This is a genomic window from Salinicola sp. MIT1003 (genome assembly GCF_001858555.1).
GTDB lineage: Bacteria > Pseudomonadota > Gammaproteobacteria > Pseudomonadales > Halomonadaceae > Salinicola > Salinicola salarius.
The window spans coordinates 1-57,671 of record NZ_MCAP01000057.1 but is presented as its reverse complement, the minus strand read 5'-3'; the positions used below and the strand labels follow the sequence as shown (position 1 = coordinate 57,671).

Below are 57,671 nucleotides of genomic sequence, written 5' to 3'. Positions count from 1 at the left end.
GGGTGTCGAAAGAGTGATGAATGAAATCCTGGCCGGCGGCGGACCGCGGCTCGTTTCGGGGTGCCAACACCTTACTCGCCTGGCCGCGGCTTGACCATATCCGGCACAAGGCCGGCGAGATCTCGGCGCTTGCCGTGCCAGGCCAGCAATGCCGCCGCCAGCCGACGTGCCGCCACCAGCCGTTCGCGCCGACCCTGCGACGAGAGCGCTTCATCCCGATACTGGAACAGCGCCGCCACCGCAGCGGCCACTCGGGGCGAGGCCGCGAGCCCGGGGTCATCCGGGCCGTCATCCGTCGCGGCAGCACTATCGGCCGTCAGCATGTCCGGCAGGCTCGCCAGCGGTCGTCGCCGCCACCACGCCAGCCAGGCCGGACGCAGCCACGGGCGGATCAACGCCAGCTCGCCGCCACCCGCAGCGAACCAGCCGAGCCGTTCGGCCAGATCGGCAGGCACGACCGGTGCCGCCCCCTCGTGCAGCCAGGCCGCCACGACGAGCGGTTCGATATCCCGCAGTTCGCTTGCCAGCAGATCCGGCAGGCAGCGGGCAAAGTCATCGTTCATGCGAGCCAGAGACGAACTGGCGCCCTCCATCAATCCGCGCCCCATCATCTGCGCCGGCTCGCCGCTGGAAGCCTCCCGCGTGAGTCCCACGCGCAGCAAGACGAAGCCCTGCCGACGCCAGAAACGGATCAACGCCGGCTCCGCACCGAAGCTCACGCCCAGGCGATCCAGGCCATACGCTCGGGCCGTCGCCGCGACCTGCTCGACCAGGGCCGCGCCGACGCCTCGGCGCCGGGCCGCCGGGTGTACGGCAATCCGCATGATGCGCCACCAGCGGGCGAGCGCGGCTTCCTCGTAGCCGCCATGGGTCGCCAGCGACTGCGCCAGCAGATGCCCCCGCGGGCGTCGTTGCCCCCGGTAGATGTCGCTGGCCAGGGTCGCGTCGAAGCCACCCTCCTGCTGGACCACGCAGATGCCCACCGCATGTTGCTTCCCCGCGTCACCGTCGACGAACGCGGCCAGCAGATGAACGTCGGGGCCATCCAGCAACTGGCGCAGATCGCTGGGCGAGGTGCGGTAGTGCGCCTGTACCAGTAACCCGAAAAGGGGGCCGAGCCGGGTGTCGTCCCGGGCGAGCGACGCCCGGTCCAGCCAGGCGTAGGTGACCGACGCCTCCGGTAGCGCGCTGGCGACGGCCTCGGCTTCGGCCACCTCGGCATCCAGACACAGCAGTTCCCGCGTCAGTGTCTCCAGCGGATCGCCGGCCCCCCAGCGGATCGGCGTCTGCAGCGTGAGCCGCTTCCACTCCGGCGTCAGCCGATCCAGCGCGTCGCGCAGGCGCACCTCGAACCCGCGCCCGGTGCCTTCATAGCCATGCACGGTAGTGGCGAAGGCGATGCGCGGAAAGCGCTGCAGCCAGCCCGTCAGCCGAGCCGCGGGAATCGATGCCGCCTCGTCGACGAACAGCGTCGGCGGAGATCGGGCATCGATATCGGCCGAGGCCAGTTCGGGAACCACCTGCTCCGGCGCCAGCCACTCGACGCGGCAGACATGGCCGTCCAGCTCGACCTCGAAGCGACCGGCCTCACGCCGGCCCTCGGGCAGTAGCCGTTCGAGGCGTTCGAACACCGCCTCGACCGCGACGAGACTCGACGCCGTGATCCAGAGCCGCCGTTCGCCCTGCCTCAGCCGCCGTGCCGCGGCGATGCCCAGCGCCGCGCTCTTGCCGCGACCGCGATCGGCGACCAGCACCACCGGGCGCCGACGCCGCATTCGCGTCAACCGCGATACCGCGGCGGCCTGGTCGGTGGTCAGGCAGTCGCCATCCGCTGTGAACGCCTCGGGCTCGGAATCGTCGGCAAGTGATACGGGCGAGTCGATGGCGATCGATAATGGCGCGATGGGTAGCGAATCGCCCGCCGGCCATGTGGCCACGTCGAAACGACGCTGCAGTATCCCGGCGAGCCGCTGCAGATAACGCGCCGACAAGGTTTCCGCCTCGTGGGGCCAGTGCGCGAGACGCCGATAGTCCGCATCCGGGCGCCAATCCGTCCAGGCCGGCAGTTGCCAATGCGCCGGCGTCAACAGTACCAGCCAGCCCCCGGCCTGGACGGTGCCGCTGATGGCGCCGAAGGCGTCGGGATCGAACCCGGCTTGCGGAGACACCGCATCGAACACCACCAGATCGTGCTCGCTGCCCAGACGGCTGCGCGCGCGGGACGCACTCAGCCGCACCGAGGCCTGCGGCCCTGTCGAAACATCGGACGGACTCGAGGAGTCGGGGCCGATCCACAGCGGCGAGCGCCAGCGTCCCGCCGCCATCAGGGAGAACGCCTTGCGGCGCGCACGCGAAGCGTTGTCGGCGATCCACAGCACGCCGCGCCAACGCCGCCGCTGGAGGCCATCGTCTTGATCGGCCAACCAGGCGGTGAGCGCAGAGTCCGCCTTCGGCGCGGCCAAGGACATTAGCAAAACCTAGCCGAAGGCACCGCCGAGATCGGGTTTCATCGTCGGGCAGTAGCGCGCGACGACCACGGCCAGCAGGATGCCGCCCAGCGTCAACGCCACCGGCAACCAGCTGAACACGACGCCGGAAGAGACGTAGAGATAGAGGAAGAACACCGCCATCACGCCGCCGCCCATCAGACGACCGGCCTTGATGCCGGCCAGATAGACGCTCAGCAGCACACCAGCGAAAGGGATCAGCACACTGAACAGGTTGATCACGAACTCGCGGCCACTGGCCGCCACCCCGGGCAGGATCAACCGCGCCACCAGCTCCCACGCCACGAGATAGACCAAGACCGGTGCGGCAAAGCTGCCGATCAGGCGCAGAACGGTGCGGACGGGCTCGTCGGCGCCGGGCTTGTGGGGCTGAGGGTTATTCATGGCGGCAACATCCTGAACGATCGATCGAAACTGAGGCAGGTCAGCAGGAAAGCCAGATTACAGAAAGAAGCTTCGAGCTTCGAGCTTCGAGCTTCGAGCTTCGTCAGAATGATACGCCGACGGTCCCAGCCCGTAGCCCGTAGCCCGTAGCCCGTAGCCCGTAGCCCGTAGCCCGTAGCCCGTAGCCCGTAGTCAGTGCTCGATCTTCTTCAACAGAAACACCAGCGGCACGCAGAGCAGGTAGATACAGCCCAGCCACAGGAAGATGTCGTTGTAGGCCAGCACCTGGGCCTGGACGCCGAAGCGCTGGCCGAGCAGGGCCACGGCGCTGTGATAAGGGTCGGCGACGTGACCGACCAGCATCGCCTGATAGTTGTCGATCTGCTGCTGGACCGCGATTCGCCCTTCGTTGAGCGCCGGGATCAGCTGATTCCAGTGATAGTCCACCCGCCAGTCGCGGACCGTATCGAGCATCGCCAGGCCGACCGCGCCGCCGAGGTTGCGCATCACGCTGAAGAGCCCAGCGGCATTGCCCAGCTCCTGCGGTGGCAACGTGCCCAGGGCGATCCGTGACGCCGGAATGATGCACAGGATCATGCCCATGCCGCGCACGATCTGCGGCCAGAAGAACTGCCAGAAGCCGGATTCGCTGGTCAGGTTGTTGTTCATCACCGTCCCGATGCCGATCAGCGTCAGGCCGAAGAACAACAGCACGCGCAGGTCGACCGAATTGGTCAGCCGCCCCACGATCGGCGCGGTGAAGAACATCGCCACCCCGGTGACGAACATCACCTCGCCGATCTGCAAGCTCGAATAACCGCGTACGCCACCGAGGAACAGCGGCATCAGGTAGACCAGGCCGTACATCGCGATCCCGACCACGAACACCAGACCGGTACCGATGGAGAAGTTAAGATTCTTGAACGCGTGAAGATCGACGATGGGGTGATCATAGCTGAACACTCGCCAAAAGAAGCCGACACACGAAGCCGCGCAGAGCAGCGTCATCCACACGATCAGCTCGCTTGCGAACCAGTCGTCGCCCGGCCCTTCCTCCAGCACGAATTCGAGGCTGCCGAGAAACAGCGCGATCAGGATCAGGCCACGGAAATCGAGCCGTTTGGCGACGCTCGCATCGCCCTCGTCGATATCGAGGAAACGCCACGCCGCGAGGGTCACGAAAATCCCCGGCACCACGTTGGCCAGGAACAGCCAGTGCCAGCTGAAGAGCTCGGTGACATAGCCGCCCACCGTCGGGCCGATCGAGGGCGCCATGGTCACCACCATGCCGATCACGCCCTGGACCGCGCCCATCGCCCGGCGCGGAAACAGCGTGAAGCTGATCGCCTGGGTGATCGGAATCATCGCGCCACCCATGAAGCCCTGGATAGCGCGCAGCACGATCAGTTGCTCGATGTTGTTGGCCAGCGCGCAACCGAGACTGGCCAACGTGAAGCCGGCGCAGGAGATGACGAAGGCGACCCGGGTGGAGAGCCAGCGCATCAGCACGCCGGAGAGCGGGATCATGATGATCTCCGCGACCAGATAGGAGGTCTGGATCCAGGAGATCTCGTCGCTCGAGGCCGAGACCCCGGCCTGGATCTCGTTCAGCGAACTGGCGACGATCTGGATATCCAGGATCGCCATGAACATGCCGAACACCGCCGCGATGAACCCGAAGCGGTAGTGCCACGAGGGCATCTCCTGCGGGCCGGCCCCTGAGGGTGCTGCGACTTCACTCATGGCCGACACTCATGACCGATACGCACGGCGCGGATTCACGACTTATCGTCGACGGCAAGATCCGAACCGTCGTCGAGATGCGGGCCGGGGTCGAAATAGATCGCCTGGCCGTCGACCTCGCGGGTATCCACGGAGGGAACCACCGAAAGGCCGGACTGCAGCCGCCACAGCTGCTCCTCGGGGCCGGTGACGCGAATCTTGACCGGCACGCGCTGGACGATCTTGTTGAAGTTGCCGGTGGCGTTGTCCTGCGGCAGCAGGCTGAACTGGGTGCCGGTGGCTGGCGCCACGCTGTCCACCTTGCCGGTGAACTCGATGTCGGGATAGGCGTCCACCTCCAGCGCTACCGGCTGGCCGACTCGCATTCTTCCGATCTGGGTCTCCTTGTAATTGGCGACCACGTAGGCCGTCTGGACGGGCACCAGCTGCATCAGGGTGAGCGAGGGCTGGGCCAGATCACCGGGCTCGACGGTGAGATTGCCGATTACGCCGTCGCGTCTGGCGACGATACGGGTCTTCTCCAGCTGGCTCTGGGCGTAGTCGATATCGGCCTGGGCCGCCTCGCGATTGGCCTTGGCGCTGTCGATCGAGGCCTGGTCCGCCGACAGCCGACGCTTCGCCGACTCGACGCTCGCCTGACGCGCCGCCAGCGTTGCCTGGGCGACGCGCAGCGTGGCCTGATCGTCCTGCAGCTGCTGGCGCGAGGCGTAATTGTTCGCCGCCAGCGACTGCGAGCGTTCGAGATGCTGGCGCGCCTGGGCGACATCGGACTGCGCCGCCGTCACCTGCGCCTGGGCCTCGTCGATGCTGGCCTGGTCGAGCGCCACCTGGCGTTCCGCCTGGGTCACGTTGGCGGTGCTAACGGCCAACTGCGCCCGGGCTTGCGCCAGCTGGCTACGGGTATCGCGGTCGTCGAGCTGGACCAGCAGATCGCCCTGCTTGACGCGCTGGTTGTCTTCCACCGCCACCTCGGTGACCCGCGCACTGATTTCGGCGCGCACGGCGACGCTATCGGTATGCACGTAGGCGTTGTCCGTCTCGACGAAATAGCGGCCGGTCTGCCACCAGTGCCACGCGAAAATCAGCGCCACGACCACCGCGATCAGTATCACTGCCGCCGAATAGAGTTTCTTCTTGATCTTCATGCCGAGCCTATTTTCATGCCGGAGACGCACACCCACTTAATGTGTAGTGTAGACTACACTATCTTTTTAAAAACGCCACCGGGCCACCGAAATCGGACCACGCCGGCACGAGGAAGCGCCATGTCATCGCCAGCCCCCAAAGACTCCCCACCGACGACCGAGCGCGGCCGCCAGCGTCGGGATGCCCTGCTCGACGCAGCGCAACGGCTGTTCCTCGAACATGGCTATGGTCAGGTCAGCGTCAACGATATCGTCGCCCAGGCTGGCGGTTCCCTCTCCACTCTCTATCGCCACTTCGGCAACAAGGAAGGGCTGTTTCAGGCAATGATCGAACGCCGTTCGCATCATATCTACGACACCCTGACCGCCGAGGGCGTCGACGAACTGCCCATCGAGGCCGCGCTGCAACGCCTGGGGATCGACCTGCTGATCAAGGTGATGGACGAGGAAACCCTGGGGATCTACCGCGAGGTCGTGGCAGAAAGCCCTCGCCAGCCGCCACTGGCCCGGCTGTTCTTCGACGGCGGTCCGGGCCGCGTACGCCGTGCGCTGGCGGACTACTTCGAGCGCCGGATGCAAAGGCAGCTCATGCCGGCCTGCGATGCCGTCGAACTCGCCGGCATCTTTCTCGGCATGCTGCTGGGCGAATGGCACCTCATCCGCGTGCTGCAACTGGAATCGCCGCCCTCACGGGCGGCGATGGAGAAGCGCGTCACGCGTTGCGTCGATCTGTTTCTGCGCGGCGCGATGGCGGCTCGAGCGGAATAGCCCGCCGCACCACGCGCTACCAGAACATCACCGGGACGCGATCAGATCAGCGATCTTGATCGGCATGTCTCGGATCCGCTTGCCGGTGGCGTGGTAGACGGCGTTCGAGATCGCCGCCGCCATGCCGGTAATCCCGATCTCGCCGATACCCCGGGCGCCGAACTCGTTGAAGTTGTAGTCGGGGTTGTCGAGCAGCTCGACCTCGATATCGGGAATGTCGGCATGCACCGGCACGATGTAGTCGGCGTAGTTGTTGTTGTAGATGTTGCCCGCTGAGTCGTACTCGGTCTCCTCGAACATGCCCATGCCCATCCCCATCACGATCGCCCCTTCGACCTGGTTCCTGGCAGTCAACGGGTTGATCGCCCGGCCGACGTCGATCGTGCTGACCACACGAGAGACCCGCAGGCGTGAAATGCCCGGGTCCCAGCGTACCTCGACGAAGTGGGCACCGAACGAGCGAAACGAGAACTTGTCCTGCTCTTCGCCCGGCGCCGCGCTGGCCTCGCCTTCCGCCATGCCGCGCTGCAGCTTGTCGAGCAGCTCGGCGAAGGAGAGCGTCTGGCTGCCGTCGCTGAGCGTGCCGTTCTCGAACGTGAGCGCATCGGCTTCCTTGCCCTCGAAAGGCGCGCCGTCGGCGATCGCGAGCTGCTTGAGCTGTTCGATCGCGTCGCGGGTCGCTCCGGCCACCGCCGGCAGCGTGGTGGCGGTCGCCATCGAACCGCCGGAGAGCGGCCCGGCCGGCAGGGTCGAATCGCCCAGCTTGACCTCGATGCGCTCCAGCGGCACGCCGGTCAGTTCGCTGGCGGTCTGGGCGACGATGGTATAGGTGCCGGTGCCGATATCCTGGGTGCCGCAGGCGACCTGCACCTTGCCGTCGGCGCGCAGTTCGACCCGGGCCTTGCAGTGGCTGCGCATCGCCTCCCAGGTGGCATCCGCCATGCCCCAGCCGATGATCTCGTGACCATCGCGCATCGAGCCGATCTGCGGATTGCGTTTCTCCCAGCCGAAGCGCCGCGAGGCGTCGTCCCAGCATTCGCGCAGATGGTTGCCGGACCACGGCAGATCGGCGGAAGGATCGCGCTCGGCGAAGTTCCTGCGACGCAGCTCCAGCGGGTCCATGCCGAGTTCGATCGCCATTTCGTCCATGGCGATCTCCAGCGCCACGCTGCCCGACACTTCGCCCGGCGCGCGCATCGAGGTCGGCGTGCCGTGATTGACCTGGACCCGGCGCTGCGACACCGAGACGTTGTCGCAGGCGTAGACCCGTGGCGTGTCGCTGCCGACCGACTCGGTATAGGCATCGACGAACGAGGTCTCGTTCTGGCTGTCGTGGCGGATCGACAATAGTTTGCCGTCGCGGTCGGCAGCCATGCGAATGCGCTGGCGCGAAGCCGGGCGGTTGCCGGCGCTGCAGAAGTTCTGCTGGCGCGACAGCACCGTCTTGACCGGCCGGCCGACCATCTTCGCGGCGACGGCGGTGATCACCGCATGCGGCCACATGAACAGCTTGCTGCCGAAGCCCGAGCCGATGTAATGCGCGATGACGGTGACCTTTTCCGGCGGAATCCCGAATATCTGCGCCATGGCGTTGCGCTGGAATACCACGCCCTGGGTGGATTCGTAGATGGTCAATCGATCGCCATCCCAGGTCGCGTTCGAGGCATGCAGCTCCATCGCCACGTGGGTTTCCATGGCGATGGTGTAGGTGTGATCGAACTTGACCGGCGCCGACTCGAAGGCGCCTTCCGGGTCGCCCCGCGACACCGCTTCGTCGCCGGCCTCCTCGCCTTCGTCATCGGTCTGGAACAGCCCCGGCACCGCCGTTTCCTCCTCGTAGCGCGCGGTGACCAGCCGTGCGGCGGCACGCGCATGCTCGAAGGTGTCGGCGATCACCATGGCGATGTACTGGCCTTCGTAGTGAATGCCGTCGTCCTCGAACGGCAGACGCGCTTCGCCGACCTTGTTCTGCTCCGCCATGGTGTTCGGCGAGTGGAACAGGCGGCCTTCGGAGCCGCAGGCCGGGTTGTTGTCGGAATGCTGCAGCGCGGGGAAGTTGCCGCGATGGACGATCTCGATCACGCCCGGCGCCTGGCGCGCCGCATCGAGATCGAGCCCCACGAGCCGGCCGCGGGCAATGGTGCTCGGTACCGGATAGCCATAGACCTGACCGGGCAGGTTGTGATCGGCGGCGTAATCCGCCTTGCCGGTCAGCTTGAGTTCACCGTCGATGCGGGTCGTGCGGTGACCAATGATTGATTCCGTCATCGTTGCCTCTCCTTAGCGCTGTGCGGTCACCGTCGCGAGAGCGCGGACGATCGCCTGCTTCGCCAGTGGAATCTTGAACGCGTTGTCGCGATGCGCCACGGCGCCGGCCATGGCCGCCTCGGCCGCTTTCTCGAACGTCTGCTCCGTCGCGGGCTGGCCGCTGAGCGCCGCTTCCGCCTCATGAGAGCGCCACGGTTTGGTGCCGATGCCGCCCAGGGCGATGCGCGCTTCACGGATGGCATCGCCGTCCATGGCCACCACGGCAGCGCAGGAAGCCAGCGCGAATTCGTAGGACATCCGGTCGCGCAGCTTGAGATAGTGGCCCCTGGCGCCGTCGATCGGGGCATCGAGGGTAACGTGGGTGATCAACTCGCCATCGTTCAGATCGTGCTCGCGCTCCGGCGTATCGCCCGGCAGCAGGTGGTACTCCTCGAAGGGAATGTCGCGGGTGCCGCCCGGTCCCTCGACGGTGATTGTCGCGCCCAATGCCTGCATGCCCACGCACATGTCGGAGGGGTGCACGGCAATGCAGTGATCGCTCGTCCCCAGCACCGCATGGTTGCGGTTGATGCCTTCCAGCGCGCCACAGCCGGAGCCGGGTTCGCGCTTGTTGCACGGCCGCGCCGGGTTGCGGAAGTACGGGCAGCGGGTGCGCTGCATGACGTTGCCGGCCGTGGTGGCTACGTTGCGCAGTTGGGTGGAGGCGCCGGACAGCAGCGCCTCGGACAGCACCGGATAGTCGGCGAGGACACGCTCGTGGTAGGCCAGGTCGGTATTGGTCACCAGCGCGCCGATCTTGAGCCGGCCGTCGTCGAGCGATTCGATGTCGGTCAGCGGCAGCCGGTTGACGTCGACCAGGCGCTGCGGGCGCATGATGTCGAGCTTCACCATGTCGATCAGGTTGGTGCCGCCGGCGATGAAATCGGCGCTGTGGTCGTTGCCATGCAGAGCGGTCGCCTCGGCGACATCCCCGGCGCGCTGATAGTCGAAGTTACGCATACAGGAAGTCCTCCTCAGGCCTTGGCGCGCGCGGACTGGACCGCACTCAGAATGTTCTTATAGGCGCCACAGCGACAGATGTTGCCGCTCATCGCTTCCTTGACCGAGGCATCATCGCTGCCGATGCGCTTGTCATTGAGCATCGATACGGTCGACATCATCTGCCCGGCCGTGCAGTAGCCGCACTGGTAGGCGTCGTGCTCGAGGAAGGCTTCCTGCACCGGATGGAGCTGGCCATCGCGAGCGAGTCCTTCGACGGTGGTGATCTCGCAGCCCTCGTGCATGACCGCGAGCGTCAGGCAGGAGTTGGCCGAGTGGCCGTCGATCAGCACAGTGCAGGCGCCGCACTGGCCGTGATCGCAGCCCTTCTTGGTGCCGGTCAGGTCGAGGCGTTCGCGCAAGGCATCGAGCAGCACCACGTTGGGCTCGACCTGCAGGGTGACGGGTTCGCCGTTGAGCGTCAGGCTGACCGTCACGGTATTGCTGGATCGCGAAGCGTCGCGGGGTTGCAAAGCGTCATCGGGGGAATGCACGGAATCGTCCATCATGCCGGCTCCTCATCGGGGGTCGAAGACCGCAGCGCTTCAGCGCGTCACTGCGCTGCGCCACGGTTCGTTGTCTTGGGCAGTCACCTTGAGCGGAAGACCCGAGTCTGATCTGGGCCACGGGCCCGAGCCCTGCTGGAACGGCTCGAGCCAGGCCGGAACACCGCAGACGAACACCGACCGCGTTTCGGTCGGCAAACAGGCCTTTCGTCACGGGATACCAGGCGGCGTCATGCTGTCAGGACATCGACGCCGCCTTGCCAACACAGCATAGACACCACATCCCGATCCCGCTCGACGGCCGGCCAAGAAATTTCGTCGCCTCTTCCCCCAACACGTTCGACTTCCGCTAAGCTCGTCGGCTAACGATTTCTACCGGTTGCTCGGGTCGATGAATACTCTGTTCTTGGTTCTGATTCTGCTGTTGGTCGCTTCAGCGACCGGGGTGATTGCACGATTCGTCCCCTCTCTCCCCACACCTCTGGTGCAGATCTTTCTCGGTGCCCTGCTGGCGTGGCCAGCCTCGGGGTTGCATGTCGAACTGGAGCCGGAAATTTTCTTGCTGCTGTTCATTGCACCGCTGCTGTTCTCCGATGCCCGGCGCTTCCCCCAGCGCGAATTCATGATCCTGCGCGGGCCGATCCTGGCCCTGGCGCTGGGGCTCGTGCTGTTCACGGTGATCGGCGTCGGGTATTTCATTCATCTGCTTTTCCCGACGCTGCCGCTGGCAGTCTGTTTCGCACTGGCCGCGATTCTCTCCCCCACCGATGCCGTGGCGGTCTCGTCGATCTCGGGGCGCCTGCCGGTGCCGCCGAGACTGATGAGAATCCTCGAAGGCGAGTCGCTGATGAACGACGCCTCGGGTCTGGTCGCGTTCAAGTTCGCCGTCGCCGCCGCCCTGACCGGAACCTTCTCGCTGGCCGATGCCACCCTGAGCTTCCTGCTGATCTCGATTGGCGGCCTGATCGTGGGAGGTCTGCTGGCTTTGGGCTTCAACTTTCTGCGCTCACGGTTGATCGAGCGCCACCTGGGCGACGCCACCACGGTACAGGTCATCCTGCTGGTGCTGTTGCTGCCCTTCGCCGCCTACCTGCTGGCGGAGCATCTGGGGATGTCCGGCATTCTCTCCGCCGTAGCCGCCGGCATGGTGATGAACCGCGCCGACATCAAGCGCGTTGGTCAACTGCATGCCCGCATGCAGACTCAGAGCGTATGGGAGATGCTCGAGTTCGTGCTCAACGCCCTGGTCTTCCTGCTGCTGGGTTTCCAACTGCCCGCGATCATCAGCGGCGCGCTGGACCATTCGCTGCATGACGTCGGCGACTACGAATTCCTGCGCCTGCTGGGCTACGTGGCCGCAATCTCGATCGCCCTTCTCATCTCGCGCTTCGTCTGGATCTGGCTCGCCAGTGCCACGGGACGTGGACTGTCGCGATTGATGGCCGCTCTCAAGCGGCAGCCACATCCATCCTCTGCGGGCGATACGGGGCGCGTTCCGTTCAAGCTGATGCTGGCGGCGACGCTTGCCGGGATCCGCGGCACGATCACGTTGGCAGCGGCGCTGTCTCTTCCGCATTTGATGAACGATGGGACCGACTTCCCGGCACGAGAGCTGCTGATCTTCCTGGCCACCGGTGTGATTCTGTTTACCTTGATTACCGGCAGCATCGGGTTGCCGCTGGTACTGCGCAATCTCAGGATCCCCAACGACACTCATGAATTCGAGGAAGAACGCAAGGCGCGCATCGCCGGTGCCGAAGCCGCGATCTATCGCATCGAACGCTATCACCACGACCGCACGGGCGAATTCGCCCGCAGCCATATCAACGACGAAACGATCCTCGCCTTCAACGAGGTCAGCTCGCAGTTGATGAACTACTATCGCGAACGACTGACGCTCCACTCGGCCGATACGGCAACACCACAGCTTTCCGCCTCACGCCAACTGGAGCGCGAGACTCGCCTGGAAGCGCTGCGTGCGGAACGGCGCCAGTACTACAAGATGCGCCAGCGTGACCGCATCAACGATAATGTCCTGCGAAAGCTGGTCCGCGAGGTCGATCTGGCCGAAGCCGCCCTGACCAGTGATCTGAGCACGTCACACCATTGATCCACGAGCCAGCGTCAGCCGCTCACTGACTGAACAGATTGGGAGAGAACTGCATGATCCGCTCCGTCGTTCCACGCACGGCAAAGCTACGACGCATCCTGGCAACCACACTGACCGCCCTGGCCATCAGTGCCCCAGCCCTGGCGCAGGAACCGGCCGCCGAGGTGCCGGGGCTCATCGTCGCCAGGAGCGATGCCAGCGTTCACGACACGGCCTCGCGCTTCGCCGAGCAGGTCCGCACCAGCGGCATGACCGTGTTTGCCCGTGTCGACCATCGCCAGAGCGCGATGTCCCGCAGCATGGCGTTGCTGCCCAACGAAGTCATCATCTTCGGTGATCCCAAGACCGCCACGCCGCTGATGCAATGCGCGCCCACCGCCGGCATCGACCTGCCGATGAAGGCGCTGGTCTGGCAGGACGACGACGGCCAGACCTGGCTCGGCTACAACGACCCCGCATGGATCGCCGAGCGTCATGGCGCCACCGACTGCCCCGCCATCGGACCGCTGCAGCAGGCGATGCAGAAGCTCGTCGAAGCGACGTTGCAGGAGTAAGCACGAGATCGAAAAAGCCGCCGCCCCGTCCGACACAGAAGTGACGGACGGGGCGGCGGCTTCTGAGGTAGCCTGACCGTTCAGGCCTAGGTTCGCAAGCCGGCGCTGACGAAGCCTCCATCGACAGCCAGGACCTGTCCTGTGACGTAGGACGCCTCGTCCGACAACAGAAAAGCCACAACATTGGCGACTTCCGAGGGCTGACCGTAGCGATTCAGCGAGACACGGTCATGCCACTGCTCGCGCACTGCATCGGTATGGATGGCGCGCGCCAGCGGGGTATCGATCGGACCGGGTGCCACGGAGTTGACGCGTATCCCCTGGGAGCCCAGTTCGCAGGCCATCACCCGGGTCATCGCGTCCTGCCCGGCCTTGGAGGCGCCATACGCACTACGCCCCTTGTTGCCGCAAAGGCCCGAAACCGACGAGATATTGACGATGTTTCCGGGAAGATCTCGCTGCGTCCAATAGCGTGCCAATTCACGCGATACCACGAAGGAGCCGACGACGTTGACATCGAGGATCTTGCGGAACTCGCTCACTTCTGTCTCGATTGTCGACTTGTCGATGCCGATACCAGCGCAATTGACGACGCCCGCCAGACAGTAGTGTTCGGACATGTACGCGATAGCCGCCTCGACGGCTGCCTCGTCGGTGACATCACAGGCAATCCCGTCCCGCAAAGGCACATTTAGTTCGGCACAAGCTTCGGCCAATCCGGCTTCCGATCGATCGACGAGACACACGGCCCAGCCCCGCGCTTTCAACGTCCTTGCCACGGCTAATCCGATACCGGATGCGCCTCCAGTCACTACGACGGCCTTTTGCATGGTTTTATCCTTGCTATCTTTCGGTTCGCTATCTGACTCAAAGGTTCAAGCCGGCTCTTCACTCTCGGGAATCCATTCTTCCAGCGTCACTTCAAAGGTCATGCAGACGGGATTCCAACCGGCCAGAAAGGGACCGCCATAGACGTTACCGTCCGTGTCCGCGACGATGCCGGCCAGCGAGGCGACGGGTACGCCATCCGCGTCCGAGCGCACTTCGCCTGCAATGCTGACAACCTCCACGGCAGGACCCGATATCTGCTGATAGCTACCATCGCGACAGCCCAGGCTGGCATCAACGAGGCTTCCCAAGCCGCCGCGTACGAACGCGTTGCGAAATCCTTCGGCCAGGCACATCTTCTCGACGCCCTGAACCAGATCCTCGTTCGGCGCAATGCGGGCATAGGCTACGCGACCCATGCGCCCCGACTCCGTGGTCACGACTCGGGTGGTCTCTGCAGTCGACATGTCACGACTCCTTGAAAGGCTTCAACAAGGGGATATTGGTTTCGTCGTCAAACGCCTGGCGAAGCTCGAACCCTTCGAGCGCCGTGACCAAGACGGAAATGGGTGTGGCTCCGATAATCGATGCCTGGGGCACGATATGGCCGCCTTTAACGCTGCCGTCCTCGGCGCGAACGGAGGCATGGCAATGAACCAGCGGACGGCCTTCCATGTCCTTGCCCAGCGTGGCATTACCGAACACCATGAACGACGCACCGGCATCAATGGGCCTGGAATAGGCGATAACGGCATTGCCGCTCGGATCGGGAGGCGCGACGCAGTATTCGAGATGATTGAAGTAACCGCCAAGAATGGTGGTCGATGCGCTGGAGACGCCGATTTCCCGCAGCGGTTCGACCAGCGCGTCATAGAGCGAGCGCCCCGGCTGGAGCAGAAGTCGAATGTGACGACCGCTCTGGTAATGCATGCTCTGGATCCGCATCGGGCTGAAGCGACCCACATGGCGTAGCATGCGAGGCCGGTGATAGCCGGATTGCAGTGTACGGCTCATGAGCGCACCTCCCGTTCCTCGATAGCCTGCCGGATGATCTTCTTGGTGATCTTGCCGTAGTTGGATTTCGGCAGCGTCTCGAAGACGTGGTAACGCCGCGGCACTTTATAGCTCGAGACTCGCTCCTTGACCCATGCCTGGAGCGCGTCGATATCCAACTGCTTGCCCTCGGCTGGAACTACCGCCGCGACGCCGACCTCGCCCCATCGCTCATCCGGCATCCCGACGATTGCCACTTCGCTGATATCGGGATGGGTCAGCATCTTCTCTTCGATCTCGCGTGGATAGATATTGGAACCGCCGGAAATGAACATGTCCGAGGCGCGCCCGGTGATGAACAGAAAGCCTTCGTTGTCGACGTGCCCCAGGTCGCCGGTGCGGAACCAGCCATCACGGAAGGACTTGGCATTGGCTTCAGGGTTGGCGTAGTAACCGGCGAACACGCCCACCCCACAGACACATATTTCCCCGGTCTCGAACGGTTCGAGCTCATGGCCTTCATCGTCCTGAATCGACACCTGCATGGCGGTTCTATCGTAGCCGCAGGTGCCGATCTTGAACTCGCCGTCGTCATCGGCACTGTGAAGCCTGGGCGGCAGCACGGTGATGTTTCCGGTCACCTCGCCCAGTCCGTAATATTGCACCAGCACTTTGCCGAGGCGCGCCAGCGCCCGTTTCTGGTCGGCCCGGTACATGGGGGCGCCAGCATAGATGATGTAGCGCAACGAGGAATGGTCGTAGCGATCGCTGGCAGGGTCCTCGACCAGCATCTTGACGATGGTCGGCACGGTAAACAGGTTAGTAACGTGATGCGTCTCGATCAGACGCCAGATCTCGTCTGCATCGAATCCGCTGGATGCCGGCAGGACGGTCTTGATGCCGCGAGCCAACTGCGCCAGATAGTGAATACCCGAACCATGGGAAAGCGGCGCCACAACCAGGCTAGCGTCGGTAGATTGATCCATGCCGGGCATGAGGTCGCACAGATGATTGGTGGTAATGAAGCCCATCTGACCATGCGTCAGCACCGCCGCCTTCGATTTTCCCGTCGTCCCCGAGGTGAAGAAGAACCAGCAGGGATCATCGTGTTCCACATCGGCGTTGCCGCACGCCTGCCCTTCGTATTCCCGCAGAAAATCGTCGTACGCCGCATCACCGAACGCCCCTTCGCCAATCCGCACGGTGAAGGCGAGATTGACGTTGATGTCGCGGATGGCCTCGTAATGCCGCTCGAACTCCGCCCCGATGATGAGAATCCTGGCTTCGGTCAATTCCGCGAGCCACTGCGCTTCGTCGGGAGAGATACGAAAGTTGGCCGGCGCCCACACGGCGCCCAGCCGAAAGGCGGCTAGCTGGGTCTCCACCATCTCGAAGCCGTTGCGACTATGAACCAGGAGACGATCGCCTTTCGTCAGGCCCTGAGCCTGCAATGCCAACGCCAAGGCACTGACACGCCGATCCAGTTCCCGCCACGAGAGGGTGGCATCGCCCATCACCAATGCTGTTGCGTCGGGATATCGCCGCATGGCCTGGTTCAGGAAATTGGCCAGGTTCATGACCCGCTTGCTGACCGGCGTGACCCCGCCTGCCGGAACCCGGATCGCCTCGTTCATCGGCTGCGCTCCATGATGCTGACGTAGTTCGCCACGGCGGCGCCTCCCATGTTGAACACGCCTGCCAGATTGGCGTTGGGAATCTGCATGTCGCCGGCGTCCCCCATCAGTTGCAGGCACGCCATCACATGCATCGAAACGCCCGTGGCGCCTACCGGGTGCCCCTTGGCCTTGAGCCCACCAGAGGGGTTCACCGGCAGACGGCCACTCTTGTAGGTCCAGCCCTCGCGGATCGCGCGGTAACCTTCGCCGGGCGCCGTCAGGCCCATCGCCTCGTACTCGATCAACTCGGCGATCGTGAAACAGTCGTGAGTCTCCACGAAATCGAGGTCGTCCAGCGAAATTCGGGCACTCTCCAGCGCCGAACGCCAGGCGCCGGCCGCGCCGGCAAAAGCCAACGGATCGCGCCGACTCAATGCCATGATGTCGTTTTTCTGAACACGAGCGCGGAAGGCAATGGCGCGTTCCATCGTCCGGGCCGTATCCTCGTCGGCCAGCACGATGACCGCCGCGCCATCGGAGACCATGGAGCAATCGGTACGGCGCAAAGGCCCCGCCACGATGGGGTTTCTGTCACTGACGGTATTGCAAAATTCGAACCCAAGATCCTTGCGCACATGAGCGAAAGGATTGGCAACGCCATTGCCGTGGTTCTTGGCGGCAATCATCGCCAGCTCTTCGCGTCGATCACCGTAACGGCGAAAATATTCGTCGGCGATTTTAGCGAAGACACCAGGGAAGCCTCCCTCGGTCATCTCTTCCTTGCGATAGCTCGCACCCAGCAGGACATCGCCGACTTCTGGCGTCGGCAGAGAGGTCATTTTCTCCGCGCCCACGACCAGAGCGATTTTTCCACGCCCCGACTCGATGAAATCCAGACCCGCATGCAGGGCGGCGGAGCCGGTGGCACACGCATTTTCCAGGCGCGTGGCCGGCGTGTGCATAAGATTGTCATCCGCCATCGCCACCAGGGCCGCCTGGAAGTCCTGTTTCGAAAACCCGTTGTTCATGACACCTAGATAGATGGCATCGACCTTGGCCGCCGGTATCCCGGCATGCATCAACGCGTCTTTCACCACCTGTCCGATCATCGCTTCCGTATCAGGCTCCGGACGTTTTCCGAAGGGAAGATGCGACCAACCGACTATTCTGGCTTGAGTTGACATTCAGGCTCCTTATTCCATAATACGGAATACTAAAAAATGCTAATATCCAAGCTATGTGAGGCTAAAACAGGTATCAACATGAAAAACGTCCGTCTCGACTAAATTACTAGGCCACAATATGGAATTTTAGCGATATGCCGATGAAAGCCTCTCCCATCAAGGGTGCCCAATCCGTTTCAAGAACCCTGCAAGTGCTCCGCGCCATTGCCGGCCGGCTCGGTAATGGCGTCTCGCTTGCCTATATCACTCAGCAAACCGAATTGACCAAACCGACGGCCCACCGCCTACTGCAGGCGCTCATGGCCGAAGGCATGGTCGAAAGATCGGAAGAAGAGGGGTATTTTCTGGGACCGGAGTGCTACGCGCTGGGCGTCATCGCCGACCAGCGTTACGGCCTGAGCCGCATCGCCTCAACGCCGGTGAAAAGAATTGCCGAGGAATGTGGCGATAGTGCGTTTTTCGCGTTACGCAGCGAATGGCATTCGATCTGCCTGATCAGGGAGGACGGCAACTACCCCATCAAGACTCATGTGCTTCAGCCAGGAACCCGCCTGCCATTGGGCGTCGGCGGCGGCGGCATCGCCATGCTGGCTGCCATGGACGACGAAGAGGTCGAGCAGTGCCTGACCATGAATGCCGAAGAGTGTGCCGCACACTTCCCTCAAGACCAGCGCGCCGACCACCTGCCTCGCATCGCGGAATGTCGGGCGCTGGGCTACGGCATCAATCGCGGCTCCGTCGTTGCCGGCTCCTGGGGCATCGGTGCCGCCGTCAGGGACGCCACCGGCCGCGTGCTGGGCGCCCTTTCGATCGCCGCCATCGAAAGTCGATTGCAGCCGGACCGGCAAAGGACGTTAGGTCCCCGACTCGTACAGGAAGCCAGAGCGCTGGAAACCAAGATACAACAGGCTCAGACAACTCGGCGGTGAGTGCCGCACCAAACCATTCAATTATACAAGATCCATAATATGGAACCTAAAACCACTATTATTACATGCCAACACCTCTCGCCTTAAATGGCTTTAATGGTGCCACATGCCAAGAAAAGCAACCTTCTATTGACCGAGATCACCTTTGATTTACGGCCAAACAAGACCTGATAGCACTTCGACTTGCGACACCTATTTACAACCATTGTCCAATGGCTACGAAGATTACGCTGCTTCATTCTCTGAATGACAAACACTATCGCATTCCACTTTGCGGAACAAAATAAACAAGAGATCGATAATGAAAACTAGTACGAAGCTGTCTGTAGCGGCGTCCGTCCTGGCCACGCTGATATCGGCGACTGCATTGGCGGATACGTATCGCCTGACTCACAATACCTCCGACGCCACTTCATGGCAGAAAGGGGCGGAGAAGTTCAACGAGCTTCTCCAGCAGGAGAGTGACGGAGACATCGGTGTTCGCATCTTCCCCAACGCCGTACTTTCCGGCGGGGATCAGATGAAGCAGTCCGAAATGGTTGGCAGAGGAGACATCGATTTCGTCATTACCTCGGCCATCAACGTTACGCCTCTCATCCCGCAGATGGCCGTCTTCTCGCTTCCTTACCTCTTCTCCAACTATCAGCAAGTCGACAACGCTATTCAGGGCACTCCTGGCGACAAGATGAAGGCGATAGCCAGAGAACATGGAATCGAAATACTGGCCTGGGGTGAAAACGGGTTCAGGGAATTGACCAATAGTGTCAAGCCCGTCGAGAGCCCCGAAGACCTGGAAGGCATGAAGATCCGCGTGGCCGGCCCCATGTACATCGATGTGTTCGATGCCCTGGGCGCGAACCCGCAACAGATTCAGTGGACCGAGACCTTCTCGGCGCTCCAGCAAGGTGTCGTCGACGGCCAGGAAAACCCGGTCGGCTCCATTATCGTTCCGCAGCGCCTGTATGAAGTTCAGGATTACTTGACAGAGTGGCACTACTCTTACGACCCGATTTTCATCGGCGTCAGTGAAAAGTTGTGGAGCAGCTGGGACGAGAAGACGCAGCACCTCGTTCAGGACGCTGCCGATCAGGCCATGCAGTATCAGATCAACCTGGCCCGGGAACAGACCGAGTCCGGTATCAAGACACTGGAAGACAAGGGCATGACGGTAACGACGCTGAACGACGAGCAATTGCAGAAGTTTCGTGATGCCACTCGTTCGGTTTACGACGCCTGGGGTCAAAAGGTCGGCAAGGATCTCGTGAGTACTTTCGAGAAAGCAGTCGACAACACCCCGTCTCAGTAGCGTGTGAATGGTCAGGCCGGCGAGTCAAGAAGGAAAGCGAATATGAGGTATTTGTGGCGCCATTTCGAAGAGGCTATCTGTGGAGTCGTCTTTCTATCCATGACGCTGCTCGGATTCATCAATGTCGTAGTCCGCAACCTTTCCAATTATTCGCTGGCCTCGACCCAGGAATTGGTCATCAACGGCATGGTGCTGTTGACCATCTTCGGCGCAGCCATTGCGGCCAAGAAAGGCCAGCACCTTGCTGTCACGGTGCTTTACGATATCGCGCCGCGTTCATTCAAGAGAGCATTGGTTCTACTGTCGACCCTGCTCGTCATTCTCACGCTCACCCTATGCACCGTTTTCACGGTCAATCTTCTTACTAACCAGTATTCCAGCGGAGTCGTTTCCAGTGCACTGCAAATCCCGCAGTGGTACTACACCCTGATCGTTCCTCTCGGTTTCGTCATGCTGATGATCCGTCAGATCGAACTCGCCATTGCCGAAATCAAAAAACCGGAGGCGTTTTCATGATGGACTGGTCTGCCGGCACCCAGATGATCGTTCTGTTTTTCGTCCTGGTCCTGATCCGAGTGCCCGTGGCATTCAGTCTGGCGCTCTCCGCCATGGCCGCCATGTATCAAATGGGCTTTGGACTGGATATGGTCGGCGACCTCATCGTCTCGGGCATCGCAAAATACTCGTTGCTGGCGATTCCATTTTTCATTCTTGCCGGCAACATCATGGGTATTACCGGCATCGCCGAGAAAATGATCAATTTCTTCCGAACGCTGGTTGGTAGTTTACCTGGCGGAATGGGGCTCGTCGGGACTGTCGTCTGCCTGTTTTGGGGTGCGGTGAGCGGCTCTGGCCCCGCCTCCGTGGCAGCGATCGGGCCGTTGATCATTCGTGGCATGGTCGCCGACGGCTACTCGCGCGCATTTTCTGCTGGCCTAGTATGCACTGGCGCTGCGCTCTCACTCATCATCCCGCCCTCGATTGGCCTGGTGATCTACGGCATTCTCGCCGGCACCTCTATCTCCGATCTGTTTTTGGCATCCATCGTGCCCGGGTTGATGCTCGGATGCCTGATGCTATGTGCGCTGCCTTTCGCCCGACTCTTGCCTACTCCGTCGACAGGCGAAAGCGCTAAAGATGAAGAGAGTTTTCAACGGTTGTTCGATCTGGGCACCGACCTTCCCTACGCCACCCGACTGATAAAGTCCTTTCGCGAAGCTTTCTGGGGATTGCTGACACCGGTCGTCATTCTAGGGGGTATTTACGGCGGGATTTTCACGCCGACCGAAGCGGCAATCGTGGCCACGGTCTTCGCCATGTTCGTAGGTTTTTTCATCTACCGGACGCTCAGCCCGTCGTCGCTGTTTTCCTGCGTCGTGGCCTCCGCCGGTTCATCCGCTGTCGTCATGCTGGTGGTCGCATTCGCCAGCCTGTTTGGCTGGGTGGTCGTGGTCGACGGATTGGTCAGCGATTATTCGGATGCCCTGCTCAACATCAGCAGCAGCCCGTGGATCGTCGTGCTGATGATGTTAGTCATTCTGCTATTGGCGGGCATGTTCATGGATGCCATCACGATCATGTTCATCACTCTGCCGATCTTCATGCCCGTGGTTCAGCAACTCAATCTCGATCCAACCTGGTTTGGCGTTGCCTTGATGACGGCGCTGTCTATCGGACTGATCACGCCGCCGGTGGGCATCAACCTGTTCGTTGCCGCCAATATCACGAATTTGCCCCTTGGCACGATCGCCAGAGGCATCGTGCCTTTTCTCATCGTTTCCCTTGTCGGCTTATTGATTCTGGCCTACGTTCCCAGCATTTCTTTGATGTTTCTCTAGCACGCCCGGCAGAGAACACTTGGAGTAAGGAAAAGCCGTCGCCCCCGTCCGACAAGAGTGCCGGACGGGGGCGACGGCTTTCGCTTGGGTCGGAGAATCCTCTCAAGTCTTCCGCGTTTTGTTCACGTTACGCACTCCGTGCCTGGGGCACGTCGTCCATCAGCTTGTCGAGGGTGATCGGTAGTTCGCGGATACGCTTGCCGGTGGCGTGATGGACCGCGTTGGCAATGGCAGCCGCGAGGCCGGTAACGCCGATCTCGCCGATTCCGCGGGCACCGTACTCGTTGAACGCCAGATCCGGATAGTCGAGCAGGATCACGTCGATCTCCGGCTGGTCGGCATGCACCGGCACCACGTATTCGGCGTAGTCGTTGTTAACCGGCCGCGCGTTGCGCTCGTCATACTCGGTGGCCTCGAACAGGCCCATGCCGATGCCCATCACCACGGCGCCTTCGACCTGGTTGCGCGCGGTGGTCTCGTTGATCACCTTACCCACGTCGATCGCGCTGACCACCCGCGCCACGCGCAGATGCGAAATGCCCGGATCCCAGCGCACCTCGACAAAATGGGCGCCGAAGGAGCGATAGGAGTACTTCGAGTCGGCGGCCTCGGTATGCGCCTCCCCGTCGGCGCTGCCGTAACGACCGGCCTCCAGTATCTCGGCGAAGCTCACCTGCTTGCCGTCGGCATTGCGCAGGCCGCCGTTGGCGACTTCCAGATCGTCGCCGGACGCCCCGGCGAAGGCGCCGTTGCTGCCGGTGGCGTAGCGCTTCATCTCGTCGAGCGCATTGCGCGCCGCCCCGGCGATGGCCGGCAGCGTGGTCGCCGTCGCCCAGGAGCCGCCGGAGACCGGGCCATCCGGGTAGGAGGAGTCGCCGAGCTTGACGGTGATGCGATCGATCGGGATGCCGGTCACGTCGCTGACCGTCTGGGCCACGATGGTGTAAGTCCCGGTGCCGATGTCCTGCGTGGCACAGGAGGCGAATGCCGTGCCGTCGGCACGAATCGAGACGCGCGCGTCGCAGGCCATCTTCAGCGCTTCCCAGTTGCACGCCGCCATGCCGTAGCCGACGATCTCGCGACCCTCGCGCATGCTGCCGATCTTCGGATTGCGATCGGCCCAGCCGAACCGTTCCGCCGCCCGTTTCGTCGCTTCGACGATATGATTGCTCGAGAAATCCAGATCCTTGCTCTCGTCGCGTTCGGCATAGTTGTCGAGACGGAACTGCACCGGATCGACCCCGGCAGCGTCGGCCATCTCGTCGATCGCGGATTCGAGCGCGAACAACCCCGGCGCCGCACCTGGCGCACGCATCGAGGTCGGCGTACCGCGATTCACCTGGGTGGTCTCGTGGCTCACCGTCAGATTGGGGCAGCTGTAGAGGCTCTTGGTCACGCTGCCGCAGGTCTCGACATACTGATTGACGAACGACGTCGTATTGATCGACTCGTGACGCAGCGAGACCAGCTTGCCGTTTTCGCCCGTGGCCAGCCGCAGGCGCTGGCGCGTTTCCGGCCGGTGACCGGTGGTGGTGAACATCTGCTGGCGCGGCACGACGAGCTGCACCGGACGCCCCAGCTCGCGGGATGCCGCCGCAGTGGCGATGGCGTGCGGCCAGGTCCACAGCTTGCTGCCGAAGCCGGAGCCGATGTAGGGCGCATGCACGGTGATTCGCTCCGGCGGCATGGCGAAAATCTTGGAGAGCGCCCCTTTCGCCACGACCACGCCTTGAGAGGCGTCGAAGATCGTCAGATCGTCGTTGTCCCACCACGCAGTGGAGGCGTGCATCTCCATCGGGTTGTGGGTTTCCACCGGCGTCCGATAGGTCACGTCGATGGTGGTCGCCGCGCTATCGAAGGCCGACACCGCATCGCCGCGGTCGTGATTGCCGCTGCCCGCCTGAGTGCCGTTGGCTTCGAGGCCCTGCTCGAGATTGGCCACGGCCTTGTCGGTCGCGTAGGTCACCTTGACCCGGCGCGCTGCCGCCCGGGCGTTCTCGAAGGTATCCGCGACCACCAGCGCCACGAATTGCCCTTCGTAGTAGATGCGCTCGTCCTCGAACGGCAGCCGGGTCTCCTCGACCTTGTTGCCCTGGGCCAGGCTCGACGGCGTGTGATAGAGCGTCGGGAAGTGGCCGTGGTGGAAGATGTCGATGACCCCCGGCATGTTGCGGGCTTCGTCGACGCTCAGCTGTGAAACCTTGCCGCTGGCGACGGTGCTGAAGACGCCATAACCATAGGCCAGGTTCGGCGGAAGATTGTCGGCGGCGTAGTTGGCGCGGCCGGAGAGCTTGTCCGGACCGTCGATACGCGGCACGCCCGCGCCGATGATGCTTTGCTGTTTGTCGCTCATGTCGATTCTCCTCGCGGGCGGCTCAGGCGGTGGTCAGGTCGGTCAAGTCGACCAGGTTGCGCACGATGGCCTGCTGGCCGAGCGGAATCTTGTAGCCGTTCTGGGCGTAGGCGATGGCGTTCTCGAAGGCCAGCCTGGCGGCATCGGCGAAAAGCTTCTCGCTGGCCGGCTTGCCCTTGAGCGCCGCTTCCACTTCCGGCGCGCGCCACGGCTTAGTGCCGACGCCGCCCATCGCGATCCGCGCCTCGCGGATGGTGTTGCCGTCCATCCGCACGATCACCGCGCTGGAGGCGAGCGCGAACTGGTAGGACTGACGGTCGCGCAGCTTGAGATAGCCCGAGCGGCTGCCCTCGAGGGGCGCGTCGAGAACGACGTGGGTAATCAGCTCGCCCGGTTCCAGCGCGTGCTCCCGTGCCGGCGTGTCGCCCGGCAGCAGGTGGAAGTCGGCGAAGTCGATCTCGCGCTTACCATCGGGCCCTTCGACCTCGACGGTCGCGCCGATCGCGATCATCGCCACGCACATGTCCGAGGGGTGCGTGGCGATGCAGGCGTCGCTGGTGCCGAGCACCGCGTGAACGGTGCGGTTGACGCCGCCGATCGCCGCGCAGCCGCTGCCCGGTTCGCGCTTGTTGCAGTCGGAAACACCATCGCGGAAATAGGGGCAGCGCACCCGTTGCATGACGTTGCCGCCGGTCGTCGCCTTGTTGCGCAACTGGGTCGACGCGCCCGCCAGCAGCGCCTGGGAAAGCACGGCGTAGTTCTCGACCACTCGCTTGTCCCGCGCCAGTGCGGTGTTGGTCACCATCGCGCCGATACGCAGCCGGCCGTCGTCGAGGCGCTCGATCTCGTCGAGGGCGACGCCGTTGATATCGACCACCTTGTGCGGCTGCATGACATCGAGCTTGACCAGATCCAGCAATGTGGTGCCACCGGCCAGGAACGAGACGGCGCGGTCGCTGCCGTGGGCGGCGACCGCCTGCTGCGCGCTCTCGGCACGGGCGTATTCGAAATGTCTCATGATGCTTTCTCCTCGGTTCTGATGCGAAAGCTAGGCGAGCGAGGTTCAGGCAAGGCAAAAATCGGCGAAAAAGCGCAGTTTACGAGCCTGTAAATGAGCATTTTGAGACGATTTTTAACGCCGCATGAACGAGCGCAGCCAGTTTTCGCGCAGAACCTAAACTGAGCCGCGGGCAGACTGAATGGCCGCGACGATGTTCTTGTAGGCGCCGCAGCGGCAGATATTGCCGCTCATCGCCTCGCGCACGTCGGCATCGCTGGTGCCGATGTCATCATCCTGCAGGATCGCCACGGCGCTCAACATCTGCCCTGCCGTGCAGTAGCCGCACTGATAGGCATCGTGTTCGAGAAAGGCCTGCTGAATCGGATGCTGCCGGCCGTTCTTCTCCAGCCCTTCGACGGTGGTGATTTCGTCGCCGTCATGAGTGACCGCGAGGCTCAAGCAGGAGTTGATCGCCGTGCCGTTGACCAGGATCGTGCAGGCACCGCACTGGCCATGGTCGCAGCCCTTCTTGGTCCCGGTGAGCCCGAGGCCGTGACGCAGCGCGTCGAGCAGGATCACGTTGGGGGTCACGTCGAGCTGCTGACGCTGGCCGTTGACGGTCAGCGTGATGCGCTGCTTGCCTTTCGCGGGCGGTGCGTCGGTCTGCGTGCCGGGCTCGTCCGGCGAGCCGGCGTAGCTCACTTGGGAAAGCGCCGGTGCCGCCGCCACTGCCAGACCGGAGATACCGGCGGTCTGCAGGAAACGCCGGCGACCGGGGGAGCTTGGCCGTACCGAGCTGCTTTCGGGATCGTAGATGTCTACGCCCGCACTCGAACGCTGGTTGTCGTCCATGGAATCATCCTCACCAGTTTCCGCCCGTCGTTGTCATGCCTGTCATTATCATCGTTGCTATCGGCATGTCGGGCGCGCCTCGGTGCAGGCGAGGCGGCGAAGCGGCCAGCGAGAGCTCGCCAGCCAGGAAGTCAGCAACCCTCCGCCGTGTCAGGCGGCGGAGGCTTACTTAACTTAGGAGAGCCGCCAGGGCGATGCAAAGCCTGGCGATAGATTCAGGAGTATCTCGCGGCGATCGCGGAGGATTGGGCAAATCAAGAGTTAGCGCCCGACTGCGTAGCCTTGCATATGACGAGGTGTCGCACCGGCATGAACCATTCCATCTTGGCGCGAAACGGCACAGACACGCCCTAGGGACCAGTCGTCCTGAATCCGAACGTCATGCCCGAATCGTTCCAGTGCCTCAAGGGTCGTTTGGGGGAAGCGCCCCTCGATCAATAACCTATTTAGGACGCACTCCCGAGGGTGAAAGGACGCAGGGAAATGGCGCATCTGAAAGAGCGGCGAATCAATCGAGGCCTGCAATCCCAGCCCATAATGTATGCGGCGCAAAAACACTATCAGACTCCACTGATCCTGCTGGTCACCCCCTGGAGAACCCAACGCCATATAGCCTTCACCGTTCCGTGTGATCAATGTTGGAGTCAGTGTCGTACGGGGACGCATGCGCGGGCGCAGAGACGTCGGCAAACCGGGCGTCAGCCAAGTCATTTGCGCTCGAGTGGAAATCGAAAAGCCCAATCCCGGCACTGCGGGCGAACTCTGCAGCCAACCGCCGCTGGGTGTCGCCGATACCATGTTGCCGAAACGGTCGACGACATCGAGATGCACGGTGTCGCCCTCGACTTCTGGCAGCGGCGCAAACGTCGGCTCGCCGCCGCCCGGGCCGATAGTGGGTTCACTGCCCGCCAGCGCCAGTATGGCCGCAATATTCGCCTCGCCGCCGGCCAGTCCGGGGCGCATGAGTGTCGATGCTTCATTGCCGATCAGTCGTCGGCGCCCATGGTTGTAGTCGTCGCTGAGTAACTGCGATAGCGGCACATCCGTGAACCGGGGATCGCCATACCACGCTTCTCGATCGGCAAACGCCAACTTTGCCGCTTCCGCGACGGTGTGAACGAAGTCTGCGCTGTCCGGTGCCATGGCACTGAAATCGACTTCCTTCAGCAACGCCAGCTGCTGCAGGAAAACCGGCCCCTGTCCCCAGGGACCGGTCTTGTGAACGGTGAAACCGGCATAGTCGTAGCTGGTGCTGGCTTCCTCGCTCGCTCGCCACGCCGCCATATCGTCGCCGGTGAGCAGTCCACGATGCGGCGTGCCGGAGCTGTCCATCAAGGGTCGATCGCGGTAGAAGACATCGATCGCCTCGGCAACGAACCCCTCGTAAAAACAGATGCGCGCTCGCTCGATCTGCGTCTCACGGTCATTACCCGTGGCCTTGGCTTCATCGACGATACGCTGATAGGTGGCGGCAATGGCCGGCGACCGAAATAGGGCATCCGGCTTCGGAGCACGACCGTTGACCAGCCACTGTGCGGCCGAGCTTGGCCACTCTTTTTGAAAGAAATCGATGACGGGAAGGATCGACGATACGGCACGCGCCAGCAACGGGTAGCCGTCTCGGGCGTAGCCGATGGCCGGCTCCAATACCGTCTCCAGCGGTAGCGAACCATAGTCGCGCAGCAACAACATCCAGGCATCGAAGGCGCCTGGCACGACGGCGGGCAACAGCCCCGTGCCGGGAACGGTCTTGAGCCCGAGCTCGGAGAACGCTTCCGGCCTTGCAGCTGCAGGCGTCACCCCCTGGCCGCAGATGACTCGCGGTGCATCGTCCTGAGGACGCTTGACGATGATCGGCACTTCACCGCCCGGCCCGTTGAGGTGCGGTTCGACGATCTGCAGCACGAAGCCTGCCGCAACGGCGGCGTCAAAAGCGTTGCCGCCCTTTTCCAGCATGGCCATCCCCACGCTGGATGCCAGCCAATGCGTGCTGCTGACGGCTCCGAAAGTGCCCTTGATTTCGGGGCGAGTAGTAAAGGGCGCGAACATCGCCATCGGCTCTCTCGAATGATTGCTGGCAGCCTAGCGTCTCAACGGACGCACGGCTGACGTTACTGGAAAGGGCTTGAAGATAGCATGAGAACTCGGCACTATCATAGCTATATAGCTATTATAGCTATATAGCTATTTAGTCAATAACAAACGAGCTCCTCATGATCCTGGAAACGATCGTCGAAGCGTGCCTCCCGCATTTCGAGAACGACCGGCTCGGCGTTCCCAAGTACGCGCGTTTCTACAACGCCATCCGGGACGCCATCGATAGCGGGCGCCTCGTCGCGGGTGACAAGCTTCCTTCCGAGCAGGAACTGTCGGCACGACTGCCAGCCAGCCTGGGTACCCTGCAGAAAGGACTCAAGGCATTGGCCGACGACGGCATCATCGTGCGCCAGCACGGCCGCGGTACCTTCATTCGTGATCAGGAAGTGCGTTACGAAGACATTCGCGTATTTCGCTTTCTCGACCAGGGCAGACCATTACCACTGACCCTGCAAGGCGTCGGCATTCAGCGTGTCGACATCGACGGTGAGCTTGCCAGGTTCTTCGAAAGAAACGAGTGCGTGGTGATCGAGCGTTTGGTTCAGGTCGAAAATGAGCCTTGGACCTTCAACGCCTTCTATCTGCCCCTGGGCCTGGCAGAGGAACTGCTGGAGATGGCGCCTGCCGATTTCGACGGCTTCTCGATTCACGAATACCTGCACCGTTCGCGCCAACTACTCACGACACGTTTCGATCACCACCTCAGCGTCGGTGAATTCAGTGGTGCCGCCCGTCGGGCCCTCAAGCTCGATGGCCAAACGACGGTCGGCATGCAGTGGCAGGTTCACGGGTATACGCGAGAGAGAAAACCCGCCACGTTTCAACGTTTCGAACTACAGCCCGGGCATCGACCGGTCGAGTTGAAAGCCCAACTCGACCGCTGACTTCTGGACGACCTCATATTCAGCAATAACAATGCAGAGGAAAACGAACCATGTCTCAAGACAATCTGACCAATCTACAGCGACGTCAGCTTCTCAAACTCGGTCTCGCCGGTGCCGGTGTCCTAATGGTCCCTGGGCTGGTACAAGCCGCCAGTAAGCAGCGAGAGATGAAATGGGGGTCGGCATCGCTCGGCTCCACCGGCTACATCATTATCGAAGCCCTGGCGCAGGCGGTGCAACGCCATAGCGACATTCCCACTTCGACACTGTCCACGTCCGGTGGCGCCGAGAACATGGCATTGATCCAGCGTGGCGAGATCGACTTCGGCCAGACCACCTCCACCGACTGGCCCGTCGCGACCCAGGGCAAGAAGCCGTTCCGGGAGCCGGTCGATGCTAGACAAATTTGCGCCTATACCGTGTGGAACATTCCACTTATCGTACGCGCCGACTCCGACATCCAGAGCTATGCCGATCTCGCCGGCAAACGTATCATGCCCTCCTCCGCGGGCGGCGCAACGGCCATCATGTATCAGGCGCTGCTGCAGGCGGCCGGTGTCGCCGACAGCGTCGACTGGACCTATGGATCCTGGAACGATACCTTCAACGCGTTCAAATCCGGCGCGGTCGATGCCATACCCGCCGTACTGACCAACGGACGCGCGTCACCGTCGCTGGAAGAGATCGATACCTCGACGCCGTTCCGAGTCCTACCCATCGAGCAAGCCACGCTGGACAAGGCTAAGACCATCAATGGCGGCCTGCTGGACAGTACGGTCAGTCACGACCAATGGACCAAGATCGACGGCGAGATGTTGATCCCCGCCATTTCAGGCGTCCTGGCGGCCAGCCCGAGCGTTACCGACGACGAAGCCTATGCCGTTTGCAAAGCGATCTTCGATAACAGCGAGGAAGTCCGCAAAGTTGGCAGCCAGCTCCGCGATGTCAGCGCCGACTTCGCAGCGCAATATCTCATGTCGAACTATCCGATCAACGCCGGCGCGGCTCGCTATTTCAAGGAGAAAGGAGCATGGCGCGACGATCTTACGATCGCCGATTCCGTCACTACCTGATCCTGGTGCGCCATTGCCCGCTTCGGCTAGGCGATGGCGCTGTTCTCCTCCTCGGAACGACCGACGCTCATGACTCCACAATTGCTTCGCCCCGAACGCGGCTACTGCAACGCGCATAATCTCGTGCTGGTGCTGACGCTGTTCATGGTCGCCACTCACTTGGCGCAGACCTTCCTGTTCTATCTGCCCTCGGGGCAGTTCAAGGCCCTGCATCTCGGGTTCTCGCTACTGATCGTCTTCGCTTTCGCCATGGGGCAGGCACGCCATATGCTGGGGCGACTCGGTTTTTCGCTTCTGTTTCTCGTTGCCGGCGTCAGCGCGGGATACGTATTGGTCGAGTATCAGGGACTGATTACCGAACGTGTCTTCGGACCGGAACAGTCGGATGTGATCGTCGGTTGCGCGCTGATCGTCGTCTGTCTAGCGGCCGCTTGGCAGCAGTGGGGCGCGACGATTCCCATCATCGGGGTATTGGGACTGCTTTACGGCTATTATGGCAATCTGATGCCGACCGAGGTGCTGCACCATTCGGGACTCGGTTTCGAGCGTCTGATTTCCTACGCTTCGATCCCCAATTTTCAGGGCGTGCTCGGCTCCTTGACCGCCCTCTCCGCCAGTACGATCTTCATTTTCATGGTCTTCGCCGGCCTGTTGAAATCGACCGGCGGCATCGATTTCATCATGGGTTTCGCCACCAAGCTCGCGGGCAATTCACGCGGCGGCCAGGCCAAGATAGCGGTACTCTCCAGCGCCTTCATGGGAATGATTTCGGGAAGTACCGTCGCCAATATCGCCAGTACCGGCACCATGACGATCCCGCTGATGAAACGTACGGGTTTCAAAGCCCCGTTCGCCGGCGCCGTCGAAGCGGTGGCCTCGACTGGCGGACAAATGACGCCACCGGTAATGGGGCTGACGGCGTTTTTGATGGTGGGCGTTACCGGTATTCCCTATGACGAAGTCATCCTCGCCGCGACCATCCCCGCTGTCCTGTATTACTTCTATCTGCTGTTTTCGATCCACCTGCAGGCGGTCCGCGACCAGGATCAGGTTTCGACCGAAGCGATCATCGACATTCCGCCGTCCAAGGCACTGCTGGCGCGCTACGGTCACCTGCTGGTTGCGATAGCGGTACTCGTCTACCTGCTGGTGACCCAGATGCCGCCGGCCTATGCGGCCGCCTATGGGTGCGTGGCGATCATCGCTCTCGAATTGATCAGCGCGCTGATCCGAGATCGTCAAAACCCACTGCAGGGGCTCAAATCCGCCATGATCCGCGTGGTGGACGGTCTCCGCGAAGGCGGTTTCAGCGGCGCGACAATTGCCGTGATCGTCGCGGTCATCGGTATCTTCGTCGAAGTACTGACCGCCACGGGCTTTGCCCAGAAGCTCTCCTATCTCATGCTCGGCGTCGCCAATGGCAATGTCGCCGTCATGCTGGTGATCGCCGCCCTCGCCTGCCTGGCCTTCGGCCTGGGATTACCGACTTCGGCCGCCTATATTTTGGTGGCACTGCTTACCGCACCGGCGCTGATCGATATGGGTCTGAGTACCATGGCGGCGCACATGTTCGTGCTCTACTTCGCGGTCTTCTCGGCGCTGACACCCCCTGTTGCCGTCGCCTCACTGATCGCCGCAAGAATCGCCGAGGCGCCTTATTTCGCGACGTCGATGCAGGCAGTCAAACTCGGTCTTCCCGGATTCTTTCTGCCTTTTCTGTTCGTGGCACGGCCGGAATTACTGCTGATAGAGGGAAGTCTACTTGACCAGATCTGGGTAACGGCGGTCAGCGTACTGGCGATGATCGCGCTTAACGTCGCCATGGTCGGACAGGGTTTCAGCCGAACCCATTGGTCTATACGTACCCTAATGCTGCTCGCCGCCGTAATCATTCTGGTACCCGGGGTTACAGGAACTCTCGTGGGTTCTGCTATCGTCGTCGCCTTGCTGGGCTACCAGTGGCTGGTAAGAAGTCGCCGTTCATCCACCAGCCTTGCATAAGCTGGTCTTTGACGGATACCTGCCGTATGTTTTTCGCCACATACCGAGACCCGCTTCAAGGATGAATGACATGATCGTTTCAAAGAAGAAACTCGCCTGGCAGCTGGCGCTCGTCGCGAGCAGTGTCGCCGTCAACTCGGCTGCCCTCGCCGCCCAGCCCGAATGGGAAGGCACCGTAGGCGCCGGGGCGATCTACAGCCCGGACTACCTGGGCAGTGACGACTACGAATGGAACGCCTGGCCGTCGCTGGACGCCAGCTACGGCGACACCTTCTTCGTCAGCGTGACCGACGGCATCGGCTGGAACGTCGTCAAGCAGGATGACTGGCGTGTCGCGCCGTTCATCGGCTACACCTTCGGCCGCGACGATACCGGCGACATCGACGATCTCGACAAGGTCGACGGCGGCGCCACCGCCGGGCTGCGCGTCAGCTATCTCGATGACGCCTGGCGCTACAGCGCCGCCGCGGAGACACCCTTCAGCGGCGATATCGACGGCTATCGCGTCAGGTTCAAGGCCACCTACGTCACCCAGCTCGGCGAACGAGCGGCCTTCACCATCGGCCCTCGCTTCGGCTATACCAGCGCGGACTGGACCGACGACCTGTTCGGCGTCTCGAATCGCGAGAGCGCCCGCTCCGGTATCGATGCCTACGATCCGTCGGATGGCTATTTCACGGTCGGCGGCGAAGCTTCGCTCAGCTACTACCTCACCCGGCAGTGGTCGGTTACCGGTCTGGTCGGCGTCTCGCGCCTGACCGGCGACGCCGCGGACAGCTCGATCGTCGACGATACCGGCGATGCGACGCAGTGGCGGGCGGGCGCTTTCATCAACTACCATTTCTAAGTCGTAGAGACTTAAATCTTAGAGACATAGAAGCGCCCGCCACGATGTTAGCCGAGGCGGGCGCTGTCGTTTCTCAGCGTACAGTGCCTAAGGAAGCGCTGAATAAATCGCCGAACGAGATGAAGGGCAAGGCGCACGGAACGCAGAAGGCGAGACATAACATGGGGTTAGGCGAGCCTCCGAGTACGCGCAACGCAGCCATTCGCTCGTGCAGGCATTTATGCAGTGGTTCCCTAGCGGCGCTTCAGCTCGGCGCCAAACTCCAGCATCCGATTCAGCGGCACCAGGGCACGCTCGGCGATGGCAGGGTCGACGTGAATCTCCTGGCCGCAGCCGTTGGCGTCTTTCAGCACCGCCAGCGTGTTCTCCAGGCCGTTCATCGCCATCCACGGGCAGTTGGCGCAGCTCCTGCAGGTGGCGCCGTTGCCCGCCGTGGGCGCTGCCATGAACGTCTTGCCAGGCATCAGCTGCTGCATCTTGTAGAAGATGCCGCGGTCGGTGGCGACGATGAAGCTGGGATTGTCGAGCTTCTGCGCCGCCGCGATCAACTGCGAGGTGGAGCCGACCACGTCGGCGATCTCCACCACAGAGGCCGGGGACTCCGGATGGACGAGCACCGCGGCTTCCGGATGCAGCGCCTTGAGATCGACAATCCCCTTGGCCTTGAACTCGTCATGGACGATGCATTCGCCCTCCCAGCAGAGCACATCGGCCCCGGTACGCTCGCGGACGTAATTGCCCAGATGGCGATCCGGCGCCCACAGGATTTTCTCGCCCTGCCGGTCCAGATGATCGATCAGCTCGACCGCGATCGATGAGGTCACGACCCAGTCGGCCCGCGCCTTCACCGCCGCCGAGGTGTTGGCGTAGACCACCACGGTGCGATCCGGATGCTGGTCGCAGAAGTTGGAAAAGGCGTCCGCCGGGCAGCCGATATCCAGCGAGCAGGTCGCTTCCAGCGTCGGCATGAATACCCGCTTCTCGGGGCTCAGGATCTTGGCAGTCTCGCCCATGAAGCGCACCCCGGCGACGATCAGCGTGGTCGCCGGGTGATCCTTGCCGAAGCGCGCCATCTCCAGCGAGTCGGCCACACAGCCGCCGGTGGCTTCCGCCAGCGCCTGGATCTCGGGATCGGTGTAGTAGTGCGCGACCAATACCGCATTACGGGCCTTCAGCTGCGCCGCGATGCGTTCCCGATAGTGCGCCCTGGCGCTCTCGTCGAGCGTCGGCTGGGCATGCCCCGCCAGGTGCTCGCGAACCCGATCCCGTTCCAGCTCCGCCATCGCTTCGTCTCCGTCAGTCCTGCAGCCACTCGGTGTGGAAGATCCCTTCCCGATCGACGCGCTTGTAGGTGTGGGCGCCGAAGAAGTCGCGCTGGGCCTGGATCAGATTGGCCGGCAGTTTCTCGCTGCGATAGCTGTCGTAGTAGGCGATCGCCGAGGAGAACGTCGGCACCGGGATGCCATTCTGGACGGCATGAGCGATCACGTCCCGCAGCGCCGATTGATAGTTGCCGGCGATCTCGCCGAAGTACGGCGCCATCAGCAGGTTCTTGAGCTCGGGATTTTCCTTGTAGGCATCGGTGATCTTCTGCAGGAAGCGGGCGCGGATGATGCAGCCGGCGCGGAACAGCTTGGCGACTTCGCCGTAGTCGAGGTTCCAGTCGTAGTGCTCGGAAGCGGCGCGCATCTGCGCGAAGCCCTGGGCGTAGGAGGCGATCTTGCTGAAGAACAGCGCCTTGCGCACTTTCTCGATGAACTCGGCCTTGTCGCCTTCGAGCGGGGTCTCCTCGGGGCCGGTGAGCACCTTGGAGGCGGCGACACGCTCGTCTTTCAGCGCGGAAATGAAACGCGCAAACACCGACTCGGTGATCAGCGGCAGCGGCACGCCGAGATCCATGGCGCTCTTGCTGGTCCACTTGCCGGTGCCTTTCTGGCCCGCGGAGTCGAGGATGATGTCGACCACGTCCTGGTCGCTCTGGTCATCCTTCTTGGTGAAGATCCTGGCGGTGATATCGATCAGGTAGCTGTCGAGTTCGCCCTGGTTCCATTCGCTGAAGATCTCGGCCAGCTCGGCATTCGACAGCCCCAGCGAGCCCTTGAGAATCGAATAGGCTTCGGCGATCAGCTGCATGTCGCCATATTCGATGCCGTTGTGAACCATCTTGACGTAGTGGCCGGCACCGTCCGGGCCGACGTAGCTGACACACGGCTCGCCATCTTCGGCGCGCGCGGCGATCTTCTCGAGGATCGGCGCGACCATGTCGTAGGCTTCCTTCTGGCCGCCCGGCATGATCGACGGGCCTTTCAGCGCGCCTTCCTCGCCACCGGAGACACCGGTGCCGATGAAGTTGAAGCCCGCTTCGGAGAGCTCCTTGTTGCGGCGGATGGTGTCCTCGAACGGCGTGTTGCCGCCGTCGATCAGGATGTCGCCCTTGTCCAGATACGGCTTGAGCGACTCGATCGTCTTGTCGGTGGCATCGCCCGCCTTGACCATCAGCAGAATGCGACGCGGCGTTTCCAGCGAGGCGACGAACTCCTCGACGCTGTAGAACGGCACAAGCTTGCGGCCGGGGTTCTCCTGCATCACTTCGTCGGTCTTCTCCCGCGAGCGGTTGAAGATCGACACGGTGTAGTCGCGACTTTCGATGTTGAGGGCGAGATTGCGGCCCATGACGGCCATGCCGACGACACCGATTTGCTGTTTGGCCATTACCTTGTGCTCCTTGCGAAAAAGGCCGCCGCGCCATGCTGTGTCCAGTCTTCGAGAGAAACGAGCGCGCTCGGAACGCTTCGACACAGTCTGGCACGGCGATTCATGATGACAGTAGTGTAAAACAGAGAGGCAGATCCGCCGAATCGCCATTCCCTATTCGCTCCTCCTGCAACGTCAACGGCAAGAAACTGCAGGGGAAGCGATGCGCGTAGACATCGCAGGCTCGAGCTGAAAAGTCGGCGAGCGCAGCCAGTTTTCAGCCGAGCCTAGTGGGCTTCGTCCCAATTGGCCCCGCTATTGGCCTCGACGATCAGCGGCACGTTGAGCCTGGCGGCGTTTTCCATCCGCTGGCGGATCGCGACGAGGAAGCCGTCGACCTGGCTCTCCTTGACCTCGAACACCAGTTCGTCGTGAACCTGCATCACCATCCAGGCATCGAACTCCGCCCCACCCTGGGCCGGGTTGAGCCAGTGGTGCACATCGATCATCGCCAGCTTGATGATATCCGCCGCGGTGCCCTGCATCGGCGCGTTGATTGCGGTACGTTCGGCGGCCTGACGGCGGGCGTGGTTCTGCGCCTTGATCTCCGGCAGGTAGAGCCGGCGGCCGAACACGGTCTCGACGAAGCCATCCTCGCCGGCCTGAGCGCGAATGTTGTCCATGAAGCGGGCAACGCCCGGATAACGATCGAAGTAGCGATCGATGTAGACCTTGGCCTGCTTGGCTTCGATGTGCAGCTGCCGGGAGAGCCCCCAGGCGCTCATGCCGTAGATCAACCCGAAGTTGATCGCCTTGGCGCTGCGGCGCTGGTCCGAGGTGACCTTGTCGAGCGCCACGCCGAAGACCTCCGCCGCGGTGGCGGCGTGGATGTCGCGGTCGTTGGCGAAGGCGTCGAGCAGGCCCTTGTCGTCGGAAAGGTGCGCCATGATCCGCAGCTCGATCTGCGAGTAGTCGGCGGCGACGATCCGATAGCCCTCGCGGGCGACGAACGCCTGGCGGATCTTGCGGCCCTCTTCGGTCCGGATCGGGATGTTCTGCAGGTTGGGGTCGGATGATGAGAGCCGCCCCGTCGCGGTCACCGCCTGATGGTAGCTGGTATGCAGCCGTCCGGTGGCCGGGTTGACCAGGCGCGGCAGCTTGTCGGTGTAGGTCGACTTGAGCTTGGTCATGCCGCGATGCGCCATGATCAGCTTGGGCAGCGGATAGTCCAGCGCCAGCTCCTCGAGCACCGCTTCCGCCGTGCTCGGCGCGCCCTTGGGCGTCTTCTTGATCACCGGGATCTTCTGCTCCTCGAACAGAATCTCCGCCAGCTGCTTGGGCGAGCCGAGGTTGAACTCCTTGCCGGCGAGCTCGAACGCCTCGGTCTCGAGCTCGCGGATGCGCCCTTCCAGCTCCTGGCTCTGGGCGTGCAGGCGCGTGGCGTCCAGCGCCACCCCTTGACGCTCGATATGGGAAAGCACCGGGATCAGCGGCCGCTCCAGGGTATCGAGCACCTCGGCCAGCCGTCCGGCTTCCTCCACCTTCGGCCGCAATACCTGGTGCAGACGCAGGGTGATATCGACATCCTCGCAGGCGTAGGGCACCGCTTCTTCGAGCGCGATCTGGTTGAAGGTGAGCTGCTTGACGCCCTTGCCGGCGATCTCCTCGAAGCTGATGGTCTTCTCGCCGAGATACTTGAGCGCCAGCGAATCCATGTCGTGACGCGTCGCCGTGGAATTCAGCACGTAGGATTCGAGCATGGTGTCGTTCAGCGCGCCGGCCACCCGGATCTGGTAGCGCGCCAGCACCGAGATATCGTACTTGAGGTTCTGGCCGATCTTGCCGATCGCCGGATTTTCCAGCAGCGGCTTGAGCGCCGCCAGCACGGCGGCCCGGTCGAGCTGCGCCGGCGCGTCGAGATAGTCGTGGCCGACGGGGATGTAGGCCGCCTCGCCGGGTTCCAACGACAGGCCGATACCGACGATATCGGCTTCCATGTAATTGAGGCTGGTCGTCTCGAGGTCGAAGCAGAAAGCTTCGCTGGCTTTCAGCCGCTCGAGCCAGGCATCGAACTCCTCCTGCGTCAGCAGCGTCTGGTCGTGGCGCGCCGGCTTGGTCAGCGTCACCTCCTCGTCGATTTCGGACCGGCCGGCCTTGCCCGCGCCGACGTCATCCACGCCTTCGTCCTTGCCCTCGAGCAGCTCGGTCAGCCAGTTCTTGAACTCGAGCCGCTGATAGAGCGCCTTCAGCGCCTCGCGATCGGGCTCGGCCAGATGCAGATCATCGAGCCCCACCGGCAGCTCGCAGTCGGTCTTGATCGTCGCCAGTTCGTAAGAGAGATAGGCCTGTTCGCGGTTGGCCTCGAGCTTCTTGGGCATCGTCTTGGCGCCACGGAAGCTCAAGGTCGTCACGCGGTCGAGATCGGCGTAGATCGCGTCCAGGCCACCACCCATGCCCTGCAGCAGACCCAGCGCCGTCTTCTCGCCCACGCCGGGTACGCCGGGGATGTTGTCGACCTTGTCGCCCATCAGCGCCAGGTAATCGATGATCAGCGACGGCGGAATGCCGAACTTGGCCTCGACGCCGGCGACGTCCAGCGTCTCGCCCTTCATGGTGTTGACCAGGGTGATGTGCTGGTTGACCAGTTGGGCCATGTCCTTGTCGCCAGTGGAGATCACCGCGTCGCGGCCGGACTCGGTGGCCAGCCGCGCCAGCGTGCCGATCACGTCGTCCGCCTCGACGCCTTCGATGCACAAAAGCGGCAGGCCGAGCGCGCGCACGCAGTCGTGCAATGGCTCCACCTGCGGGCGCAGGTCGTCCGGCATCGGCGGCCGGTGCGCCTTGTACTCGGCGAAGATCTCGTCGCGGAAGGTCTTGCCCTTGGCGTCGAACACCACTGCCATGGGGCTGTCCGGATACTGCTTGATCAGGCTCTTGAGCATCGCGAGCACCCCGCGCACGGCGCCGGTCGGCTGACCATCGGAGGTGGAGAGCGGCGGCAGCGCGTGGAAGGCGCGATAGAGGTAGGACGATCCGTCGACGAGGACGATGGGGGCATCTGCCATGAGCTGCGTGATCCGTGGCTGGCTTTCGATGCCCACATGATACGCAAGCCACGGCTCGCCGTCAGGGCATCCACCCCCTGCGTCCCCCAGGGGGAAAGCGATACAATGAGAGAAGGCAATGAGGGAAAGCGATGAACCGGCCGATTCGGATCCCGATGGATCCGCCAGCCGACACGAGCGGAGGAATCTGCCATGAGATCATGGTCGCGAAAGACGAGATGGCCGCGAATGACGAAATGGTCGCGAATGGCGAGGTGGCCGCGAACGACACTGCTGCTGACGGTGCTGCTGATCGGTGGGCTGTCGCTGCCCGCGTTCGGCCAGTCCGCGGTGCAACCCAGGATCACTTCCCAGCAGGACGACCAGCGCACGATCGACGAGTACCGGGTCAACGGCAAGCTCTACGCGATTCGCATCGCCCCCAACGACGGCAAGGCCTATTTCCTCTACGACGACAATGGCGATGGCGACTTCAAGCGGATCGACGCGCCCAGCGTTCCCGTGCCGGACTGGGTTCAGAACGACTGACCCCGGTTTTCGAGCCCCGGCACGTCCGGCGCCGCTGTCCTCCGGCGCCCAATAGCCGGTAGGAGAGCGCCCCGCGAGCCGCTACAATGCGCGCTGGCTTTTTTATCCTGCGGTTTTTCATCAGCGGTTTTTTATCACTAATGTCCGCCCCAGATTCCGAGATCCCATGGCCGTATTCACCCCGTTGAGCGACGAACAGGTCGCCGAGTTTCTCGACCGCTACTCCGTCGGCCACCTGCAAGCGCTCAAGGGCGTGCCGCAGGGCACCGAGAACAGTACCTTCTTCGTCACCACGGAACAGGGCGAGTGGGTGTTGACGCTGTTCGAGCAGGGGGAGTTCGAGGATCTGCCGTTCTTCGTCGATCTGCTGGATTACCTGGCCGAGCGACAGCTGCCGGTGCCGGGCCCGGTCCACGATCGCGACGGCGTCGCGCTGCAACGCCTGGCCGGCCGCCCCGCCCTGCTGTTTCCGCGCATGCCGGGCAGCCACCCCAGCGCCCCGAACCTGACCCAGTGCGCCGCGCTCGGCGATGCCCTGGGCCGGATGCACCAGGCCTCGCAGCACTTCACCGGCGAGCGGACCAACCCGCGCAATCTCGACTGGCTCCAGCGCCGCCATCGCGAAGTCCTGCCGTTTCTTTCGGCGGACGATCAAGCCCTGATGACCCGCGAGATCGCCGACTATGCCCAGGCGTTCGACGGCATCGAGCTGCCCACGGGCGCGATCCACGGCGACCTGTTCCGCGACAACACGCTGTACGATGGCGACCGGCTCGGCGGCATCATCGATTTCTACAACGGCTGCACCGGCGATCTGCTGTTCGATCTGGCGATCGTGATCAACGACTGGGCCAGCGACGACGCTGGCGATCTCGATCTTCCACGCTACGAGGCCATCCTCGGCGCCTATCTCGCGCATCGCCCGCTGACCGGGCAGGAACGCGAACTGTGGCCGACCATGCTGCGGCTGACGGCGCTGCGCTACTGGCTGTCGCGGCTGCTGGTGATCCATGTCGACCCGCCGGCGCACGACATCACGCCGCACGATCCGGCGCGCTTCCGCACCCTGCTGGGCCGACGCCTCGACGGCCGCGTGCCGGCGCTGCCCGACGCCGCCGGATGAGTCGCGATTTTCGTCACGGGGCCTGCACTGCCGGCCTCTTTCGACTAGCTTTTCCCTGACATCAGTGGTCGTGATCTTCTCGCGACGTCATAATGCGCGCCATTCGCGTTCCCGGCCCATCGTCATCATTCACGCCGGGATTCATCGCCGGTCGTTCATCACCGGTCGTTCATCACCGGTCGCACGGAGAACGTCATGCAGCACTCTTCCCCCGCCGCACAAGCCCGCCGCACCTACAATATCGACCAGTGGGGCAGCGGCTATTTCGATGTCGACGATCTGGGCCGCACCTTGGTCCGCCCGCTGGGCAGTGAAGTGCCCGGGCCGACGCTGGTGCTAGACACCTTGGTAGACCGCCTGCGCGACGCCGGGCTGCGCCTGCCGGTACTGGTTCGCTTCATCGATATCCTCCACGATCGCGTCGAACAGCTCTGCATGGCCTTCGACCGCGCGATGAAGGAGGAGGATTATCAGGCCAGCTACACCGCGGTCTATCCGATCAAGGTCAACCAGCAGCGCCGCGTGGTCGAGGAGATTCTCGCTACCCAGGAGCGCGGTCATGGCCGGGTCGGACTAGAAGCGGGCAGCAAGCCGGAGCTGATGGCGGTGCTGGCCCTTTCCGGCGACGACGGCTCGTCGCTGATCGTCTGCAACGGCTACAAGGATCGCGAGTACATCCGCCTGGCGCTGATGGGCGAGAAGCTCGGCCACAAGGTCTATCTGGTGGTCGAGAAGTACTCCGAGCTGAGCCTGATCCTGGAAGAGGCCGAAAACCTCAAGGTGAAGCCGCGCATCGGCCTGCGCGCCCGACTCTCCTCGGTGGGCAAGGGCAAGTGGCAGGATACTGGCGGCGAGAAGTCCAAATTCGGTCTCACCGCGAGCCAGCTGCTGGCCATCACCGAACGGCTGCGCGACGCCGACGCGCTGGACAGCCTGCAGCTGGTGCACTTCCACCTCGGCTCGCAGATCGCCAACATTCGCGATATCCAGCGCGGCCTGCGCGAGTGCGCCCGCTTCTACCACAGCCTGCGCGAGCTGGGCGCGCCGATCGACACGGTGGACGTCGGCGGCGGCCTGGGCGTGGACTACGAAGGCACCCGTTCGCGCAGCTTCTGCTCGATCAACTACTCGATGCAGGAGTACGCCACCAACGTGGTGTGGGCCTTCCGCCAGATCTGCGAAACCCACAATCTGCCGCACCCGCAGTTGATCTCCGAATCCGGCCGCGCGCTGACCGCGCATCACGCCGTGCTGGTCACCAACGTGATCGGTGAAGAGCGGCTTGGCCACATCGAGCCGGAGCGTCGGGTCGAGGGCGACGCCCACGTGGCCGAGCTGTGGCGCGTCTACGACCGTCTCGAAGGCATGCGCGAGCCGCGGGATCTGGTCGAGGCGTATCACGACGTGGTCCAGGCGGTGGGCGAACTGCAGGATCGTTTCGTGCTCGGGCTGGCCGACATGCAGGCCCGCGCCGAGGGCGAATCAGTCTACTTCGCCGCCTGCCAGCGCCTGCACAAGCGCCTCGACAACCGCAATCGCGCGCACCGGGAAATTGCCGACGAGCTGGCGGAAAAGCTCGCCGACAAGCTGTTCGCCAACTTCTCGCTGTTCCAGTCGCTGCCGGACGTCTGGGGGATCGATCAGGTCTTCCCGGTGTTGCCGCTGACCGGGCTGGATCGCGAACCGACCCGCCGCGGCGTGATTCAGGACATCACCTGCGATTCCGATGGCCGGATCGATCTCTACGTCGACGGCCAGGGGCTCGAAAGCACGCTGCCGCTGCCGGAGTGGGACGACGATGACGACAAGCTGATCGGGCTGTTTCTGGTGGGTGCCTACCAGGAGATCCTCGGCGACCTGCACAACCTGTTCGGCGACACCGACTCGGTCGACGTCGCCCTCGACGAGAACGGCGAGTGGCGGCTTTCCCACGTCCAGCAGGGTGACGCCGTCGCCGACGTGCTCGGCTACGTCAACTTCGACGCCGTGGCGCTCAAGCAGAAGCTCACCGAACAGTTGATCGCCAGCCCGCTGAGCGTCGAAGAGCGCGAACTGTTCGTCAGCGAGCTGTCGGAAGGTCTCAGCGGTTATACTTATCTGGAGTGATGGCCGCGAGCCGCGAGCCGCGAGCCGCGAGCCGCGAGCCGCGAGCCGCGAGCCGCGAGAGCAATATGGTCTCCGGTAAGAGAAGAGCGCCAGCGGTGAATGCCGCTGGCGCTCTTCGTAGCCCGTAGCCCGTAGCCCATAGCGGGTTTTATCGCGTGCGCGTGCCGACATCCAGCCCCAGCGAGAGCGAGAGGCCGAGTACCGCGTCGCGGGGTAGCTGGCCGACGCCGGAGGGCGTGCCGGTCAGGATCACGTCGCCCGGCTCGAGGGTGAAGGTGCGGGTCATCTCCTCGATCAGCGACGGCATGTCGAACAGCATGTCGCTGGTCTTGCCGCTCTGCTGACGCTTGCCGTCGATATCGAGATGGAACGTGATCGCGCTCCAGTCGACATCGCCTTCCACCGGCACGAAACGCGAGATCGGGCAGGCACCGTCGAACGCCTTGGCCCGCTCCCACGGGTGGCCCTTCTCCTTGAGCGCGGACTGCACGTCTCGCAGCGTCAGATCCAGCGCCAGGCCGACCCCGACCACGCCCTTCATCGCCTCTTCCGCACTGACGCGACTCATGCGTTCACCGATCAGCAGCGCCAGCTCGGTCTCGAAATGCACCTCGCCATGGGCGAACTGCTGTTCGATCGGCTTTTCCAGCTCGACGGCACTGGTCGCAGGCTTGATGAACAGGATCGGCGACTGCGGCACCGGGTTGTTGAGTTCCTTGGCGTGTTCGGCGTAGTTGCGGCCCACGCAGAGAATCTTGCCCAGCGGCAGGCCGGTCTCGAGACCGTCGGTGAATCGGGTGATGAAAGGCATGGCGAGCTCCAAAGCAAAAGCGATGACCGTTGAGAATCTCTAGAGATAGAGAGACCGATCTTCCAGGCGAAAATCGAGCCTCTAGACGCAAGAAGCCGCCGCTGGCGGCAACTCATCGAGTCTACCTCCAACGGCGGCTTATGGCACCACGCCGGCTTTTCGGTCAATTCCGAGCGCCTGCGGGCGATCCGGTACCGGCCGGCGCGATCAGGGTCTCAGTGCGTGCCCTGCTGGGGCGTCCACACTTCGTCCGGCTGATGCGCCAGGAACGACGGACGCTGCTTCCGGGCGCCGAACGGCTGCACGCAGGCATTGTCGCGACGGTTGTAGACGAAGAACGCATTGCTGCGCGGGTCCGGCGACATGTTGGCGTTGGAGCCATGCAGCGTGTTGCAGTCGAACAGCAACAGCCCGCCCGCGGCGCCGGTGGGCGCTTCGATACCGCGCTGATTGATCAGCTCGCGCAGTGCTTCGTTGCTCGGCACGCCAAGTTCCTGCTGCTTCAGCGACTGCTTGTGGTTGTCGTCCGGCGTCTCGCCCAGGCAGTGCACGAACACCTTGTGCGAGCCGGGGATCAGCATCAACGGGCCATTGAAGTGATGGTTGTCCGTCAACACGATCGAGGCGCTGACGGCGTGCATCTCGGGCATGCCGTCTTCGGCGTGCCAGGTCTCGAAGTCCGAGTGCCAGTTGAAGCCCTTGCCGTGGAAGCCGGGCTTGTAGTTGATGCGAGACTGATGCACGTAGACATCGCCGCCGACGATCTGACGGGCGCGGCCCATCAGACGCTGATCCTGCGCCAATTCGTTGTAACGCGGGGACAGGTGATGAATCGCGAACAGCGAGCGGATCTCGTGGCTCTGCGGCTCGGTAATCGAGAAGTCCCGGTCACGGAAATCGTCGCGATCGAGCATCACGGCCAGTTCTGCCCGTAACGCCTCGAGTTCCGTCTGGCCCAGGAAGTTGGGCTCGAAGAGAAAACCATCGCGTTCGAAGCGATCCAGTTGCTCGCCGCTCAACGGGCCATCCAGATGGCGCCCCTTGACGACCTCCTCCTGACGCGGCTGCCAGAGCGCTTCCTGCGGCTGGCGTAGGCGTGTCGGATAGCGATCCTGCTTCGTCCACGTGGCATTCTGGGTTTTGGGGGATGCGGTCTGTACTGACATCCAATCACCTCCAAGTTTGTGATCAGGGTTCAGATCCAGTCCTAGGTGCGATGAAGCATCGAACAGTGCGTCGCACTAAACTTGATTAGGAAAGGGTCAAAGGATCCTCGGTTATCTTTCAAAGGGATACTCATCCTAGAAAAACGGACGGAAATTTCAAATCCTGCAACGGTGGAAGCCGCCGCCGCTTCTCCAGTGGCGCTCACGGTGACATCCGCCGACCGCGGCAACGATAACGTAAATCAATTAATGCTGAATCGCCTCTGACCCGCTTACACGACGACACAATGCCGGATACGGCTTTCATCATGGCGTCATACCACCGCGCCACACTATGCCCCCAGAACGACGAGCCCAGACCACGCTCGCTTCTTCCCAATCTCTGGAGGTACGCCATGATTCGCGTCACGCTGGATCTCACCTGCTCGATCTGCGATCACGATCAGTTCTATCTCCCCGTGCGGGCCGAGGAGAGGCAGCAGATTCGCTGCGCGAACTGCACCGCCTTCAAGTGCTACTCGGCAGACCTGGAAAACGCGATGATCGCCCTGAGTCGTGACAGAACGCGTGACAAAAAGAAACATTCCGGCCAGGGCCGGCCGGGGCAGGATCGCGCCAACGCCGCATGATCGTCGGCGACATCGACGACGTGGCGATCAGTCCATCGGCGTCGTGCCGGCCTTGTCTGACGTCTTGGCAGCGCGAGGATTCGGCAGTCGCCAGGCGGTGGGTTCCCAGTCATGGTAGGGCCGCATCGGCTTGACCACCGCATCCCGATAGAAAGAGACGAACGGCTCGGCAATCAAGGGCGGGTCGGCCTTGGGGACATCGCCAAAGTGGCAACGGAAGTTGGCACAATTCAGCGGTTCTTCTGCATGGGCACTGGCGCCCCCGCCGGCGCTCGAACCCGCGCTCCAACTCATCACGCAGACGACGGTCATGAAACAGCTGAGGGTTTTCATGGCATTCCCGTTTCTGGTGGCCCGCTCGCCGGACCGGAATCGCGACGAAAACCCTGAGTGTAAGGAGGCGCACGACCTGGCGCCGCCTGAAAGCTGTAGTACCCGAGGCGCGAGAAACATCAGGTGTCAGTCGTGGCTTACCACCAGTGCAGCGGATAGCGGCGATGCCGCGCCAGATTGTTGATCAGCACCGCGATGAGCAGCATCAGCAGGCACCCGGTCGCTACCGGGAAAAACGCATAGGACCAGCCAAGCGAGTGCAGCTCCCCGGACCCGATCACCGCGATCAACGCCGTCGCGCCGCCCGGCGGATGGAGCGTGTGGGTCAACTGCATCAGCAGGATGGAGGTCGATACCGCTACCGCCGCCGCGATCCAGCTATCGCCAAGCAGCTTCCAGACCAGTACGCCGCACAGCGCCGAGAGCAGATTGCCGAACAGCACGTTGCGCGGCTGGGCGAGCGGGCTTTCCGGCGCGGCGTAGAGAAGTACCGAGGTCGCGCCGAAGGACCCTACCATCAGCAGCGAATGCGTCTGAAGCGACTGCGCACTCAGCCATCCCACACCGGCCATGCCCAGAAACGCGCCCAGCCATGACCAGACCGCGTCACGCCAGCAGGGAGTCTTGCGGCTCACTGGCGAGCCTTTCATCTTGTCGAGATACGTCTTGACCATCTTGACCCAGGAAGCCGATAAAAAAGGAGCGCTATATTGCCATCGGGCAACGAGCCCGCCAAATAGCGCTTGGCTATGGTTTTAGAGTGCGCGGGCTAAGGGGGAATGGAGCCTCCTTTTTCAGCGAGGCGCACTGCTCCAGACCATGCTCGCCGGGCTGGAGCGGAGAACCGGAACCCCGTAATCGAATGGCTGTATGAAGGGGAATTAGGCAGGATGCTTGGGGAAACCGGGTGTCGGTAGTGGACTGAGCGACCGGTATGCGCATCACGAATCCGCCTTGGCAACTGTTGCTGGCCGCTACTCGCTTCGCGACTCGGTATCCGTTACGGCCGGCTCAAACCGATTCCAGTAACATTTCGATAAGCAGGGAAAAGCTAGCATAGCGCCGAGGAAAACGGCCCTACGGCAATGGATGCAGGCAGCCGCGGAGAAGCGGCTTTCCAGCCAACCATCATGCGAGGTGTGGTTCATAGATTGCCGCCTGGTTGACAGTGCCAGAGCCCAGAAACGAAAAAACCGCCTCGACTGGGCGGCCTTGAGTCGCTTCAAGCGACTGATAGATAAGCGAAACATGCCTGGTGCCGGTAAGTGGACTCGAACCACCGACCTACGCATTACGAATGCGTTGCTCTGCCAGCTGAGCTATACCGGCCAGGCGGCGCCTATCATAATCATCAAATTCGCGGCGGACAACTGGGAAACCGCACGCCTGGCTGCGCCCAGTGTCTGCCGGGTCAGCGCTCCCGCTTCTCCGAGGCGATCTCGTCCGAGGGCGCCACGTCTGGCGACAATTCCGCTTCCGCCTGCTCCTGGCGATACAGTGACCAGACGACGATGAACAGCGCGGCGATCAGCGGGCCGAGCACGAAGCCGTTGATGCCCATCAGTGTCATTCCGCCTACCGTCGAGATCAGCACCACGTAATCGGGCAGTTTGGTCTCCTTGCCGACCAGCGGCGGACGCAGGAAGTTATCGACGAGCCCGATCACCACCACGCCGACGAAGATCAGTATCGCCCCTTTGACGTAGGCTCCGGTGATCAGAAGGTAGGCCGCCACCGGCACCCAGACGATCGCGGAGCCGATCGCCGGCAGCAGCGACAGGAACGCCATCATCACGCCCCACAGCAGCGCGGCTTCGATCCCCAGCGCCCAGAAGGCGACGCCGCCGATCGCGCCCTGCACCATGGCGATGATCACATTGCCCTTGACGGTGGATCGCACCACGGCGGTGAACTTGTCGATGAGCTGGTAGGTGTATTCGTCGCTCAGCGGAATCGTGATGCGGATGTGCTGTCCCAGGGATCGGCCGTCCCGGAACAAGAAGAACAGCAGGTAGAGCATGATCCCGGCGCTGACCAGAAACTGGAGCGTGTTCTGACCAATGCTCAGCATGTGGGTGGCGATCAGTTGGCTGCCCTGTTCGAGGGCGGATGCCAGACGATTGCTGATATCGGAAAGGCTGCCGAAGCCGGCGTCGCCCAGCCAGGTCTGCGCCGAAGCCGGCAGCGAACTCTGGAACTGCTGGATGTAGTCATTGAAGTCGATATCGCCGCTGCCTACGCGCTGGTAGACGCTGGCGCCCTCCCGCACCAGAGCCCCGAAGATCAGTGACATCGGGATGATGACGATGAACACGCAGGCCATCACGCTGACCAGCGCTGCCACGTTGCGGTGCCCTTTCAGCCGGGCCTCCAGCCGCCGATGCATGGGCTGGAACAGGATCGCCAGTATTACCGCCCAGAGCACGGCACCGTAGAACGGCAACAGCAACCAAACGAAGGCGATGGACACTAGCGTCAGCAATAAGATGAACGCCTTGTGCTGGCTCAGAGAACTCATGAAGATTCCGACTCGAAAGGAGATGTGCACTAAGCATAGCGGCCCTGACGCACGGACGTTCAGTAGAGAATGTGGCAATCGCCTCTTTCCCGGCACTCGCGGCGAGACGATCGAGCGAAAGCGGAGTTCCGCTCGGTGAACTCGAGCCAGCGGAACACGCCCGCCCGAGACATAAAAAAGCGCCAAGCCTCACGGCTGAGCGCTGGTCCGACGCGTCGTCCCTGATGCTGCACTGAGCTTCCCGCTCTGCGCGTCCCTGTCGTGACGACGCCTTCCTGGCATCGCACCTGCAGTATGAGGCCGGTAGATGACAGAAAGTTAACAGCGGTCGACACCCTTGCCGAGAGGGCCGTCGGTCAGGTCTACAGACGGCATAATTGCAGCACGCAAATTAAAGTTACAAAAGATTTCAAAATAATGATTATCATTTTATATAATAAATTCAGTCACTTATCCATTAATACTTAACCTGGGATAGGGTTGTCCAAATCTCCGATTCGTACAACACTTGTACAGCACTGGGGGCTATGCCAGCATGAATTCGTCAGCCGGCAAGGAGAGCCGGTCAGTACCGGGCAAGGATGCCCCAGCAGTATGCGGCAAGGATTGCCACAAATTTCTGGTGAGCCAGAAACCAACTTAAAGCCAAGGAGGGCTGATCGTGAAAGACGCCATTTCATGCACCCGCTGCGGTAACGCTCAATCGGTTCCCCTCGAGATTCATGAAGAGTGGGACGAGATCAGCTGTACGGAATGCGGAGAGTTTCTCGACACCGTAGGTCATTGGGCGGATTCCCAGTCGCCCAACTACTCGGTCCAGATTCTCAACCAGTGTCGCAGCCTGACCCTCAAGATGGCACGCGAGAGCCGCCCCCTCAACGATCATTACCTGAGGGCTACGGCATGATCAGAGTGACGCTGGACCTCAGCTGTTCGATTTGCGGCCATGAGCAGTTCTATCTGCCAATCAATAGTCAGGAAGGCACCAACGTGCGCTGCGCCAATTGCAGTGCATTCAAGTGCAAGACATTGGATCTGGAGAAGGCGCTGAGCGCGATACAGAGAACGCGGTCGATCGATCGCCCAGTCGCAGCCTGATCTGCATCACCGTTTCTCAAAACCGCCTGCATTCAGGCGGTTTTTTGTTTCTGGCGAACTATCATGAATCGAAACCGCATGAGCTTGAGGTGAGGGGGCGCCATGGTCGACATCACGCAGCTGAAGCACCATATCAACGAAGAAATCCGCCACTGTCAGCAGCGATTGGCGGATTTCGAGCAGCAGCTGGATACCTGCAAGGAACAGCTACGCGCGCTGCAGAGCCATATCGAGGGATGGGTAGCCGCGCTGGAGATCGACGGCGTCAATATTCATTATGATGATACCGCGCATACGCTCGAGAAATTCGACGAGACGTTCCAGATAACGCTTCAGGAGCAGACCGTTTCGTTCGGCAGCTGCAAGCTGCATGTCGAGCCGGAAGAGCAGTATCTCCATGGCAACCGGATACTCCTGTTCGCCTCCTCGGACGAGGACGACATCAAGGAGATCATCGAATCCGAGGGCGAGTACTACTTCGCCGACCTGCAGTTCGGTCAGAAGCGCGATCTATCCAAGTATGAGCCGCTGACCGAAGAAACCTTCTACAAGCTGCTCTACGGCTGGCTCCGGGCATGAGTCCCGCGGCTGCCCCGTCCCGCCTGGCTTCCAAAAACAGGCTTCCAAAAAAAGGCCCCGAACAGTGTCGGGGCCAAGTGTGTTTCGCAGGAATCGAAACCGGGCACAGTCTAGCCTGTTGCCTGTCTGATAAAGTGACGACAAAAGCGTGGTTTAGCCTTTAATTCGTTGTTGCTAAAGTCCTATCTCGGTATGGATAAAACCCCGACTCGTCGCTGCTCACGCCTCGTTTTTGCGCGTCCGGCGCCTTGACCGACTCGCACGGCGTCAGAACGCGCTCCACTCTTCGACGGCGTCTTCCCGATCACGTGCGCTGGAGGCCGACCGTTGCCGCGTAACCGGTCGATTAACGCCTCGATCGACCACGGCCGGCGGTGATGCCGATGCCACCGGGGCGATCCGTACAGTGGTAGCAGCGGCACCCTTGAAGAACGACACCTCTTTCAACAGGGCGGCGGCCTGACTCTGCAGCGAACGCCCCGCCGCGCTGGATTCTTCCACCAGGTTCGCGTTCTGCTGGGTCATGCTGTCCATCTGCGAAACCGCGGTATTGATCTGCTCGATACCCTGCGACTGCTCGCGACTGGCTACCGCGATCTCCCCGACCAGAGCGGTCACGCGCTCGACTCCCCCGACGATCTCTTCCAGCGCCTGCCCCGCCCGGTTGACCAGTTCGCTGCCGGCGTCCACCTGGCCGATGCTCTCTTCCACTAGCTGCTTGATCTCCCTGGCGGCCTCGGCGCTGCGCCCGGCAAGGTTGCGCACTTCGCTGGCCACCACGGCGAAGCCGCGGCCCTGCTCACCGGCGCGAGCCGCTTCCACCGCCGCATTCAGCGCCAGCAGATTGGTCTGGAAGGCGATCTCGTCGATCAAGCCGACGATACCCGCGATCTTGCGACTCGACGCATTGATCCCTTCCATCGCCTTGATCGCCTGCCCGGCGACCTCGCCTCCGACGTTGGCCCGGTGGCTGACATCATGCACGAGCCTATCGGCTTCGGCGGCGTTCTCCGCATTCAGGCGCACGGTCGAGGTGATCTCGTCCATCGAGGCTGCCGTCTGCTCCAGGCTGGCCGCCTGCTCCTGGGTGCGACGGCTGAGATCGTCGGTGCCCTGGGCAATTTCGTCCGCCGCGCTGCTGACGGATTCGGCGTTGTCACGCACGCTCATGACGATCCTGGAGAACTGGCTCTCCATGGCCTGGAGCGAGCGCAGCATCACGCCGAATTCATCCTTGCTGGTGATCTCGATGTCGTTGTCGAGCCTGCCGCGCGCCATGGCATTGGCGAGTGCCTGCGCCTTACCCAGCGGCGCCATGATGCCGCGAATCAGCCACAGGGCCATCGCCACGCTCAGCACGAGCGATCCGATCATGACGCCGATGATGATATTGCGCCCCCATTCGTATTCGGCAACCGCGCTCTGGTACGCCTCGGCCGCCTGCGCGCTGTTGCGGTCGATCAGCGTCTGGATGGCGTCCAGCGCCTCGGGGTACTGCTGGCGCAGCGTCGTCGTCGCGATGACGCGGGCTCGATCGAAGTCGTTGCCGATCATCGCCGCGTTGAGCTCGGCGATGGTGGCCCGCAAGCGGGTCAGCGCGGCGATGAAGGCGTCCGCCATCTCCCGCTCCTGCGGGCCACTGAGACGTTGCGGATAGTAGTCTTCCCAGGCGGCATCGATGACGGCATCGTTATCCGCGACCTCCTGCTGCGTCACGCGGGCGGACTCCGGGTTTCGGTCACGCTGCTCCGCGGTGATCTTGACCCGATTGCTGAGCAGGGCTCGATCGATTCGGCTGAGGTCCGTCAGGGTCATCACGTTCCCTTCATAGGTCCGTTCGAGAGCGGTATTGTTGTCGCTCAGACAGAGCAGCCCGACGACTCCGATAATGAACAGCATGACGATACAGGCGCCCAAGCTCGCGGCCAGGCGGAGTTTGACGCTTCGATTCAGTAGCAGCATGGTAAAAAGCCCCGATAGATGCCCTTGGCTCAAGCCTCAGGGCAAGTGAAACTGGTCTCGGCAGGCGAGGATTCTCCATGGAGAATTCGTTTCATGCCGCGAGACGCTCTATCGGCGCTGCACAAATAAACTTAATTTTATTTAGTGTTTTAAGGCAGGGTTCGCCACCGAGACTTCCACCGGTTAAGCCACATCAACCCATCTTTTTATTTTCTAAAAATCCATTTAAAAACAATAACTTAAAAATAAGTAAACTTTCTTTTTCATTGATTAACCACCCAACTCAACATGACCGTTATCGGCCCAGGATGAGTATGGAATTTCTGGTACTTTTATCCTACAAAACCGAGCGTCGTATAATTACAGGCCTTTGGCGATATCCCTGCCTTCGCTGAGTCGCGCTGGCTGGAGAGCCGAATGGCTGAAGAGCCGAACTGCTGAATGGATGACTATCCGAATCGCCGGATGGGAGGCTGCGTCAGGTAGCGCCACCGCCTGGCTTCAGCGGTGGCGGCCTATCGCGTCGATCAACTCCGCCTTGCTCATGCCGCTTCGCCCGGCGATGTCGCGCTGCTGCGCCAACTCGTAAAGCGCTTCACGGGTGAGCGAGGAGAGTTCGGCTTTCGTCGGTTTCTTGTTGCGGTCGCCGGATGGCTGCGCCTGCTCGCCTCCTGACTTGCGAGGCTTCTCGGTCCGGCCTTTCGTTTTCCGAGACCTGTCTTCGCTTGTCGAAGAGTCCTCGTCCTGCGACTTGCCCTTGCGCCCGCTGCTCTCCTTGCGGCCACTCGTCTCCTTGCGCTCATTCGTCTGCTGGCGTGAGGGCTCGACCCGGCCGCGCTTGAGGCTGCGCTTGAGCACCTGCATCAGATCGATGACCTCGGCGCCTTCCTGCTCGTCGTCATCGTCCGCGGCCGCGCGGGAGGATTCGACCGGCACGATATCCTCGTGGCGACGGCGCTTTTGACGGACCCGCTTCTTGAGCGCCTCGATATGCGGGTCGATCAGTTCATCGGGATCGAAGCGCTTCGCCTCGAGCTTGTCCATGGCGCGCTGCATCTGCCGCTGGCGTGTCGCATCCGGCTCGCCCGGCGCGTCCAGGCCGAGGCTCTGCGGCGTGCGCAATTCGTCATGAAAGCGCAGTGCTTCGGCCCGCAGGATGCCGTTCTCGGCCACAATCGCCACCAGCACCTCCCGTCCACGCATCACCAGCGTGGCGATGCCCGCCCGATTGGCGTTCTCCATCGCCGCGGCCAGCAGCCGATAGGGCTTGAGCGCCCCACTGCCGTTGCCCGAACGAGAGTCCGGCACCAGGAAGTAGGCGCGCCGGAAGTAGAGCGGATCGAGCTCGTCCAGCGAGACAAACCGGCTCAGTTCGATCTCGCGCCGATGTTCGAGCGTGGCATCCTCGATCTCCTGGTCTTCGACGACCACGTAACGGTCCTCGTCGACCTCGACGCCCCGCGCCAGCTCGCTCGACTTGAGCGGCTTGCGCCCGGTCTCGCTGAAGAAACGCCGGGACAGCGGCCTGCCTTTGTCATCGACCTCTTTCAGTATGACGTCCCGGGCATGCTGGGCGGGATAGAGACCGACCGGGAGATTGACCAGCCCGAAGGCGATGGTGCCGGACCAGAACGGCCGCGGCCCACGAAAGCCGCTGTCGTGGTGCTGCTGCTTGTCCGACTTCGATGTTTTCGGCTTCGTTGTTTTCGACTTCGACGTTTCCGACTTAGGCACGCTTGCGCTCCCGGGCCAGACTGGCCTTGAGTGACGAGGCGATATCGTCGGTGGGTTCCCGCCGACGGCGGCGCTTGACCTTGACTCGCTTGCCGCTGCGCTTGGTCTCCACCAGCGCCTCCAGCCGCTGGCGGTATTCGTCCTGATAGGTTTCCGGCTCGAAATCGGCGGCATACATCTCGACCAGGTCGGTCGCCATCTTCACTTCGCTGTCGTTCAGCTTGCCGCCGCCGGGCGGATCCAGCGCATCGGCATCGACGACCTCGTCGAGATGACGCAAGGTGATCAACACCGGATGGCCGTCGTGGTCGCGCAGCGCGCCGACGTAAGCCTTGTGCCGCATCACCCAGTGGACCAGCCCTTCCCGGCCGCTATCGGCAAGTGCGGCGGCGAAGGCGTCGAACGTGTCTTCGTCGCCATCCGGCCCGAGAAAATAGGGGCGCTGGTACCACTGGTTGTCGATGACCCCCTCGGGGAGAAAGTGCATCACCTCGATCTCCCGCGAGGGCGCCGGCGCCAGCTCGTCCAGCTCCTCCTCGTCGAACAGGATGCGATCCTGCTTGTCGATGACCGCCTTGTGCCGGTCGTCCCGCGATACCATCCTGCCGCTCTGCGGCTCGATCATCGCCTGATGCACGGGGCGATGCCGACGCCGGTCGAGCAGCCGAAAATGGACGTTGCGGTCGCTGACCGCCGTATAGAGCTTCACCGGCACCCGCTCTCCGCCGAAACCGATGACACCTTTCCAGACCGCGCGAGCGCTCATCGTTCTGTTTCCTCACTCATTCCGACCATCCTCCCGTCAGACATTCAGACCTCCATCCCGGCATCGCGGCAGCGCTGCTTGGTCAGCCGTTGGCGGGCGTCATCGAACCCGGCCCAGGGGTCCTGCTCGAGCGAGGCCAGCCGACGCGGCAGGTTGGTCAGCGTGTATCGATCGGCCTTGAGTTTCGGCCCGAGCTCATCCCAGCGGATCGGCGTGGCGACCGGCGCGCCGGGCCTGGCGCGGACCGAATAGGAAGCCACCGCCGTGGCGCCCCGGCCGTTGCGCAAGTAGTCGAGGAATACCTTGCCGCGCCGGGCCTGCTTGGACATGTTGAGCGTCAATTGATCGGGATGGCGATCGGCGCAGCGCTCGCAGACCGCCTCGGCGAACGCCTTGGCGGTGTCCCAATCGGCGTGCGGCTTGAGCGGGACCACCAGATGCAGCCCCTTGCCGCCGGTGGTGCGCAGGAACGCGACGAGATCGAGCTCGGCCAGGGCCTGACGCAGCTCGCCGGCGACATCGATGACCGCCTGCCACTTGCAGTCCGGCGCGGGATCGAGATCGAACACCAGCTGGTCGGGGCGTTCGAGGTCGTCGACGCGACTGTTCCAGAGGTGGAATTCGATGGTTCCCATCTGGACCAGCGCCACCAGCTCGGCCGCGCTGCGGACGTAGAGATAGTCATGCTTGCCGGACTTCTCGGCGATGGCCACGCTCGGCAGGTCGTCCGGCATGGTGTCGCTGGGATGCTTCTGGACGAAACACTCCTTGCCGACCCCACCGGGGCAGCGCAGCAGCGTCAACGGCCGCTCGGCGAGACCGGGCAGGATCCAGCCGGCCTGCTCGGCATAGAACTCGGCGAGCGCCCGCTTGGTGATCCCTTCCTCTTCGAACAGCACCCGATCCGGATGCGTCAGCCGGATGCCTTCGATCCTGACGTCACCGCTGCCGCTCGCCTTTGCGGAGCCGTCCGTCTTTGCGGCGCTGCCGCTCGGCTTTGCGGATGAACGATTGTCGTTGGCCTGTTTCGTCATGGTCGCCCCCGAGGCTTGCTGCTGGCTCAATCGAATGTCCCTGGGATCGCGGTCCTCGCGCACGCCACGAAAGCGCGGGTGGCGCAGGCGCCCGTCGTTGGTCCATTCGCTGAAGTTGATATCGATCACGCGCTTCGGCGTGACCCAGTGGCTGCTGGCCAGATCGGGAATGTCGCGCTCGACGAAGGGCGAGGTCTTGCGCGGCGAGCGGGCCAGGTCGCGCTGCCACTCGGCGAGCTGGGCGTAGGAAAACCCCGCCCCGACCCGCCCGCAGTAGCGCAGTTTGCCCGCGTCGTCATAGGCGCCGATCAGCAGCGAACCGAAGCCGCTGCGCGATCCCTGGGGATCGGTGTAGCCGCCGACCACGAACTCCGCCTGGCGCTCGGTCTTGGTCTTCAGCCAGTCCCGATTGCGGCGGCCGCGATAAGGGGCGTCGGCGCGCTTGGAGACGATCCCCTCCAGACCCTGGCGGCTCGCCTGTTCGTAGAATGCCTCGCCCTGCCCTTCGATGTGATCGGTATAGCGCAGCATGCCGCCGTTGCCGATTCCCGCGGCTTCGCAGACTTGCGCCAGCACTGCCTTGCGATCTCGCAGGGCCGCGTCGTCGAGTGTCACGCCCTCGAATCCCAGGCCATCGAGGTAGCGCAGATCGAAGATCTGATAGACCAGCCCGGCGGTCTTCTCTTCGCTCAGCGCGCCTTGCAGACGCCGGAAGTCGCTGACGCCATCGCGTCGCAGCGCCACGACCTCGCCATCGAGCAGAGCCTTGTCCAGCGGCAGGGCTTCGATCGCCTCGGCAATCTCGGGAAAGCGGTCCCGCCAGTCGTGGCCGTTGCGGGTCAGCAGGCGCACCTTGCCACCGTCGAGCCGCGCCAGGATTCGGTAGCCATCGAACTTGATCTCGTGGAACCAGTCGTCACCGGCCGGCGCCTCGTCGACCAGCGTGGCCAGCTGCGCCTTGGGCTGGGCCGGGAAGCTCGCCTGGCGCGCGCCTTCGACCTGACCGGGATCGATCTTGATGGCCCGGGCCTTGCGACCGCTGCTCGAGCGTTTGCCCCCGGCTTTTGATGATGAGGGCTTCGATGATGAGGACTTCGTTGACGAGGATCGGGATGACGAGGATTTCGCTGACGAGGATTTCGAAGCCGAGCTTGTTGATGACGAGGTTGCTGATGACGAGGATTCGGATTTTGCAGAGGCGGACTCGGGCTTCCCTTCGGCGATCTCGGCCATGCGCCGATTCGAGGCCACGCTGACGTCATCCAGGCTGTCGGGCACGTGGGCATCGCCGTCGTCGTGGCGCTTGATCATCAGCCACTGCCTGCCGCTTCCCTGCTGGCCGTCGCCACTTCGACCGCGCATGCGCTTGAGCGTCCAGGCGCCCTTGAGCTTGTCGCCGTCGAGTTCGAAATCGATCTGGCCGTCGTCGTGCTTGCCTTTGACGCGCCACTCGCCGCGATCCCAGATCATCACCGTGCCGGCGCCGTAACCCTCGGGGATCACGCCTTCGAAATCGCCGTAGTCGAGCGGATGATCCTCGACCTGCACCGCCAGATGCTTCTCTCCCGGCTCGAGGCTTGGCCCCTTGGGCAGCGCCCAGCTGCGCAGCACGCCATCCTCTTCCAGCCGCAGGTCGTAGTGCAGCCGGCTGGCGTCGTGCTTGTGGATCACGAAACTCGACCGCGACCGCTTCCTGCCGCGTTTGCCGCGAGGTTCCGGCGAGCGCGAGAAGTCTCGCTTGTTGCGATAGGTCTCGAGGTCAGCCATCCGTTGCTCCCTCACGATAGCCTGGCGAATGGAAACGATAGCCTGGCGAATGGAAACGATAATCTGCCAATGGAGATTTCAGCGTAGTCGACGCGACTCGGCACGTCAGATCATTGATTCAGGTCATCCAGCGCTGATCCCTGGCCACCACGCGGCTCCTGATCGTTAATCCAGTTGGTCGTGCGACTAGTTAGTCGTTCATCTCGCGAATCCATTGACGCACCTTGTGTCGGCGCCAATGGGACGCGTAGCGGCGGGTATCGTGGGAGGTCGGGGTCAGGTAACACCCGTTTTCGTCCTCGCTCAGTTCGAACGTTCTGAGCGCACCGACCGGCGCGTCCTCACTGCCGTATACGGCGATGAAACGCAGCTCGATCGCTTGGAGGACGATCTCGTCGTCGGCGATGCCGTGGTAGGTCTGCACTTTCTGGATGATGCCTTCGAAGGTGCCGATATCGTTGAAACTGCCGGGCATCATCGGCCCCTGTCGTGTCGTCTCCGCCAGTTGGGACGACTTCGGTTTTTCGGCATCTTCCATATCGATCATGCTGATAGCGTAATTGCCCTTGTCCGTGTGCAGGATGGCGAAGATATGTTCGATGAAGATCGCTTCCGGACTCATGTTGCTGACGACACAACGGGCCTGCAGCGTCTTTCCACCGCCGCGATTGATGATGATCTTGGGTTGCCGCTGCCTTCTGAAATTCAGATAGAGCAGTTGCGCGTAAAACAGCCATACCAGAAGCGTGAAAAAGCCAGTCACCGCATTGATAGCGGAACTATGGTTCGATAACCATTCCATGATTCATTGCTACCTTTGACGTGCCATATCGATGATTATCCGACTCAGAGTGGCGCTACGCTTTGTCTGAAAAATGATGTCTTGCTAGCCTTTCCTCCCTCAGACTTGGAGGTATTGTCATGGCAGGACGTT

Annotated in this window: 46 protein-coding genes and 1 tRNA gene; 17 read left to right on the top strand and 30 right to left on the bottom strand. The window is 62.6% G+C overall.

Annotation, left to right across the window (positions count from 1 at the left end; all coding sequences use genetic code 11):
- Window positions 1-71: 71 nt before the first annotated feature.
- From BC443_RS15315 to BC443_RS15300, 4 genes are all read right to left on the bottom strand, one after another.
- A complete protein-coding gene (locus BC443_RS15315) occupies window positions 72-2,468 on the bottom strand; it encodes a GNAT family N-acetyltransferase (protein ID WP_071232707.1) in 2,397 nt (798 codons plus the stop codon).
- 9 nt (window positions 2,469-2,477) lie between these two features.
- Complete coding sequence (locus BC443_RS15310) at window positions 2,478-2,891, bottom strand: hypothetical protein (RefSeq protein WP_071232706.1); 414 nt, start codon at window positions 2,889-2,891, stop codon at window positions 2,478-2,480.
- A gap of 192 nt (window positions 2,892-3,083) precedes the next feature.
- Window positions 3,084-4,634 carry a DHA2 family efflux MFS transporter permease subunit gene (locus tag BC443_RS15305; protein WP_071232705.1) on the bottom strand — a complete coding sequence of 517 codons (1,551 nt, stop codon included), beginning with the start codon at window positions 4,632-4,634 and terminating at the stop codon, window positions 3,084-3,086.
- Window positions 4,635-4,669: 35 nt separating this feature from the next.
- A complete protein-coding gene (locus BC443_RS15300) occupies window positions 4,670-5,779 on the bottom strand; it encodes an HlyD family secretion protein (protein ID WP_071232704.1) in 1,110 nt (369 codons plus the stop codon).
- Between the two features lie 120 nt (window positions 5,780-5,899).
- On the opposite strand from BC443_RS15300, the gene BC443_RS15295 reads away from it, so the two are divergent.
- Entirely contained in the window at window positions 5,900-6,547 is a 648-nt protein-coding gene (locus BC443_RS15295; RefSeq protein WP_071232703.1) for a TetR/AcrR family transcriptional regulator, read from the top strand.
- 27 nt (window positions 6,548-6,574) lie between these two features.
- On the opposite strand, the gene BC443_RS15290 is transcribed toward BC443_RS15295, so the two are convergent.
- From BC443_RS15290 to BC443_RS15280, 3 genes are read right to left on the bottom strand one after another with little or no spacing between them, the layout of a single operon-like run.
- On the bottom strand, window positions 6,575-8,815 hold the full coding sequence (locus BC443_RS15290; protein WP_071232702.1) for a xanthine dehydrogenase family protein molybdopterin-binding subunit: 2,241 nt from the start codon (window positions 8,813-8,815) through the stop codon (window positions 6,575-6,577).
- A gap of 12 nt (window positions 8,816-8,827) precedes the next feature.
- On the bottom strand, window positions 8,828-9,814 hold the full coding sequence (locus tag BC443_RS15285; protein WP_071232701.1) for a xanthine dehydrogenase family protein subunit M: 987 nt from the start codon (window positions 9,812-9,814) through the stop codon (window positions 8,828-8,830).
- A gap of 14 nt (window positions 9,815-9,828) precedes the next feature.
- Entirely contained in the window at window positions 9,829-10,362 is a 534-nt protein-coding gene (locus BC443_RS15280) for a (2Fe-2S)-binding protein (protein WP_083387446.1), read from the bottom strand.
- 388 nt (window positions 10,363-10,750) lie between these two features.
- Between BC443_RS15280 and BC443_RS15275 the strand changes: the two genes are divergently transcribed.
- Together BC443_RS15275 and BC443_RS18950 are read left to right on the top strand one after the other, a co-directional pair.
- Window positions 10,751-12,469, top strand: a complete 1,719-nt coding sequence (locus BC443_RS15275; protein WP_071232700.1) for a Na+/H+ antiporter — start codon at window positions 10,751-10,753, stop codon at window positions 12,467-12,469.
- Window positions 12,470-12,522: 53 nt separating this feature from the next.
- A complete protein-coding gene (locus BC443_RS18950) occupies window positions 12,523-13,023 on the top strand; it encodes a DUF302 domain-containing protein (RefSeq protein WP_071232699.1) in 501 nt (166 codons plus the stop codon).
- A gap of 86 nt (window positions 13,024-13,109) precedes the next feature.
- Here BC443_RS18950 and BC443_RS15265 read toward each other — a convergent pair whose 3' ends face one another.
- The 5 genes from BC443_RS15265 to BC443_RS15245 are packed head-to-tail and all read right to left on the bottom strand — an operon-like array spanning window position 13,110 to window position 17,644.
- Window positions 13,110-13,853: an SDR family NAD(P)-dependent oxidoreductase gene (locus BC443_RS15265; RefSeq protein WP_071232698.1), complete on the bottom strand. Its 744-nt coding sequence runs from the start codon at window positions 13,851-13,853 to the stop codon at window positions 13,110-13,112.
- A 45-nt stretch (window positions 13,854-13,898) separates the two neighbouring features.
- Window positions 13,899-14,318 (bottom strand): PPC domain-containing DNA-binding protein, encoded by a 420-nt coding sequence (locus BC443_RS15260; protein WP_071232697.1) that lies wholly within the window; start codon window positions 14,316-14,318, stop codon window positions 13,899-13,901.
- A 1-nt stretch (window position 14,319) separates the two neighbouring features.
- The gene (locus BC443_RS15255; protein WP_071232696.1) at window positions 14,320-14,865 is read right to left on the bottom strand and encodes a DUF296 domain-containing protein; all 546 of its coding nucleotides are present in this window, start codon (window positions 14,863-14,865) and stop codon (window positions 14,320-14,322) included.
- Window positions 14,862-16,478, bottom strand: coding sequence for an acyl-CoA synthetase (locus BC443_RS15250; RefSeq protein ID WP_071232695.1), 1,617 nt, complete (start codon window positions 16,476-16,478; stop codon window positions 14,862-14,864). Before BC443_RS15250 ends, BC443_RS15255 begins: the two co-directional genes overlap by 4 nt.
- Complete coding sequence (locus BC443_RS15245; RefSeq protein WP_071232694.1) at window positions 16,475-17,644, bottom strand: acetyl-CoA acetyltransferase; 1,170 nt, start codon at window positions 17,642-17,644, stop codon at window positions 16,475-16,477. The genes BC443_RS15250 and BC443_RS15245 overlap by 4 nt, the downstream gene beginning before the upstream one ends.
- Before the next feature lie 140 nt (window positions 17,645-17,784).
- Between BC443_RS15245 and BC443_RS15240 the strand changes: the two genes are divergently transcribed.
- The 4 genes from BC443_RS15240 to BC443_RS15225 all read left to right on the top strand — a co-directional run bounded on the left by BC443_RS15240 (window position 17,785) and on the right by BC443_RS15225 (window position 21,717).
- Complete coding sequence (locus BC443_RS15240) at window positions 17,785-18,573, top strand: IclR family transcriptional regulator (RefSeq protein WP_071232802.1); 789 nt, start codon at window positions 17,785-17,787, stop codon at window positions 18,571-18,573.
- A 301-nt stretch (window positions 18,574-18,874) separates the two neighbouring features.
- Window positions 18,875-19,879 (top strand): DctP family TRAP transporter solute-binding subunit, encoded by a 1,005-nt coding sequence (locus tag BC443_RS15235; RefSeq protein WP_071232693.1) that lies wholly within the window; start codon window positions 18,875-18,877, stop codon window positions 19,877-19,879.
- 99 nt (window positions 19,880-19,978) lie between these two features.
- Window positions 19,979-20,395 (top strand): TRAP transporter small permease, encoded by a 417-nt coding sequence (locus BC443_RS15230; RefSeq protein WP_210766293.1) that lies wholly within the window; start codon window positions 19,979-19,981, stop codon window positions 20,393-20,395.
- Entirely contained in the window at window positions 20,392-21,717 is a 1,326-nt protein-coding gene (locus tag BC443_RS15225) for a TRAP transporter large permease (protein WP_071232691.1), read from the top strand. Before BC443_RS15230 ends, BC443_RS15225 begins: the two co-directional genes overlap by 4 nt.
- A 127-nt stretch (window positions 21,718-21,844) precedes the next feature.
- Here the strand turns inward: BC443_RS15225 and BC443_RS15220 are convergent, their stop codons facing one another.
- From BC443_RS15220 to BC443_RS15205, 4 genes are all read right to left on the bottom strand, one after another.
- Window positions 21,845-24,070 (bottom strand): xanthine dehydrogenase family protein molybdopterin-binding subunit, encoded by a 2,226-nt coding sequence (locus BC443_RS15220; protein WP_071232690.1) that lies wholly within the window; start codon window positions 24,068-24,070, stop codon window positions 21,845-21,847.
- A 22-nt stretch (window positions 24,071-24,092) separates the two neighbouring features.
- Complete coding sequence (locus tag BC443_RS15215) at window positions 24,093-25,088, bottom strand: xanthine dehydrogenase family protein subunit M (RefSeq protein WP_071232689.1); 996 nt, start codon at window positions 25,086-25,088, stop codon at window positions 24,093-24,095.
- 156 nt (window positions 25,089-25,244) lie between these two features.
- Window positions 25,245-25,922 carry a (2Fe-2S)-binding protein gene (locus tag BC443_RS15210; protein WP_071232688.1) on the bottom strand — a complete coding sequence of 226 codons (678 nt, stop codon included), beginning with the start codon at window positions 25,920-25,922 and terminating at the stop codon, window positions 25,245-25,247.
- A 261-nt stretch (window positions 25,923-26,183) separates the two neighbouring features.
- Window positions 26,184-27,977: a gamma-glutamyltransferase family protein gene (locus tag BC443_RS15205; RefSeq protein WP_071232687.1), complete on the bottom strand. Its 1,794-nt coding sequence runs from the start codon at window positions 27,975-27,977 to the stop codon at window positions 26,184-26,186.
- 158 nt (window positions 27,978-28,135) lie between these two features.
- Between BC443_RS15205 and BC443_RS15200 the strand changes: the two genes are divergently transcribed.
- From BC443_RS15200 to BC443_RS15185, 4 genes are all read left to right on the top strand, one after another.
- Complete coding sequence (locus BC443_RS15200; protein ID WP_071232686.1) at window positions 28,136-28,903, top strand: GntR family transcriptional regulator; 768 nt, start codon at window positions 28,136-28,138, stop codon at window positions 28,901-28,903.
- 50 nt (window positions 28,904-28,953) lie between these two features.
- Window positions 28,954-29,976 (top strand): TAXI family TRAP transporter solute-binding subunit, encoded by a 1,023-nt coding sequence (locus tag BC443_RS15195; protein ID WP_071232685.1) that lies wholly within the window; start codon window positions 28,954-28,956, stop codon window positions 29,974-29,976.
- A gap of 69 nt (window positions 29,977-30,045) precedes the next feature.
- Window positions 30,046-31,977 (top strand): TRAP transporter fused permease subunit, encoded by a 1,932-nt coding sequence (locus tag BC443_RS15190; RefSeq protein WP_071232684.1) that lies wholly within the window; start codon window positions 30,046-30,048, stop codon window positions 31,975-31,977.
- A gap of 70 nt (window positions 31,978-32,047) precedes the next feature.
- Window positions 32,048-32,824 carry a MipA/OmpV family protein gene (locus BC443_RS15185; protein ID WP_071232683.1) on the top strand — a complete coding sequence of 259 codons (777 nt, stop codon included), beginning with the start codon at window positions 32,048-32,050 and terminating at the stop codon, window positions 32,822-32,824.
- 233 nt (window positions 32,825-33,057) lie between these two features.
- Here BC443_RS15185 and nadA read toward each other — a convergent pair whose 3' ends face one another.
- The 3 genes from nadA to polA all read right to left on the bottom strand — a co-directional run bounded on the left by nadA (window position 33,058) and on the right by polA (window position 38,583).
- Complete coding sequence (gene nadA, locus BC443_RS15180; protein ID WP_071232682.1) at window positions 33,058-34,107, bottom strand: quinolinate synthase NadA; 1,050 nt, start codon at window positions 34,105-34,107, stop codon at window positions 33,058-33,060.
- A 13-nt stretch (window positions 34,108-34,120) separates the two neighbouring features.
- A complete protein-coding gene (gene gndA / locus BC443_RS15175; RefSeq protein ID WP_071232681.1) occupies window positions 34,121-35,536 on the bottom strand; it encodes an NADP-dependent phosphogluconate dehydrogenase in 1,416 nt (471 codons plus the stop codon).
- Between the two features lie 269 nt (window positions 35,537-35,805).
- A complete protein-coding gene (gene polA, locus BC443_RS15170; RefSeq protein WP_071232801.1) occupies window positions 35,806-38,583 on the bottom strand; it encodes a DNA polymerase I in 2,778 nt (925 codons plus the stop codon).
- Between the two features lie 246 nt (window positions 38,584-38,829).
- Here polA and BC443_RS15165 point away from each other — a divergent pair, with 246 nt between their 5' ends.
- From BC443_RS15165 to speA, 3 genes are all read left to right on the top strand, one after another.
- A complete protein-coding gene (locus tag BC443_RS15165; protein WP_071232680.1) occupies window positions 38,830-39,111 on the top strand; it encodes a DUF2782 domain-containing protein in 282 nt (93 codons plus the stop codon).
- A gap of 166 nt (window positions 39,112-39,277) precedes the next feature.
- The gene (locus tag BC443_RS15160; RefSeq protein ID WP_071232679.1) at window positions 39,278-40,234 is read left to right on the top strand and encodes a homoserine kinase; all 957 of its coding nucleotides are present in this window, start codon (window positions 39,278-39,280) and stop codon (window positions 40,232-40,234) included.
- 195 nt (window positions 40,235-40,429) lie between these two features.
- Window positions 40,430-42,340 carry a biosynthetic arginine decarboxylase gene (gene speA, locus BC443_RS15155; protein ID WP_071232678.1) on the top strand — a complete coding sequence of 637 codons (1,911 nt, stop codon included), beginning with the start codon at window positions 40,430-40,432 and terminating at the stop codon, window positions 42,338-42,340.
- A gap of 148 nt (window positions 42,341-42,488) precedes the next feature.
- Here speA and BC443_RS15150 read toward each other — a convergent pair whose 3' ends face one another.
- Both BC443_RS15150 and thpD read right to left on the bottom strand, forming a co-directional pair.
- Window positions 42,489-43,151 carry a fumarylacetoacetate hydrolase family protein gene (locus BC443_RS15150; protein ID WP_071232677.1) on the bottom strand — a complete coding sequence of 221 codons (663 nt, stop codon included), beginning with the start codon at window positions 43,149-43,151 and terminating at the stop codon, window positions 42,489-42,491.
- Between the two features lie 215 nt (window positions 43,152-43,366).
- Window positions 43,367-44,317: an ectoine hydroxylase gene (thpD, locus tag BC443_RS15145; RefSeq protein ID WP_071232676.1), complete on the bottom strand. Its 951-nt coding sequence runs from the start codon at window positions 44,315-44,317 to the stop codon at window positions 43,367-43,369.
- Window positions 44,318-44,712: 395 nt separating this feature from the next.
- Here thpD and BC443_RS15140 point away from each other — a divergent pair, with 395 nt between their 5' ends.
- The gene (locus tag BC443_RS15140; RefSeq protein ID WP_071232675.1) at window positions 44,713-44,946 is read left to right on the top strand and encodes a hypothetical protein; all 234 of its coding nucleotides are present in this window, start codon (window positions 44,713-44,715) and stop codon (window positions 44,944-44,946) included.
- 27 nt (window positions 44,947-44,973) lie between these two features.
- On the opposite strand, the gene BC443_RS15135 is transcribed toward BC443_RS15140, so the two are convergent.
- The 4 genes from BC443_RS15135 to BC443_RS15120 all read right to left on the bottom strand — a co-directional run bounded on the left by BC443_RS15135 (window position 44,974) and on the right by BC443_RS15120 (window position 47,797).
- The gene (locus BC443_RS15135) at window positions 44,974-45,279 is read right to left on the bottom strand and encodes a hypothetical protein (RefSeq protein ID WP_071232674.1); all 306 of its coding nucleotides are present in this window, start codon (window positions 45,277-45,279) and stop codon (window positions 44,974-44,976) included.
- 137 nt (window positions 45,280-45,416) lie between these two features.
- On the bottom strand, window positions 45,417-45,953 hold the full coding sequence (locus BC443_RS15130) for an HPP family protein (RefSeq protein WP_071232673.1): 537 nt from the start codon (window positions 45,951-45,953) through the stop codon (window positions 45,417-45,419).
- Window positions 45,954-46,532: 579 nt separating this feature from the next.
- Window positions 46,533-46,608 (bottom strand) — tRNA-Thr (locus BC443_RS15125).
- 82 nt (window positions 46,609-46,690) lie between these two features.
- On the bottom strand, window positions 46,691-47,797 hold the full coding sequence (locus BC443_RS15120) for an AI-2E family transporter (protein ID WP_071232672.1): 1,107 nt from the start codon (window positions 47,795-47,797) through the stop codon (window positions 46,691-46,693).
- Window positions 47,798-48,458: 661 nt separating this feature from the next.
- Between BC443_RS15120 and BC443_RS15115 the strand changes: the two genes are divergently transcribed.
- On the top strand, window positions 48,459-48,704 hold the full coding sequence (locus BC443_RS15115) for a hypothetical protein (protein ID WP_071232671.1): 246 nt from the start codon (window positions 48,459-48,461) through the stop codon (window positions 48,702-48,704).
- Between the two features lie 293 nt (window positions 48,705-48,997).
- A complete protein-coding gene (locus tag BC443_RS15105) occupies window positions 48,998-49,474 on the top strand; it encodes a hypothetical protein (protein ID WP_071232669.1) in 477 nt (158 codons plus the stop codon).
- A 267-nt stretch (window positions 49,475-49,741) separates the two neighbouring features.
- Here BC443_RS15105 and BC443_RS15100 read toward each other — a convergent pair whose 3' ends face one another.
- The 5 genes from BC443_RS15100 to BC443_RS15080 form a co-directional block, all read right to left on the bottom strand.
- Entirely contained in the window at window positions 49,742-51,436 is a 1,695-nt protein-coding gene (locus BC443_RS15100; protein WP_083387444.1) for a methyl-accepting chemotaxis protein, read from the bottom strand.
- 501 nt (window positions 51,437-51,937) lie between these two features.
- Window positions 51,938-53,170 carry a Ku protein gene (locus tag BC443_RS15095; protein WP_071232668.1) on the bottom strand — a complete coding sequence of 411 codons (1,233 nt, stop codon included), beginning with the start codon at window positions 53,168-53,170 and terminating at the stop codon, window positions 51,938-51,940.
- Window positions 53,163-53,936, bottom strand: coding sequence for a Ku protein (locus BC443_RS15090; protein ID WP_071232667.1), 774 nt, complete (start codon window positions 53,934-53,936; stop codon window positions 53,163-53,165). Before BC443_RS15090 ends, BC443_RS15095 begins: the two co-directional genes overlap by 8 nt.
- A gap of 44 nt (window positions 53,937-53,980) precedes the next feature.
- A complete protein-coding gene (gene ligD, locus BC443_RS15085; RefSeq protein WP_071232666.1) occupies window positions 53,981-56,737 on the bottom strand; it encodes a DNA ligase D in 2,757 nt (918 codons plus the stop codon).
- Window positions 56,738-56,927: 190 nt separating this feature from the next.
- Window positions 56,928-57,539 carry a hypothetical protein gene (locus BC443_RS15080; protein WP_071232665.1) on the bottom strand — a complete coding sequence of 204 codons (612 nt, stop codon included), beginning with the start codon at window positions 57,537-57,539 and terminating at the stop codon, window positions 56,928-56,930.
- Between the last annotated feature and the right edge of the window lie 132 nt (window positions 57,540-57,671).

What these genes read in the sequence shown, in the direction of transcription:
- BC443_RS15120 (WP_071232672.1), bottom strand. Translation starts at nt 47,797, where the DNA reads ATGAGTTCTCTGAGCCAGCACAAGGCGTTCATCTTATTGCTGACGCTA.
- BC443_RS15315 (WP_071232707.1), bottom strand. Translation starts at nt 2,468, where the DNA reads ATGTCCTTGGCCGCGCCGAAGGCGGACTCTGCGCTCACCGCCTGGTTG.
- BC443_RS15230 (WP_210766293.1), top strand. Translation starts at nt 19,979, where the DNA reads ATGACGCTGCTCGGATTCATCAATGTCGTAGTCCGCAACCTTTCCAAT.
- polA (WP_071232801.1), bottom strand. Translation starts at nt 38,583, where the DNA reads ATGGCAGATGCCCCCATCGTCCTCGTCGACGGATCGTCCTACCTCTAT.
- BC443_RS15260 (WP_071232697.1), bottom strand. Translation starts at nt 14,318, where the DNA reads ATGTCGACTGCAGAGACCACCCGAGTCGTGACCACGGAGTCGGGGCGC.
- speA (WP_071232678.1), top strand. Translation starts at nt 40,430, where the DNA reads ATGCAGCACTCTTCCCCCGCCGCACAAGCCCGCCGCACCTACAATATC.
- BC443_RS15080 (WP_071232665.1), bottom strand. Translation starts at nt 57,539, where the DNA reads ATGGAATGGTTATCGAACCATAGTTCCGCTATCAATGCGGTGACTGGC.
- BC443_RS15200 (WP_071232686.1), top strand. Translation starts at nt 28,136, where the DNA reads ATGATCCTGGAAACGATCGTCGAAGCGTGCCTCCCGCATTTCGAGAAC.
- BC443_RS15290 (WP_071232702.1), bottom strand. Translation starts at nt 8,815, where the DNA reads ATGACGGAATCAATCATTGGTCACCGCACGACCCGCATCGACGGTGAA.
- BC443_RS15215 (WP_071232689.1), bottom strand. Translation starts at nt 25,088, where the DNA reads ATGAGACATTTCGAATACGCCCGTGCCGAGAGCGCGCAGCAGGCGGTC.
- BC443_RS15185 (WP_071232683.1), top strand. Translation starts at nt 32,048, where the DNA reads ATGATCGTTTCAAAGAAGAAACTCGCCTGGCAGCTGGCGCTCGTCGCG.
- BC443_RS15275 (WP_071232700.1), top strand. Translation starts at nt 10,751, where the DNA reads ATGAATACTCTGTTCTTGGTTCTGATTCTGCTGTTGGTCGCTTCAGCG.
- BC443_RS15295 (WP_071232703.1), top strand. Translation starts at nt 5,900, where the DNA reads ATGTCATCGCCAGCCCCCAAAGACTCCCCACCGACGACCGAGCGCGGC.
- ligD (WP_071232666.1), bottom strand. Translation starts at nt 56,737, where the DNA reads ATGGCTGACCTCGAGACCTATCGCAACAAGCGAGACTTCTCGCGCTCG.
- BC443_RS15280 (WP_083387446.1), bottom strand. Translation starts at nt 10,362, where the DNA reads ATGATGGACGATTCCGTGCATTCCCCCGATGACGCTTTGCAACCCCGC.
- thpD (WP_071232676.1), bottom strand. Translation starts at nt 44,317, where the DNA reads ATGTCAGTACAGACCGCATCCCCCAAAACCCAGAATGCCACGTGGACG.
- BC443_RS15130 (WP_071232673.1), bottom strand. Translation starts at nt 45,953, where the DNA reads ATGGTCAAGACGTATCTCGACAAGATGAAAGGCTCGCCAGTGAGCCGC.
- BC443_RS15305 (WP_071232705.1), bottom strand. Translation starts at nt 4,634, where the DNA reads ATGAGTGAAGTCGCAGCACCCTCAGGGGCCGGCCCGCAGGAGATGCCC.
- BC443_RS15195 (WP_071232685.1), top strand. Translation starts at nt 28,954, where the DNA reads ATGTCTCAAGACAATCTGACCAATCTACAGCGACGTCAGCTTCTCAAA.
- BC443_RS15220 (WP_071232690.1), bottom strand. Translation starts at nt 24,070, where the DNA reads ATGAGCGACAAACAGCAAAGCATCATCGGCGCGGGCGTGCCGCGTATC.
- BC443_RS15310 (WP_071232706.1), bottom strand. Translation starts at nt 2,891, where the DNA reads ATGAATAACCCTCAGCCCCACAAGCCCGGCGCCGACGAGCCCGTCCGC.
- BC443_RS15105 (WP_071232669.1), top strand. Translation starts at nt 48,998, where the DNA reads ATGGTCGACATCACGCAGCTGAAGCACCATATCAACGAAGAAATCCGC.
- gndA (WP_071232681.1), bottom strand. Translation starts at nt 35,536, where the DNA reads ATGGCCAAACAGCAAATCGGTGTCGTCGGCATGGCCGTCATGGGCCGC.
- BC443_RS15285 (WP_071232701.1), bottom strand. Translation starts at nt 9,814, where the DNA reads ATGCGTAACTTCGACTATCAGCGCGCCGGGGATGTCGCCGAGGCGACC.
- nadA (WP_071232682.1), bottom strand. Translation starts at nt 34,107, where the DNA reads ATGGCGGAGCTGGAACGGGATCGGGTTCGCGAGCACCTGGCGGGGCAT.
- BC443_RS15160 (WP_071232679.1), top strand. Translation starts at nt 39,278, where the DNA reads ATGGCCGTATTCACCCCGTTGAGCGACGAACAGGTCGCCGAGTTTCTC.
- BC443_RS15240 (WP_071232802.1), top strand. Translation starts at nt 17,785, where the DNA reads ATGAAAGCCTCTCCCATCAAGGGTGCCCAATCCGTTTCAAGAACCCTG.
- BC443_RS15250 (WP_071232695.1), bottom strand. Translation starts at nt 16,478, where the DNA reads ATGAACGAGGCGATCCGGGTTCCGGCAGGCGGGGTCACGCCGGTCAGC.
- BC443_RS15225 (WP_071232691.1), top strand. Translation starts at nt 20,392, where the DNA reads ATGATGGACTGGTCTGCCGGCACCCAGATGATCGTTCTGTTTTTCGTC.
- BC443_RS15135 (WP_071232674.1), bottom strand. Translation starts at nt 45,279, where the DNA reads ATGAAAACCCTCAGCTGTTTCATGACCGTCGTCTGCGTGATGAGTTGG.
- BC443_RS15235 (WP_071232693.1), top strand. Translation starts at nt 18,875, where the DNA reads ATGAAAACTAGTACGAAGCTGTCTGTAGCGGCGTCCGTCCTGGCCACG.
- BC443_RS15255 (WP_071232696.1), bottom strand. Translation starts at nt 14,865, where the DNA reads ATGAGCCGTACACTGCAATCCGGCTATCACCGGCCTCGCATGCTACGC.
- BC443_RS15090 (WP_071232667.1), bottom strand. Translation starts at nt 53,936, where the DNA reads ATGAGCGCTCGCGCGGTCTGGAAAGGTGTCATCGGTTTCGGCGGAGAG.
- BC443_RS18950 (WP_071232699.1), top strand. Translation starts at nt 12,523, where the DNA reads ATGATCCGCTCCGTCGTTCCACGCACGGCAAAGCTACGACGCATCCTG.
- BC443_RS15140 (WP_071232675.1), top strand. Translation starts at nt 44,713, where the DNA reads ATGATTCGCGTCACGCTGGATCTCACCTGCTCGATCTGCGATCACGAT.
- BC443_RS15165 (WP_071232680.1), top strand. Translation starts at nt 38,830, where the DNA reads ATGGCGAGGTGGCCGCGAACGACACTGCTGCTGACGGTGCTGCTGATC.
- BC443_RS15245 (WP_071232694.1), bottom strand. Translation starts at nt 17,644, where the DNA reads ATGTCAACTCAAGCCAGAATAGTCGGTTGGTCGCATCTTCCCTTCGGA.
- BC443_RS15100 (WP_083387444.1), bottom strand. Translation starts at nt 51,436, where the DNA reads ATGCTGCTACTGAATCGAAGCGTCAAACTCCGCCTGGCCGCGAGCTTG.
- BC443_RS15300 (WP_071232704.1), bottom strand. Translation starts at nt 5,779, where the DNA reads ATGAAGATCAAGAAGAAACTCTATTCGGCGGCAGTGATACTGATCGCG.
- BC443_RS15190 (WP_071232684.1), top strand. Translation starts at nt 30,046, where the DNA reads ATGACTCCACAATTGCTTCGCCCCGAACGCGGCTACTGCAACGCGCAT.
- BC443_RS15210 (WP_071232688.1), bottom strand. Translation starts at nt 25,922, where the DNA reads ATGGACGACAACCAGCGTTCGAGTGCGGGCGTAGACATCTACGATCCC.
- BC443_RS15265 (WP_071232698.1), bottom strand. Translation starts at nt 13,853, where the DNA reads ATGCAAAAGGCCGTCGTAGTGACTGGAGGCGCATCCGGTATCGGATTA.
- BC443_RS15150 (WP_071232677.1), bottom strand. Translation starts at nt 43,151, where the DNA reads ATGCCTTTCATCACCCGATTCACCGACGGTCTCGAGACCGGCCTGCCG.
- BC443_RS15205 (WP_071232687.1), bottom strand. Translation starts at nt 27,977, where the DNA reads ATGGCGATGTTCGCGCCCTTTACTACTCGCCCCGAAATCAAGGGCACT.